Origin of the sequence: Mesorhizobium sp. WSM3868, from assembly GCF_002294785.1 — a bacterium.
GTDB lineage: Bacteria > Pseudomonadota > Alphaproteobacteria > Rhizobiales > Rhizobiaceae > Mesorhizobium.
Map to the genome: position 1 here is coordinate 223,140 of NZ_NSGB01000007.1, position 54,999 is coordinate 278,138.

A 54,999-nucleotide genomic window follows, 5' to 3' on the forward strand; every position below is an offset into this window, starting at 1 on the left:
GGCCGACGGGCCGTCCTTCGGACGACCGAAATGCGCGAGCAGTATCACCCTGGCGCCTTTGCCGGAGAGCTCGGAAATGGTCGGCGCGATGCGCTCGATGCGGGTGGCGTCCGTCACCTTGCCGTCGGCGACGGGAACGTTGAGGTCGACGCGCACCAGGATGCGCTTGCCGCCGACGGCGCCGATATCGTCGAGTGTCTTGAAGCCGGCCATGGTCGTTCCTTTCCGCCAAAAACGCGGCGACCTTACCCGCCACCGGGCACGATGCAAGGCCTGGGCCACACAGCGTGTGCAAAAATGATGTCGTTGTGTGACGTCAGCTCTCGCTGGCTGATTTTGGCGCTATGGGCTTGGACGTCGTCATTTCGTCCGGCTCGCTTTGAGGAACCTTGCTTGGCGCCGGTTTGCGCCAGCCGCGGATAAAGGCGGCGATGCGGTCGGCGATCTCGCCGGCGCTCAGGAAAACCGGCACGCGCGCCACCGGCGCGGTCGGCTCGAAGGACAGGCCAAGCCCGGTGATCCGGCCCTTCTCGTCGACATCGCGTACGATAAGCTCGATCGGGCCGATCATCACGCGGTCGGCATATTCGGCCTGGCCGCCGAGCCGCTCGGTGACCAGCGCCGCGACGGTGAGCTTCTGTTCGGCCTCGGTGAGGCCGGGTCCATAGGCGGCTTCGAGCTCGGCGGCGGAGCGGGCCGGATCGACGGCAAAGGCGCCAAAGAAGTCGGCATCCTCGGGGTCGACGACGGCGCGGCTGGCGAAGAGCTTGTCGAGCAAGCGCGGATAGCGGTCCGGCACGAAGATGTAGACCTGATCGCCGGCGGCGAGCCGGCCCATGTCCTGGAACCGCATGGAGCGGCCATCGCGCAGCACCAGCGAAGGCCTCGCCCAGCGCGGGATGCGTTCGCCGCGCGCCACCGGACTACCAGGGGCGACGCGATAGGCGAGCAGCTCGTGGTGGGCCGAGCCCGGCAGCTCGAGCTCGACCTTGTCGAGCGGTCCAAGCCTTGCCGGCACAATGAGGCCGAGACGGCGCGCCAGCGGACCGACTGTCCAGCCCTGCACCACCAGCGAGACCAGCACGATGATGAAGGCGACATTGAAGATGAGGCGACCGTTGGCGAGGCCGCCGAGCAGTGGCGTGATGGCAAGCAAGATCGAAACGGCGCCGCGCAACCCGACCCAGGAGACGAAGGCGACCTCCGGACGTGGCAGGCGGAACGGCATCAGGCAGAGCCAGACGGCCAAGGGCCGCGCCACGAAGATCAGGAACAGGCCGAGCAGGATCGCCGGCAGCAGGATCGCTGGGAATTGCGAGGGCGTGGCAAACAGGCCGAGGATCAAAAACATGATGATCTGCGCCAGCCACGACATGCCGTCCTGGAAGCGCTTCAGGATGGTGACGGCGCGAATGTCGGAATTGCCGGCGACGAGGCCGGCGAGATACACCGCAAGGAAGCCCGAGCCGCCGACGGCGCCGGCTGCGGCGAACACCATCAGCGACAGCGTCAGCACGAAGATCGGCAGCAGGCCATGGTCGAGGTTCAGTCGCTCGACGAGGCGCACGATCGCCAAGCCGCCGAGCACGCCGATGATGGCGCCGAGTCCCATGTTGATGAAGAAGCCGATCACCAAACTGGTGGCGAGAACGTTTGCCTCAGGGTTGGCATGCGCGGCGATGATCTCGACCAAAGAGATGGTGAGGAAGATGGCGATCGGATCATTGGTGCCGGATTCAACCTCGAGCGTCGAGCGGACGCGCTCGCGCAAATGGATCTCCCCGGCGCGCAGTAGGAAGAACACCGCCGCTGCGTCGGTCGAAGCGACGGCGGCGCCCAGCAGCGAGGATTCCAGCCAGCTGAGATTGAGGAGGTAGTAGGCGGCGACGCCGAAGATGCCGGTGGTCAGGAGGACGCCGACGGTGGCCAGCGACAGCGCCGGCCCGGCCGCCTGGCGCAAGGCGTTGAGCGGCGTGCCGAAACCGGAATCGAACAGGATAATGGCCAAAGCCAACGAGCCGGCGAAGTAAGCCAGCCGCGCATTGTCGAATTCGATGCCAAGGCCGTCGACGCCGGTGGCAAGGCCTATGCAGAGGAAGAGGAGCAGCAGGGGCGCGCCGAAGCGGAAGGCGATCAGGCTCGAAAAGGCGGCGGCGACAACAAGCGCTGTGCCGACCAGCGTCACGAGATAGATCGCATGCTCCATCCGGAATTGCCCCTCAAATCCGCGTCCCTCCCGCTTTACGGCAGAGTGGGGCGAAGACATGACCAGTGCAAGGCGGCAGCGTGGCTTTTTTGCCCCATGCCGCTGCGTCGAACGAAAACGCCCGGCCGAAGCCGGGCGTTTCACACGATAAAAAAGGAAGCCTGAGGTCAGGCGATGGTCTTGCCGAAGGCGACAGCCGTGTCGCCCATGCGGTTCGAGAAGCCCCATTCGTTGTCGTACCAGGAGAGCACCGAGACGAAGTTGCCGTCCATGACCTTGGTCTGGTCGAGCGCCGCGATCGAGGAGTGCGGATCGTGGTTGAAATCGATCGAGACGTTCGGGTGATGGGTGACCGAGAGCACGCCCTTCAGCTTGCCCTTGGAGGCGGCGATCAGCGCTTCGTTGATCTCCTGCGCGGTGGTCGAGCGCTTGGCGATGAATTTGAAATCGACGACCGAGACGTTCGGAGTCGGCACGCGGATGGAGATGCCGTCGAGCTTGCCCTTGAGCTCGGGCAGCACCAGACCGATCGCCTTGGCGGCACCGGTCGAGGTCGGGATCTGCGACAGCGCCGCGGCGCGGGCCCGGTAAAGGTCCTTGTGCATGGTGTCCAGCGTCGGCTGGTCGCCGGTGTAGGAGTGGATCGTCGTCATCATGCCCTTCTCGATGCCGACGGTCTCGTGCAGCACGGCGGCAAGCGGCGCCAGGCAGTTGGTGGTGCAGGACGCGTTGGAGATGACGACGTGGTCCTTGGTCAGCTTGTCGTGGTTGATGCCGTAGACGACCGTGAGATCGGCGCCTTCGGCCGGGGCCGAGACGATGACGCGCTTGGCGCCGGCTGTCAGATGCGCGGCAGCCTTGTCGCGCGCAGTGAAGATACCGGTGCATTCGAGCGCGATGTCGATGCCGAGATCTTTCCAGGGCAGCTGGGTCGGATCTTTGATGGCGGTGACCTTGAACTTTTCCTTGCCGACGGAGATCTGGTCGCCGTCGACCGTCACTTCATGCGGGAAGCGGCCATGCACGCTGTCGTAGCGGAGCAGATGCGCGTTGGTCTCGACCGGCCCGAGGTCGTTGACGGCGACGACGTCGATGTCCTTGCGGCCGGATTCATGAATGGCGCGCAGGATGTTGCGGCCGATGCGGCCAAATCCGTTGATGGCAACTCTGACGGTCATGTTTCTCTCCCTGGGGGCTGGAAAGTGGAGGGGTCCGCTGCTTCATAGCGGCGGGCGTGCAAAGAATCCAGCCGCAGAAGCCGGAATTTAAATCGATTAGGTTGGTCCAGTCCGGCGACATCCTTTGAATGGGCTTCGCCGGACGGGGCGTTGCTTTTTATGCATGCCGCTCGAGATCGCTGCGCGCTTTTGAGCGACATGCGATGGCTCACTCGCCGTGCAGGCGCGCCTCCACGGCCTTGGCCGCGGCCTCGGCGGTGATGCCGAAATGCGGATAGAGCTGCTCGATCGAGCCGGAGGCGCCGAAGCCGGTCATGCCGACGAAGATGCCGTCGATACCGATCAGGTGATCCCAGCCCTGGCGGATGCCGGCCTCGATAGCGACCTTCACCTTGGCGTTGCCGATGGTCTTCCTGCGATAGTCCTCCTCCTGCTGGTCGAACAACTCGAAGCAGGGCACCGATACGACGCGGGTCGGATGGCCGTGTTTTTCGAGCAACTCGCGGGCGCCAAGGGCGACCTCGACCTCCGAGCCCGTGGCGAAGATCGTCACGGCCGCCTCGCCGTTTGCCGCGGCAAGCTCATAGGCGCCCGAGGCGCTGAGGTTCTTCTCGCTGTGTTCGCTGCGCACGGTCGGCAGGTTCTGGCGGGTCAGCGCGAGCGTCGAAGGCGTCTTTTCGGACTCCAGCGCCAGCTGCCAACATTCCGCCGTCTCGACCGCGTCGGCCGGGCGGAAGACGTTGTGGTTCGGAATGGCGCGCAGTGCGGCCAGATGCTCGACCGGCTGGTGGGTCGGGCCGTCCTCGCCGAGGCCGATCGAGTCATGGGTCATGACGAAGATCGAGCGGATGCCCATCAGCGAGGCAAGGCGCATCGAGGGGCGGGCATAGTCGGAGAAACACAAGAAGGTGCCGCCATAGGCGATCAGGCCGCCATGCAGCGTCAACCCGTTGATGGCCGCCGCCATGCCGTGCTCGCGGATGCCGTAATGAACATAGCGCTGGCCGTAGTCGTCCGGAGTGATGTTCTTGGTCTGGCTGGTCTTAGTGTTGTTGGAGCCGGTGAGGTCGGCCGAGCCGCCGATGGTTTCGGGAACAGCGCCGTTGATCACTTCCAGCGCCATTTCCGAGGACTTGCGGGTGGCCACCTTCGGCTTGTCGGCCGAGAGCTTCTTCTTGTACTCGGCGATGACGGCGTCGAAATTGTCCGGCAGCTTGCCGGCGAGGCGGCGCTCGAATTCGCCCTTCAGCTTGGCTTCGGCCTTGGCAAGGCGGCCTTCCCAATCGGCGCGCGCCTTGGCGCCGGCGGTGCCGACGCCGCGCCAGGCGTCGAGGATGTCGGCCGGAATCTCGAAGGGCGGCGATTCCCAGTTGAAGAATTTGCGGGCGCCGGCGATTTCGTCGGCGCCGAGCGGCGAGCCATGCGCCTTGTTGGTGCCGGCCTTGGTTGGGGCGCCGAAGCCGATGGTCGTCTTGCAGGCGATCATCGTCGGCTTGTCGGAATGGCGGGCGGCTTCGATGGCGTAGGCGATGGCTTCCGGATCGGTGCCGTCGATGTGGCTGGCGTTCCAGCCGCTGGCCTGGAAGCGGGCGACCTGGTCGGTGTTGTCGGCGAGCGAGACCGGGCCGTCGATCGAGATGTTGTTGTTGTCCCAGAAGACGATCAGCTTGTTGAGCTTGAGATGGCCGGCGAGCGCGATGGCTTCCTGGGAGACGCCTTCCATCAAGCAGCCGTCGCCGGCCAGCACATAGGTGTAGTGGTTGACAAGGTCGTTGCCGAAGGCGGCGTTCATGATGCGCTCGGCGAGCGCGAAGCCGACCGAGTTGGCGAGGCCCTGGCCGAGCGGACCGGTGGTGGTCTCGATGCCGGCGGCATGGCCGTATTCGGGATGGCCGGCGGTCTTCGATCCGAGTTGGCGGAAGTTCTTGATCTGGTCGATCGTCATGTCCTCATAGCCGGTGAGGTACAGGAGCGAATAGAGCAGCATCGAGCCGTGACCGGCCGACAGGATGAAACGGTCGCGATCGGCCCAGTGCGGGGCCCTGGCGTCGAATTTCAGGAAGCGGGTGAACAGCACCGTAGCGATGTCGGCGCAGCCCATGGGCAGGCCGGGGTGGCCGGAATTGGCCTTCTCGACGGCGTCCATGGAAAGAAAACGGATCGCATTGGCCATCCGATCATGTTGTTCACGCGAGGTCATGCTTCCTCCGGAATAGGGGTTGGAGCCTTGGGAGAGCCCGTGGAAAGGGTGCGCGACACATAGCAGGCGCGGCCTTTGAGTCAACAAATCGGTGCTTTTTTGCCGGCCTTGTGAAGGCGCCGGCGACGCTACATTAGCGTTAGCGGGGGACAGTCGCGAGAGCTTTATTGACGCGCGCTTCACCCGGCGCCTAATCTTTCCGAGATAACGCGTTCTGAACGCGAGCGATTCGGTGACGGGCAGGGCATAGGACGAAGGCCATGACCGGGGAAACGACCCTCAAGGAAGTCATCGCCAGGCTCGGCAAAGCCATGGAGGGACTGGAAAACGCCGTGGCGGCGCGGCTCGAGCATGAGCGCGACTATTCCGAAGCCGAGGCCGAGGTGCAGCGCATGAACGCCGACCGCTCGCGGCTGGCGCAGGAGCTCGACAATTCCGAGGCGCGCGCCGAACGGCTGGAAGACGCCAACAAGGAAGTGTCGCGCCGGCTGGTGACCGCCATGGAAACCATTCGCGCGGTACTGGACAGGTAAGCCAATGGCACAGGTCACCGTTTCCATCGACGGCAAGCAGTACAGGATGGCTTGCGACGAGGGCCAGGAAGAGCATCTGATCGACCTCGCCGAGCGCTTCGACCGGTATGTCATGCATTTGAAGGATTCGTTCGGCGAGATCGGTGACCAGCGGCTGACAGTCATGGCCGGCATCATGGTGATGGATGAGCTTTCGGAGCTCAACAAGCGGGTCAAGGGCATGGAGAGCGAGGTGCTGACGCTGCGCAAGACGCGCGACGAGGCGCTGACCAAGGCCGACAAGAGCGACAGCGTGCTGACGACCGCGCTCGCGGCACTTGCGCAGCGCATGGAAGACCTTGCGACGACGCTGGCGGTGAAGAAGGCTTAAGCCGCCAATCCCCTGCGTCCGCTATGGAAATTCTGCTGTCTTTTCCAGGAAAAGCAGTAATTTTTCCGTCGTTCCGATCACGCTTGCAGACACAAGCCTTTTGAACCGTTCCTTCCGGCGGTATAGAAGCTGACGCGCGCCGCTGGGGTTGGCCCATGCCGGCGCCATGTCACAGGGTAGGGAGCCCGCGATGAGCCTTCGTATCAACGATATCGCGCCGGATTTCACGGCCGAGACCACGCAAGGGACGATCAATTTCCATCAATGGATCGGTGACGGCTGGGCAGTGCTCTTCAGCCATCCGAAGAACTTCACGCCGGTTTGCACGACCGAGCTCGGCACGATGGCCGGGCTCGAGGGCGAATTCAAAAAGCGAAACGTCAAGATCATCGGCATTTCCGTCGATCCGGTGTCGAGCCACGACAAATGGCAGGCCGACATCAAGACAGCTACCGGCCAGACGGTGAACTATCCGCTGATCGGCGACAAGGATCTCGCCGTCGCCAAGCTTTACGAGATGCTGCCGGCGGGCGCCGGCGAGAGCTCTGAAGGGCGCACGCCGGCCGACAACGCCACGGTGCGCTCGGTCTACGTCATCGGCCCGGACAAGAAGATCAAGCTGGTGCTGACCTATCCGATGACCACCGGCCGCAACTTCGATGAGATCCTGCGCGTCATCGATTCCATCCAACTGACGGCCAAGCATCAGGTCGCGACGCCGGCAAACTGGAAGCAGGGCGAGGACGTGATCATCACCGCTGCCGTCTCCAACGAGGACGCGATCAAGCGCTTCGGCGCCTACGAGACGGTGTTGCCGTATCTGCGCAAGACCAAGCAGCCGACAGCGTGAGCTTTCCTTCTCCCCGTCCCACAGGGAGAAGGTGCCCGAAAGGCGGATGAGGGGCGGCGCGGCGTTCGGTGATTACCGCGTCAACGGACGTTGTCCTGACGTGATAAGCTCGTAATCCCGGCGCTGCCCCTTATTGTCCTGCCGGACATTAGGGGCGCGCCACAGCTTTCGCCAATCGCGGGCGTGCAGGTACCAAAAAGAAACGGCGGCACCAGATCCCGGCGCCGCCGTTTTGTCTTTGCGTAATGCCTCGAGCTTTTACGCCGCCGGCTGCGCTTCGATGGTGCGCAGCGCCTGGTTTTGACGCTTGGCCGCGGCCTTGACCGCGTCCTGCACCTTCTCGAAGGCGCGCACCTCGATCTGGCGCACGCGCTCGCGGCTGATGTCGAACTCGGCCGACAGCTCTTCCAGCGTCAGCGGCTCTTCGGCCAGACGACGCGCCTCGAAGATGCGCCGCTCGCGGTCGTTGAGCACCGACAGCGCGCCCGACAGCATCGAGCGCCGGTTTTCCAGCTCGTCCTGCTCGATCAGCATCTCTTCCTGGCTTTCGTGATCGTCGACCAGCCAGTCCTGCCATTCACCGGACTCACCTTCGCTCGCCCTGATGGGGGCGTTGAGCGAAGCGTCGCCCGACAGGCGACGGTTCATCGACACCACTTCGGCCTCGGAAACGTTGAGACGCGTGGCGATCTCGGCGATCTGGTCGGGCTTGAGGTCGCCGTCGTCGAGCGCCTGGATCCGGCCCTTCACCTTGCGCAGGTTGAAGAACAGGCGCTTCTGGTTGGCGGTGGTGCCCATCTTGACCAGGCTCCACGAGCGCAGGATGTATTCCTGGATCGAGGCCTTGATCCACCACATAGCGTAGGTGGCGAGCCGGAAGCCGCGCTCCGGTTCGAATTTCTTGACAGCCTGCATGAGGCCGACATTGCCTTCCGAGATCACCTCGCCGATCGGCAGGCCGTAGCCGCGATAGCCCATGGCAATCTTGGCGACGAGCCGCAAATGGCTGGTGACGAGCTTGTGCGCGGCGGAAGTGTCCTGATGCTCGGCATAACGCTTGGCGAGCATGTACTCTTCCTGGGGCTGAAGCATCGGAAAGCGACGGATTTCTTCCAGGTAGCGGGCGAGACCGCCTTCACCGGAAACGATACTGGGTAGTGACTGGGCCATGATAGCGCCCCTCTCTATTGGAGTGATGCCCCCGTAACGCGGCGGGCGTGTGACGCGAATGCCAATCGGCTCACTCGCGGCAACTGCTGTATATAGGAACAAAACCAGAAAGGACAGGCGTTTGTTCAACACGAAACAGTGTGTCACGCTGAAGTGAACAACGCCAGTCAGGTTTTTTGATGGCTGGTTTGAAGCGTCTTGATGGCAGTTCAGAGCATTCGAAAGCCGCCGACAAGTTCCTCCATGTCCCTCGGCATCGGCGCCTCGAACCGCATCGGTAGATGGGAAGTCGGGTGTCGGAATTCAAGGAGCCAGGCATGGAGCGCCTGCCTGGAAAATGCCTTGACCTCGCCTTTCAGAGGTTCCGGCAGCCGGTTGGCCTTGGTGCGAAAGGCCTGACCGTACTCCGGATCGCCGACCACCGGATGGCCGATATGCGCCATATGCACCCTGATCTGGTGCGTGCGGCCGGTCTCGAGGCGGCATTCGATCAGACTTGCGGTGGTGAATTCCTTCTGCCGCCCGCCGAAACGCTCGACGACGGTGAAATGGGTGACGGCATGCCGGGCGTCGTCCCGGCCTTCGGGAACCACCGCGCGCCGCACCCGGTCGGCGGCGCGGCCGAGCGCGGCCTCGACGGTGCCGGTCGGCCGCTGCGGAATGCCCCAGACCAGCGCCAGATAGGCGCGTTCGAGGTCGCCCGTCCGGCCATGATCGGCGAAGGCCTCGGACAGTGCCTTGTGGGCGCGGTCGGTCTTGGCCACCACCATGACGCCGCTGGTTTCCTTGTCCAGCCGGTGGACGATGCCCGGTCGCCTGACGCCGCCGATGCCGGAAAGACTGTCGCCGCAATGATGGATCAGCGCGTTGACCAGTGTGCCGGTCCAGTTGCCGGCGCCGGGATGCACAACCAGCCCCGCCGGCTTGTTGACGACGATCAGCTCGTCGTCCTCGTAAAGGATGTCGAGAGGAATGGCCTCGCCTTGCGGCTCGGCAGGCTCCGGCTGCGGCATGATGACCGTGACGCGCTCGCCCGGCGCCATCTTGCGCTTTGCCTCTTCGACCGGCTTGCCGGCGATCGTAACCGCACCCTGCTTGATGAGGGCCTGCACGCGGCTGCGTGAGATCTCCGGGCCGAGCTGGGCGGTGAGCCACTGGTCGAGGCGCTGGCCTGCGGCATCGGCGCCGGTTTCCAGCTCCACCGCTCCATCCAACTCATCGCCCGGCAATTCATCCTGTCTCAAAATCGGGGCCCTATCAAAATCGAGGTCTCTTCGCTATGAGCGCTCATCGAAACCCGTTGCGGATTGTTTAGTCATGGCCCGGCCGATCGCCGAAGAAGATGAGGAGAAGCCGCTCGACCCTGCGGCCGAAAAAGTGCGCCGGAAGCTCATCCGCTTCATGATCGTCAATCTCGGTCTTCTGTTCCTCGCCCTTATGGTGGTGATCGGAGCCCTTGTCTACAAAGCCCGCAATGCGCCCGGCGCCGGATCGGTGCATGCCGGCGATGTCCAGGCTCCGGCCGGCGCGCCCCTCTCGGGCGATATCGTGCTGCCGGTCGGCGCCAAGGTGGTCAGCCAGGCACTGTCCGGCAACCGCCTGTCGATCGATGCCGAGCTCGCGGACGGCAGCCGTTCCATCTTTCTCTACGACATTGCCGAGCGCCGCGTGATCGGCCAGTTCGCGATTCGCAACAAATGAGCGGCTTTGCCGATAACCGCAGCATTGCGACCGTGGCGCTCGTCGTCGAAAACTATGACGAGGCGATAGCCTGGTATGTCGAGCGGCTTGGCTTCGTGCTGAGCGAGGATGTCGACCTCGGCGGCGGCAAGCGCTGGGTGACGGTCACGCCGGCAAACAGGCAGGGCGCGCGGCTGCTCTTGGCGGCAGCCTCCGGCGAGAGGCAGGCAAGCCGCATCGGCGACCAGACCGGCGGCCGGGTGTTTCTTTTTCTCGAAACGGACGACTTCGCCCGCGACCATCAGGCGATGCTTGGCAGGGGCGTCGAATTCCGCGAGGCGCCGCGCTTCGAGCCCTATGGCACGGTGGCGGTGTTTGCCGATCTCTACGGCAATCTCTGGGATCTGATCGAGCCGAAACGGCAGGGTTGACGAGGGCAGTCCGCAAAGTCCGCGAACAGTCCGAAACCCCAGTTGCTTTTTTCCGGCCTTCATCCTATGTAGCCGGTTCTTGAGCGCGCCCATCGTCTAGCGGTCAGGACACCGCCCTCTCACGGCGGGAACAGGGGTTCGATTCCCCTTGGGCGTACCATTGATTCCAATAATTTAGCTGCTTTGAACGACGACGCGTCGAATAGCGATCGAGAAGCCTTAGCCAGGCAATGCGGGAAGGAACACACAGCACCGTCGGCCGTTTGCCTTTCTTTCAGTGAAAGGATGAGACATGCCGACACCCGCTGAGCTCGAAGCGAAATTCTGGAAAGCACTGAAATCTGACATGACGATGATGATCGGCCTCGACGGCTCCAACATCATCCCTCGGCCGATGACGGCACAACTGGAGAAGGACGATACCGGTCCGATCTGGTTTTTCACGGCGAAAGACACGGAGCTTCCGATGGGCCTTTCCGGCGGCGACCAGGCAACGGCCACGTTCGTCTCCAAGGGACATGACCTCTTCGCAACGGTGCAGGGCAAGCTTCGCGTCGACAATGATCGGGCTGTGATCGATCGGCTCTGGAACCCCTATGTCGAAGCATGGTTCGAGGGCGGCAAAGACGATCCGAAACTCACGCTGTTGCGCTTCGATCCGGACCGAGCCGAAATCTGGCTCGATGCGTCGAGCGTGGTTTCGGGCATCAAGATGCTGCTCGGATATGACCCGAAGCAGGAATACAAGGATAATGTCGCCAAGGTCGACCTTTAGGGGCCGGTCGCGACAGGCTGTCGGCCGCGTAATTTTGCTTGATTTTCGGTTGATGCGGCAAAGGCCTCCAGCCTGAAATGCAACCACGCATCCACTCTATGGGGTCGCGACCAGAATGAACCGCGCCAGTTGCGGCGGCAATGCGTTACGCGCCGGTATGGAAGATAGGCGCACGAATCCGCCATTGGCGCGCGCCTGGCGTTATACTCGACGTTATCGGAGTGGCGCTTTGCCCATGGGCTTTGAAGCCCCCTGTTTCCCCGCTGTCCCATTGAGGGGAAGGCGCTGCGCTATTTCCCGGGAAGAAACGGCGTGGCTCAGTCATGCGATAGCGTCTAGGCACCGATTCGGCCTTGGCTACCATCCCAATTGGATTATCTGGGAAAGATCGGCGATGTCGCCATAGATCATCGAGCCTTTGACGAGAAAACACTTGCCATGCAAGACCTCGGACAGTGAGCTCGACGCGGTGCAAACCGGCAAAACCTTATGTCCATTGGCTTCGGTCGGGCCGATGCTGATGACGAGGAAAGCAATCGCAACGAGAGTCGTTCTGCTCATATCCAACCCCTCAAGCCTATTGGCTGCTAGGGCTGCAAAACCGGTTGCCTCCTCAAAGTAGCATCGGGCAATGATGCGATTCATCGTATCGATTGGAGAAGCGGCTCATCTATCTGCCGTAGGCGCAAAGACGGATTAGCCCCCGCCTGTTCAGTGGCCTCCACCATGCAGGCTAACGCTTCTTTGTTTCCCAGCCGAACCACAACGCCTCGAATTGCCCACCACCAAGGCGCTTGAATTCCGAACTTCTTCAAAGCGTTCAGGAGCTTCACGACGTGCATCTATCGCGCTTGCTGAAAAAAGCGGCGCGGAACAGTGCAGCCTAAAGATGGGGGCGCCCGGCCTGTGGCATATCGGGGACCTAGGGCAGACAGGCCGGGCCTTTTACCCCATGTGGGCAAGGGGCAAGTCTGTACTATGCGCCACCTTTCGACGGCTGACATCAGAACTTTAGGCGTAGCTAATAAACGCCGTCGCGGTTAATGAGCGCAAGCGAGGGATCTTTGGTTGCCTCTGCGGCTACACCCCTGATGGGATTGACCGCTCATAGTCAGCACGCTCCCAAACGGAAGCGGCAAACCGCTCACCTGCGAAAGCGGGATGAGTTGCGCCATGACCGTTGCAAGTCCTCGCGCTTCTCAAGACAGGCTTTTCGCAAACGCTGACGGACTTGGAGTGTGACCTTGCCGCGCCATCAACGCTGTGGTGGCACCGGATCGAGCAGGGTGACATCGTCGGGCCCCGCGGGTGGCAGTTCGCCATTGGGCGTCAGCTTGTTGACCGCCTCGGGCAAGTCCCTGGTTATCCTGGCTATCAGCTCATCGCGGGACAAGCCGGTCTGCATTGAAAGAGAAGCCAGTGTTTCATCGTCTATTGCCGCCTCGACATCTTTCGGCTCGATCGGCTGGTTGGGTCCGCTACTAACCCAAGAATCCACCTTGGAACCGGCTCCCGCATTTCTGAAGCGGTCGACAATATCCCCAAGCGCCGTCCCCGATACGCCTTTGGACAGCTGATCCAAGATCCCTCCCTGCAGACTATTTGGATCGCGATTTCCCGCGCCGCGGAGCAGCTCTCCGATCTTGTCGCGATTTTGGTAGGCGAGAATGCCCAATATGGCGACAGCCAGTCTTCCCAGGTTTGCCATTGATTGCCTCCCAGCAATTACAAGGGAAGAGCCGGTGATCACAAAGGTTCCGTCTAACGTGAAAAGTTTGCCGAGAGGCCAGCAAGGATCGATGAAGCGCGAACGATTGGAGTTCTGGGCCGCCGATTGTCGGAGATCGAATAGGGGTGAGCCGGCGAGCGCGGTCGATCATTTTCCATCAGTGCCCCATGCGCGGCCAAGCCGTTGATCACCTGCGCCAAGTCATCTGGCATCAAACAGCTGGATCATGAGCCGCTTGAACCCTCGGTCCTAGTGAAAAGAATGCCGGTACTCCTCGCTAAATCAAACCGCGCTCGGAACAAAGGTGTCGGACGCTTGTTGGGTTTGCAGCACATCTGCCCAACTAGGAACTTCTCCATGAAAAATCGCCATCTACTGGTTGCGCTGACCACAGCCGCCGCCATCACATTCGCAGTGCCTGCCTTTGCCGCCGACGACGCCCAGGGGTTCGTCGACAAGGCTGCCAACGGGGGGATGTTCGAGGTCGAGTCGAGTAAGATCGCCCAAGGCAAAGCCCAGGATCAGGCGGTCAAAGACTTCGCCCAAAAGATGATCGACGAGCATGGGGCGGCCAATGCAAAACTCGAAACGATTGCCGGCGAGCAGAAGCTCAAAGTGCCCGCCGAGACGGATGCCAAGCACAAGAGCGACCTCGACGCCCTTCAGAACGGCAAGGATCAGGTCGAAAAGACCTATGTGCAGATGCAGCGTGATGCGCACGCGGATGCCGTGGAGCTGTTCGAGAACTACGCCAAGGATGGCGACAATCCCCAGCTCAAGGCGTTCGCTTCGGAGACCTTGCCCACACTCAAAATGCATAAGGAAATGATCGAGAAGATCGCTTCCACCATGGACGATGAGACCGGCACGACGACGAGTTCGACAACTCCCGCCGTCACCACGACCGACACAAAAAATCCGGCTGCTCCGGTGCCAGGCGCCAATAGCTTCACCGAAGACCAGGCCAAGAGCCGGATCCAGGATGCCGGCTTCTCGGATGTCTCAGGGCTAACCAAGGACGATCAAGGCATCTGGCGCGGTCAGGCCACCAAGGACGGAAAGAAGACAACCGTGGCGCTCGATTATCAAGGCAACGTCGTTGCCGGCAGCAACTGAGAACGGATTGGAGTTCAACCATGAGAACCGTGACCGGACTATTTGACAATTATGACGACGCTTCCGATGCCGTCGGTGAACTCGAAGCAATCGGCGTTCCGCATTCCGACATCAGCATCGTCGCCAATAATTCGACCGGCTGGTACCAAGATGATCGCTCGAATGCGGCCGAAGATGCGGCTGGCGGCGCCGGTGTGGGCGCCCTCATTGGCGGCGCCGGCGGGTTGCTGACGGGGCTAGGGATCATGGCTATCCCAGGCGTGGGCCCTGTTGCCGCCGCAGGGTGGCTCGCCGCTACCGCTGCAGGCGCATTGGGAGGCGCAGTTGTCGGCGGGGCTGCCGGTGGCATCGTCGGAGCCCTTACCGACTCCGGGGTCCCGGAAAGGGATGCTCATGTCTACGCCGAAGGTGTGCGCCGCGGCGGGACGTTGGTCACGGCCAAGGTTAGCGACGCGTTGGCCGGCGAAGCCGAGAGCATCCTCGGCCAATCAAGATCGGTGAACTTGGAAGATCGCCGCAGTGCCTACGAAGCGGACGGTTGGAGGAGCTTTGACGCTGGCGCCGAAAACTACACCGCCGACGAGATCGAACGCGATCGAGCGCGCTACGCAAATCGCGTTTGACCATATTCGCCCCCAGGCGAAAGGCCTGGGGGCTTCACGCTCTGGCGCGTAGACAGCGCCTCCATGCCCGGAGCAACGCAGCTCGGACATCCGCTCAATAAAGTTCTCTGCGGCCTCGACGCGCGAGCCAGCTGTGATGCGGGGAGTGAAAAGTGATTTTGCGGCGCGCAACGCGCGGGTTACGCTATGTCACTTGCCAAAAGGAGGATGATGATGAAAGCCTTCCTCGCAACGATCTTAGCGCTGGGCCTGTCCGTCTCTGCAGCATCAGCCAATTGCCCCGCACACGCGAAGGATCAAGCCTCAGTCGACGCGCAGCAGACGGCGAGTGTTGACAAGTCCGACACGTCAACATCGACGGAAATCAAGAAAGAAACCCCGGCGAAGTCAGAGTAGTGCTTCTTCTTCGAGGGTAGATTGAGAGAGTGTCCGCGCTGCGGGTAGTAACACCCGAGAGCGGGCTACCATGATAGCCATGCGGCGCTAGGACGGCGTGAGCGTCGCCGCTATCGCTGAGAAGCTTCGCTGATCGGCGACATGAAAGCGTAGCGGTGTCGCCAGTTCGGGCGTCTTCAAGGACGGTTTACAAATAAGGCTTCCGTCGGCTGCCGACGCTGAACCAAAAAAGTCTAAATGCCGGCTCGGGTCCGCTCACGAGACGCCCTCTCCAACAACAGCGACAGCTGATGCAGGTGCATCGATTGGGCGTCTTCAAGCAACTGCAGAAAGCTGGACGCCTTGCCTCGCGGCAACCGGCGGCGCTTTAGCGCAGCGATGCGCGCGCGCTGGCGCTTGATGTGCTGCTCGGCCTGCAGAACATGGCGTTCCGCCATTTGGATGTCGTCGGCCAATGCCATGGTTGTAAACGGCGGTGTCGGGCAGGCGGTTCCGCTGGCCCGGCCGGCCCTCGAGCATGGTGCAGCAGAGCCTTGCGCATCCGCCTTGCGGCCGGCGATGACCTGCTGGTGCGATGCTGCGCGCCGCTTCTGGCGCAACGCCTCGGATTGAATTAGCATCCGATAATCAAAGTTTCGGCCGCGATCCAGCAGGATGCGAAAATGCGGAACCCAGCGAGCGGAGCCGTGCGGCGGTGCCTGCCGGGCGCCGATTTAAGGCTGCCTGGCCCCATCGTCCGGCGGCAGGCGCGGCGGGCCGGGAGGAGCCAATGCAAAAACTGCAGTCGCAAGGCGTCCATCACATCACGCTGGTCGGCGCCGATCGCCAGACCTCCATCGATTTCTGGGAAGGCGTGCTCGGCATGCCATTCATCTTCGAGCAGCCCAATCTCGACAAAGCGAGCGAAAGCCACCTCTATTTCGACCCGGGCGATGGCCGGCTGATCACGGTCTTCACCGACGAGAGCCGCAGCCCGGTCAAGCGGCGCACACCGACCGATACGGGCTGTGTCCACCACATCGCGTTCTCGGTGTCGCGCGTGACGTTCCTGCAGGCAGTCGGCCGGCTCGACGAGCGCGCCATCAAGCACAGCGGGGTAAAGGATCGCGGCTTTATGGATTCGATCTATTTCGAGGATCCGCTTGGGCTGCTGATCGAGCTTGCCTCCTACCGGTTCGAGCCGCCCGCGGGCTTCAGCCATGCCGACGTGCTGATGGCGGCGCACAAGATCCGCGTTGCGCGCGGCGACTACAATATCGCCGAGGCGCACCTTGCCGACGCCATCCAGGCGCTGGTCGAGCGATCGCGCGAAACATTGTCCGAGAACCGGGCGGCGAAAAATCCATACTGAACAGGTCAGAGGGAGGACCAGATGGCAAAGGCTGCAACGAAGGGAACGAAGAAAGCCGCCGCCAAGCCGGCAGCGAAGATGGCAAAACCTGCGGCAAAGGTGACTGCCGCCAAGATGTCGGCCAAAGCAGTCAAGCCGGCCGCAAAAGCCGCGCCTAAAGCGACGGCAAAAGCCGCGCCTAAAGCAACGGCAAAGGCAGCGCTTAAAGCCAAGGCGCAGCCGGCGAAGAAGCCCGCGGTCAAGCTCAGCATGCTAAGGCCCAGCGTCAACAACATGACGGTCCGGGTGTTCACGCGAGCGGCCGGGCTCGACCATGCCGAGACCGACGCCTGGGGCCTGACGCGCACGCCGGAATTCCTGGCGCGGAACCCGGCGCATCTGACTCCGATGATCGAGGACAAAGGACTTCCCAGAGGCGTGCTTTGGGAAAGCTGCGCCATCATGCAGTACCTCGCCAACAAGCACGGGCTGGACAAGTTCTATCCGAAGGCGCCGGCCAAGCGGGCGATGGTCGACAGCGCCATGTTCTACCTGGTCGGAACGCTCTATCCCTATGTGGCCAGGGCCACTTATCCGGCACTTGGCTTTCCGCAATATGCCGGCGAGGTCGGCCACAGCGATGCCCATCCCGACAAGAAATCGGAGGCGCAAAAGGCTGCCATCGCCGCAATCGCCGAGCCGCTGGAGGTCTTTCATAGCTTCTTCAGGGACGGCAAGCCTTTCATCGGCGGCAACAACCCGTCGATCGCCGACATCCGTCTGGCGGCGACACTGGAGTTTCTGGCGGTCATCGACTATGCGCTGCCCAGCTGGGCGAAGGACTATATGGCTGCGATCGAGAAGAAGCTCGGCAAGGCCTATGCTGAGCCGGCCGGCGACGTGCGCGGCTACATCGCCCATGTGAAGGCCCAGGCCACGGCTTAAGAAATGCGCGAGGTTTAGGGTTTCGTTAACCAAACCCTTGTCTAGTGTCTCGGTCCTCGCTGCGACCACGGATGTACTGGCGCGATTGCCGAGGAGAAGGAAAGGTCGGCTCAGCGCCGGCCTTTTTGCTTTTGCGCCGGCGCGCCAGCGTCACGGCAGCATGATTTTATCGGGTGCCGGCGCGGCTGAAATTCTATTGTCATCCGCGTCGTTGATCGTACCATGCGAACGGGCGAAAGCGGCGAGGACAAAGCCATGAGAAGCACGGCTAGACTTTCAGCGATCGCAGGCGCGCTGCTGGCGATGCCTTTTCCGGCAGATGCTGCATCGCTCAACACGATGAACGAGGTCGGCGCCGCGCTGCAGGCGTGCTGGACGCCGCCGGCCGAAGCCGGAACTGCCTCGGTCACCTTGAGCTTCAGCTTCAAGCGCGACGGCACGCTGATCGGCCCGCCGAAGCCAACGGCCATCAAGGTCAACGGGGATGACAAGGCGCGTCAGGCCTATGTCGACGCGGCGACCGCCGCCCTGCGAAATTGCCTGCCGCTCAGCTTTTCGCCGGACCTCGCAAAAGGAATTCCCGGGAAGATCTTAACGCTTCAATTCAATTCGCCGAAGGACAACGCCAAAGCAATTCAGCAGTAGAACTGCCAAGTTGCTCAGTTTCGCCTTCGCCGATTTCCAACAGAAAACGGCTATGCTTTCTAGGTGGCGCTTTGTTGCTGGACAGCGCTACGCCGGATTGCGCCTGCGGCGGGCATTGGCGTGTTTTTCCAGTTGCGGCATTTCGAAGACGTAGTCGCTCCAGGCCGATTCCGGAATTTGGCCGGCCAGATAGCATTCCAACAATAGATTTTGCTCGGGTGTCAGACGCCTCGGGGCCCGCTCGTGATCCAGTCCAAGCGAATGGATCAGGTTTCTCGTCAGGCCTGAGACGGTGAAATGAACAGACATCTTCGCTCCCCTTCGTGCTGCGCCGATAACGCCAGACACCACACAAAGGTTTCACGCGCAGTGAGGAAACACGCGATCTTATCGTAGCTGCGAGGCTACTCGCAGACGACGCGATAGCGCTTACCGGGTTCGCTCACATTCCGGCAGGCGAGCGCCTTCTGTGGCTGGGAGGACGCATCAGCCAAATCCGGCTGAAAGGAAGGGGCCGTCGAAACACGTCTTCGACTGGGGGAACTCACCGGGGCGCTCGGCTGCTGAGGAAATACGTCCGTCGCGATCTGCCGCGAAGCTGTTGTTCCTGGCGGGGCCTTGTCCCAAATGCGCCTGACGTCCATCCGGCTTGGAATGATGACGGTTCCGTCGTCGCTGCGCGTGCAGCCGCTCGCCGCGAGCAGCGCCGGACAGAGAACAAAAGTCAGCATTCGACCAAGCATCAGCTATACCCCCGCCGATTCTATAGCCCGGTAGCGGTGGGTTCGCCAACGGACGGATTACCGCAGCGAGGTCGGACCGGCGTCCGACTAAAAACCCGTTAACGGCATCGGGCGTGTTCGGTTGCGAATCGTTAAGGTTAGCCGATCGTTAATGCTTGTCGGGCACATTCCGCCGGCGAACCGGGAGGGTTCGGCCTGGGGGTAGGGATGGCGGATACGGACGGTACTTTCGAGATGGGCGCCGCCCGTTTTTTCGAAGGCGCGGTCGAGCGCGGCGAGGCGGCGGTCCCCCGCGCCCCCGATCAGCATGCGGCCGCGACCTCGGAGGCGCTCGCCAATCTTCGCCTGACGGTCGATTCGATGCCGATCGGCGTCATTGTCCTCGATGCCGACCTCAGGGCGGAGATCATCAACCGCGCCTTCTACGACTTCTGGAAGATCGATCCGCTTCGCGCCACTGCCGGCTGCGGCTTCCGCGAGCTGATGGAGGCCAGCCGCGACGCCGACCCCTATGGTGCCGACGAGGTGGGCTGGCAACGCCACATCGCCGAGCGCGAGGCCGAAATCCGGGCAGGCGTTGCCGGTTCCAGGCAGTTGCCGCGCAATGACGGCCGCGTGCTGATCGCCTCGCTGGCACCGCTTGCCGGCGGCAAGCGTCTGATCTCCTATGTCGACATCACCGACATGAAGCATCGCGAGACCGAGGCAGAGGATGCGCGCAAGAATCTCGCCACGGTGCTGGAGTCGCTGCCGGCCGGCGTCATCATCTATGACCGCCACGATGAATTCGTCTTCGCCAACCGCAAGCTGCATGACAGTTTGCCGGCGCTGAAGCCGGCCTGGCAGCCGGGCCGCACCTTACGCGAGGCGCTCGCTCTCGGTCATTCCGCCGGCTATTTCCGGTCGAGCGGCGACGTCGAGATCGACAATCTCTATGGTGTCGACAAAGAACGCTGGCTCGACGCCATGCTGAAGCGTTACAACCTGCCCAATTCGTCCTATGAACGGCTCAATCCCGACGGTCGCTGGTCCCAGGTCTACGACATGAGAGCGGACGACGGCACATTCATAGGGGTGCGCGTCGACATTTCCGATCTCAAGGCCCGCGAGAAGGCGCTGCGCGAGTCGATGCGGCAGATCGACCTTTACCGGCATGTCATGGACGAATTGCCGGTGGCGGCGTTCATCAAGGCCGAGGATCTTACGATCGAGTTCGTCAACAAGGCCTGGTGCGCGCTGACCGGCATTGCCAAGGAAGACGTCATCGGCAAGACGGACCGGCAGCTTTTCGGCTGCGAGGACGCCGAAAGCTACAGCCATGACGATGCCGAGGTCATCGCGACCGGCAAGGGGCGCGAAGTCGAGGAGCCTGTCAGCCATCGCGACGGCACGGTGCGGCAGCTGATGACACGCAAGAGCCGCCTCGTCGCGACCGACGGATCGGTGCATCTGGTCGGTTCCAGCACCGACATCACCGAGGTCAAGGCGCGCGAGCGGGCGCTCAAGGAAAGCATGAGCGAGAACGAGGTGTTCCGCAACCTGATCGACAACGTGCCGGTGTCGATCTACGCGAAGCGTTCGGATCTAAGGCAATTCTACGTAAACAAGGGCTGGTGCGATCTCACCGGCTTCAGCCAGGAAGAGGCGATCGGCAAGACCGACGTCGAGATCTTCGGCGCGGACGGCGAAGCTTTCGTCGCCGGCGACCTGGCGGTGCTGCGCACCGGCGAGACGCAGGAGATCGAAGAACAGGTGACGCTGCCCGACGGCAGCGTGCGTCACCAGTTCGCGCGCAAGGGCGCGATGATCGCGTCCGACGGTTCGCTCTATCTGATCGGGTCGACCACGGACATAACGGAACTGAAACAGCGCGAGGCCGAGCTCAGCGAGGCGCGCCGGCGCGCCGTGCTTGCCGACCGCGCCAAGTCGGAGTTCCTCGCCAATATGAGCCACGAGATCCGTACGCCGATGAACGGCGTGCTCGGGATGGCCGAGTTGCTCGCAAAGTCGGACCTCGACCCAAAGCAGAGGACGTTCACCGACATCATCGTCAAATCGGGCAACGCGTTGCTCACCATCATCAACGACATCCTCGACTTCTCCAAGATCGACGCCGGCCAACTCGTGCTCGACCCGGCGCCATTCAACCTTGCCGAGGCGATCGAGGATGTGGCGACGCTGGTGTCGACGCGCGCCAAGGAAAAGGACCTCGAGCTCATCGTTCGCGTCCAGCCCGGGCTCGACGGGCAGTTCGTCGGCGACGTCGGCCGGATTCGGCAGATCGTCACCAACCTTCTCGGCAATGCGGTGAAGTTCACCGACAAGGGCCATGTGCTGGTCGACGTGACCGGCGAGCGCGTTCCGTCGGGGACGAAGCTCGCCATCTCGGTCACCGATACTGGCATCGGCATTCCCGAAGACAAGCTGAAGCTGGTGTTCGAGAAATTCAGCCAGGTCGACACCTCCTCGACAAGACGGCACGAGGGCACCGGGCTCGGCCTTGCCATCACCTCGCGGCTGGTCGAACTGATGGGCGGCGAGATCGGCGTCGACAGCGCCGAGGGCAAGGGCTCGACCTTCTGGTTCACCGTCACGCTGCCGCGGGCCGAGCGAGGCGGGCAGCGGATCATGCCGGTCGACGTGACCGGCGCGCGCGTGCTGATCGTCGACGACAATGCCGTCAACCGCGCGATCCTCAGCGAGCAGATGGCTTCGTGGACCTTCGATTCCTGCGCGGCCGAAAGCGGCGCCGAGGGACTGAAGGTGCTGATTGCGGCTGCCGCTTACGGCGTGCCTGTCGACTGTGTCGTGCTCGACTACCAGATGCCGGGCATGACGGGCGCCGAAATGGCGCGCATCGTGCGCAACACCGCCGGCCTCGCGCACACGCCGATCATCATGCTGACCTCGGTCGACCAGTCGCTCGCCAGCGCCGCCTACCGCGATCTCGGCATCGATGCGCAGCTGATCAAGCCGGCGCGCTCCTCGATCTTGCTGGAGACGCTGGTCGCCACCATCCAGCGTCATCGCCACAGCACGGCGGCCATCCACCCGCCGTTGATCGGCGGCGTCGAGACTGCGGCCGGCGCGCCGCAGGCATCCACGGCGCAGGCGACGGTGGCCGATCGCGTCCTGCTGCAGCCGCCGCCGGCGCGTGCCCGTCCACGCCTGGCCGGCGCGGAGGCCGGGCTCGACATTCTCGTCGCCGAGGACAACGAGGTGAACCAGATGGTGTTCACGCAAATCCTGGGCGAGACCGGATACCAGTTCGAAATCGTCGGCAACGGCCGCAAGGCGCTGGACGCCTTCGGCAGGCTTAACCCGCGCATGATCCTGATGGATGTGTCGATGCCCGAGATGAGCGGCCTGGAGGCGACCGCGGCCATCCGCCGGCTCGAAGCCGAGATGGGCACGCATGTGCCGATCGTCGGCGTCACCGCGCATGCGCTGAAGGGCGACCGCGAGCGCTGCCTGGAAGCCGGCATGGACGATTACCTGCCGAAGCCGATCAGCCCGAAGGCGCTGCTCGAGAAGCTCGAAAGATGGCTCGGGTCGGACGCGGAAGTTCGCCGCAGCGCCGGATAACAGCCTTTCTGCGCGGCCGTTCACGGCGTCGTCGACGAGGCCCGTCATCTGCGTCCAACGCAGACATATGGTGTGATCGCACCATACAAAACGAAGGCCAGGTCAGGACAATGGCTGCTGTCGATTCCGCCCTTCGGTTACGGGCGGGAGCAGCGACCGCCGGCAAGGAACAGCGTCGACTCTACCCCAACGGACCTGTTTTCGGCGATGGCCAGGCCATGATCCGCTCTGGCGCACAGGCAACGCGCTCTCGTCCGGATTTTATTTCCCGGCGGCCGGAGATCCCGGCCGCCGGGATAATTTTTGATTCAAAAGTCGGACAAGCTGCTGATTCCCGCGGCAAACTTCGGCTCGGTCCGCAAATGGCGGCCGCAGGCCCCCCAGGCATCCCTGTTCAGGCGTTACCGGGCTGACACGAAACTGTCATGCGACTGTAATAATCGAAGTCTATTGCGCTCACCAGGCGCCGATAGACAAGGGTTGCCGAAAGACCATATTCCGAACAGGAGCAGGCCACATGAGACATTTCATCCGCTCGGCGGCCGTTGCGATTGCAATGGCTGCGGCATCCACGCTTTCCCTCTCCGCCGCTATGGCGGCCGACATCTCCGGTGCCGGCGCTACCTTCCCCTATCCGATCTATGCCAAGTGGGCCGACGCCTACAAAAAGGAGACCGGCATCGGTCTCAACTATCAGTCGATCGGCTCCGGCGGCGGCATCAAGCAGATCAAGGCCAAGACCGTGACCTTCGGCGCCTCGGACGCGCCGCTCAAGGGCGAGGATCTCAAGTCGACCGGGCTCGCGCAGTTCCCGATGGTGATGGGCGGCATCGTTCCGGTCGTCAACCTCGAAGGTGTCAAGCCGGGCGAACTGGTGCTCGACGGCCCGACGCTGGCCGACATCTTCGTCGGCAAGATCACCAACTGGAATGACGAGGCGATCAAGAAGCTCAACCCCGACGTCAAGCTGCCCGACCAGGCGATCGCGGTCGTCCACCGTTCGGACGGCTCGGGCACCACGTTCAACTTCAGCTACTATCTGGCCGACGTCAGCGCCGACTGGAAGTCGAAGGTCGGCGTCAATACCGCGCTCGAGTGGCCGGTGGGCATCGGCGCCAAGGGCAACGAAGGCGTCGCCAACAACGTAGCGCAGACCGGTGGCGCGATCGGCTATGTCGAGTATGCCTATGCCAAGCAGAACAAGCTCACCTATACCGACCTGATCAATAAGGACGGCAAGAAGGTAGAGCCGACCGCTGCCGCGTTCTCGGCCGCTGCAGCCAATGCCGACTGGAGCGCCAAGCCTGGCTACGGCGTCATTCTGGCCAACCAGGCTGGTGCTGAAAGCTGGCCGATGACCTCCGCGACCTGGATCCTCGTCTACCAGAAGCCCGATGATGCGGCGGCCACCACCGAAGCACTCAAGTTCTTCGCCTGGTCCTACGCCAAGGGCGACGACATGGCCGCCGAGCTGGACTATGTTCCGATGCCCGACGCAGTCGTGAAGAGCGTCGAGGAAATGTGGAGCAAGGACATCGTCGACAGCAACGGCAAGCCGCTCTACTCCGGCATGTAATTCCTACGGAATAAGGAGGGCGCCGCTGGCGCCCTCCTGTCTCTTTCGAAATGCGAGGGGCGAAATGACAGCCGTTTCCGAAGCCGTGACATCGTCCGCCATACGGACCAGGGAAGCGACGGTGCGCCGCTTCGCCCTGACCGACACGATCTTCCGAACGGTCACGCGTCTCTCCGCCATACTCGTGCTGGTTCTTCTGGGCGGCGTCGCGGTCTCGCTGATCGCCGGCTCGTGGGAGGCGCTGTCGAAGTTCGGCTTCTCCTTCCTGACTACTGAATCCTGGAATCCGGTGACCGAGAATTTCGGCGCGCTCGCGCCCATCTACGGCACCGTCGTCACTTCGGCCATCGCCATCCTCATTGCCGTGCCGATCGGCATCGGCATCGCCGTCTTCCTGACCGAGCTCTGCCCGCGCCCGCTCAGGCGCCCGATCGGTATCGCGGTCGAGCTGCTCGCCGGCATTCCCTCGATCATCTACGGCATCTGGGGCCTGTTCGTCTTCGCGCCATTCCTGCAGACGACGGTACAGCCGTTCATCATCAATCTTTTCCACGGCATACCGGGTCTCGCCAGCCTGTTTGCCGGTCCGCCCTACGGCATCGGCCTGCTGACGTCGTCGCTGATCCTGGCCATCATGGTGCTGCCCTTCATCACCTCGATCACCAAGGACGTGTTCGACACGGTGCCAGCGGTGCTGAAGGAATCGGCCTACGGCATCGGCTGCACGACCTGGGAAGTGACCCGGCGTGTGGTCATCCCCTATACGCGGGTCGGCATCATGGGCGGCGTCATGCTCGGTCTTGGCCGCGCGCTCGGCGAGACGATGGCCGTCACCTTCGTCATCGGCAACGCGCACCGCATCAGCGCCTCGCTGTTTGCGCCCGGCACGACGATCTCGGCGACCATCGCCAACGAATTCACCGAAGCCGACGGCGAGCTTTACACGTCCTCACTGGTGGCGCTCGGACTGATCCTGTTCATCATCACCTTCATCATCCTCGCGCTCGCACGCTACATGCTGTTGCGCATCGATAGCCGCACGGGAGCCTGACCGATGTCGACAGCCGCATCGCTCCACCGAAGCCGCAAGCGCAAGAACGCCGTGATGATGGCGCTGTGCACCATAGCGGCGGGCATCGGCCTCGTCTGGCTGGCGCTGATCCTCGGCGCCCTTCTCTATAAGGGACTCTCGGGGCTCTCGCTTTCGGTGTTCACGCAAATGACACCGCCGCCCGGCGACGCCGGCGGCCTGCTCAACGCCATCTACGGCAGCATCGTGATGACCGTCATCGGCATCGTCGTCGGCACGCCGATCGGCGTGCTCGCCGGAACCTATATGGCCGAGTACGGGCGCTTCTCGCGCCTCACGACAGTGGTGCGCTTCATCAACGACATCCTGTTGTCGGCGCCGTCGATCATCGTCGGCCTGTTCGTCTACGAGCTGATGGTGCGGCCGATGGGTCATTTCTCGGCGATCGCCGGCGCGGTGGCGCTGTCGATCCTGGTGATCCCCGTTGTCGTGCGCACCACCGAGGACATGCTGAACCTTGTGCCCAACGCGCTGCGCGAGGCTGGCACCGCCATCGGCGCGCCGCGCTGGGTGGTGATCCGCTCGGTCGCCTATCGCGCCGCACTGTCCGGCATCGTCACCGGCATATTGCTGGCGATCGCCCGCATTTCGGGCGAGACGGCGCCGCTGCTCTTCACAGCGCTCAACAACCAGTTCTGGTCGAGCAATCTCAACGCGCCGATGGCCAGCCTGCCGGTGACCATCTTCCAGTTTGCGCTGAGCCCTTATGAGGAATGGCAGCAACTGGCCTGGACGGGCGCACTGATAATCACCCTGACGGTTCTCGGGCTGAGCATCTTCGCCCGCAGCCTTACCGGACGCAGAGAGGACAGATGAAACCGATGTTGTCCACCGACCTGAACGTAGCCGAGACGACCGCCGAGAAGGCCAAGATCGAAGTCAAGAACCTCAACTTCTACTATGGCCAGTCGAAGGCGCTGAAGGACATCAACCTGTCGCTGCCCGAGCGCAGCGTCACCGCCTTCATCGGACCTTCGGGCTGCGGAAAGTCGACGCTGCTGCGCGTGCTCAACCGCATCTACGAGCTCTACCCGAAGCAGAGCGCCGAAGGCCAGGTGCTGCTCGACGGCAAGAACATCCTCGACCGCTCGCAGGACCTCAACCTGCTCAGGACCAAGATTGGCATGGTGTTCCAGAAGCCGACGCCGTTCCCGATGTCGATCTACGAGAACATCGCCTTCGGCGTCAGGTTGTATGAAAAGATCAGCAAGGCCGAGATGGACAATCGCGTCGAACAGGCGCTGAAGCGCGCCGCGCTGTGGAACGAGGTCAAGGACAAGCTCAACGCCAGTGGCCAGAGCCTTTCGGGCGGCCAGCAGCAGCGGCTCTGCATCGCGCGCACCGTGGCGGTGAAGCCGGAGGTCATCCTGCTCGACGAGCCGGCATCGGCGCTCGATCCGCTGTCGACCGCCAAGATCGAGGAGCTGATCGACGAGCTGCAGGCCGACTACACGATCGTGATCGTCACCCACAACATGCAGCAGGCGGCGCGCGTCTCGCGGCAGACGGCGTTCATGTATCTCGGCGAGCTGATCGAATTCGACCGGACCGAAAAGATTTTCACCTCGCCCCGCGAGAAGCGCACGCAGGACTACATCACCGGCCGCTTCGGCTGAGTTCATACGAGGACATAACTATGGCCCATACGGTCGCTTCCTTCGACGAGGATCTGAGGCAGATCAGCCAGCTCATCCGCGACATGGGCGATCTTGCCGGCTCGATGGTCGGCGCGTCGACCAAGGCTCTGCTGAATTCCGACAACGCGCTGGCGCAGCGCGTGGTCTCCGACGATGCCATCATGGACGCGCGCCAACGCGAGCTCGACGATCGCGCCATCACGCTGATCGCCAAACGCCAGCCGATGGCCGACGACCTGCGCAGCGTCGTTGGCGCCATCCGGATGGCCGGCGATCTCGAGCGCATCGGCGACCTTGCCAAGAACATCGCTAAGCGCGTCGGCTCGGTCGGCATCAGCGCCGCGCCGCGCGACCTTTCGCACTCCATCGATTCGATGGCGCAGCTGGTGCTGATCCAAGTGCAGGGCGTGATCGAGGAATACACGGCCGGCGACGCCACGGCGCTCGCCAAGCTCCGCAACGACGACGAGCGCATCGACGTCAAATACACCTCCGTCTTCCGCGAGCTCCTGACCTACATGATGGAGGATCCGCGCAACATCACGGCTTGCACGCATCTGTTGTTCTGCGCCAAGAATCTGGAGCGCATAGGCGACCACGTCACCAACATCGCCGAGAACGCCTACTATGTGCTGACCGGCACGCAATTGCCCGCGAATCGTCCTAAGCAGGACGAGACGGCGATGTCGGCGCCGGCGGCCTGACAGCGAAGGTGCCTGCTATATGATCGCGCCACGCATCATGGTGGTGGAGGACGAGGAGCCGCTGGGGGTGCTGCTCCGCTACAACCTCGAATCCGAGGGCTATCAGGTCGAGGTGGTGACCCGCGGCGACGAGGCCGAGATCCGCCTGCAGGAGAATGTGCCCGACCTGCTCGTGCTCGACTGGATGGTGCCGGCGGTTTCCGGCATCGAGCTCTGCCGCCGGCTCAGGATGCGACCCGAGACCGAACGCCTGCCGATCATCATGCTGACCGCGCGCGGCGAGGAAAGCGACAGGGTGCGCGGCCTCTCGACCGGCGCCGACGACTATCTGGTCAAGCCGTTCTCGACGCCGGAATTCATGGCCAGGGTCAAGGCGCTGCTGCGCCGCGCCAAGCCGGAGGTGCTGTCCAGCGTGCTCAAGGTCGGCGATATCGTGCTCGATCGCGAATCGCATCGCGTCTATCGCAAGAAGAGCGAGATCCGGCTCGGCCCGACCGAGTTCCGACTGCTCGAATTTATGATGCGGCATCCCGGCCGGGTGTTCTCGCGCAGCCAGCTGCTCGACAATGTCTGGGGCGAGACGATCTATATCGACGAGCGCACCGTGGACGTGCATGTCGGCCGCCTGCGCAAGGCGGTCAACAACGGCCGCATGCCCGATGTGATCCGCACCATTCGCGGGGCGGGCTACGCGATCAGGGAAGACTAGAGACCCTTCCGCCCGATGAGGCGGGACCAAGCTTGCGCGCGACAACGCACCGGAAGAGAGCGAAACTCTCCCTCGGAACTGGCCCACCCCCGAGCAGCGGGAGGGATCTGGGTTCAAGCTCAAGAGGCTCCATGTTATCCTTTCGCTCCGACGCGCATGCCGTCGGCAAAGACCTGGCGCCAGGCAAGCACACGCACGGAAAGACGCAGGCCGGTCGGCCAGAACGGATCTTCTCGCACCAGATTTTCGACCTGTTCGTGATCAGCGGCCTCCACCAGCCATAGGCCTCCGGCTGGCGCGCCGTCGGCACGTCGCAGCGGTCCTGCCGCCCTGATGGCCGAGGCATTGCGACCGAGAAATTCGATCGCCGGCATGTATTGTCGGCGAACATCTTCGGCGCGGCTGACCTCATCTTCAAGCAGAACGGCGAAAAGCGTCATTGACTCTCTCCTGCATTGATGCGGGATCTTACAGCAGTAGTATTGCCGCTTCACACCGAACTATTGCCGACCTATGCTGCAAAAATGCAGGCGTTGGATTGGAACGACCTTCGATATGTCCTCGCTGTCGCGCGTGGAGGTTCACGCGCCGCGGCCGCCCGGCAGTTGGGTGTTGATCCGACGACCGTCGCCCGTCGCTTGCGGGTGGCCGAGATAGCTCTTGGTGTGCGCCTGTTCGAGCGCGGCGCTGACGGCGACATGTGCTTGACCGAAGCCGGGGAGGTGGCGGTGAAGCGCGCCGAGGCCGTTGAGGCAGAGATCGGCGGCTTGAAAGCAGCAACGGAAGGAGTGGACGCCGCCGCGAGCGGAACAGTGCGCGTGACGGCCGTGCCCATCCTGATCAACAGGATCCTGGTGCCCGCAGCGGCTGAATTGACCGCGCGACATCCGCGGCTGCGCGTTGAGCTGATCGCGGAGTCGCGTGATTTGAGCCTCAGCCGGCGCGAAGCGGACATCGCCATTCGGCTGGCAAGACCCGGCGACGAAACCGGCAACAGGGTGCTTTCGAGACGCATCGGGACATTGAGTTACGCGGCCTATGCGGGAACCGACGTTCAGGTCGAAATCGCCAAGCTTCCCTGGGTAGCGTACGAAGACGGAATGGCGCACCTGCCCCAAGCCCGATGGATCGCTAAAATGGCCGAGAAGGACGGCGGCCTCTCAGCGGTGGCCGTCAACGATGCCGAAGCCATTCTTCAAGCCGTTCAGGCCGGGTGTGGCCGCTCTCTGCTGCCGTGTATCGTAGCAGATCATGTATTGGGCATTAGGCGCGTCAGCTTCGATGAAGCTGCATTTCCGGAGCGAGAGATCTGGTTGCTTACTCATCCTGATTTGCGCCACCTCGCTCGCGTGGCTGTGGTCATTGCCTGGATAGAGACCTCGATCCAGAAGCTGGAAGCCGCGTGCCTGCTGGCGAACGAACGGTGACTGGTCGCAAAAATCCGATTGTCGGGGCAGTTTCGCGCCGGGTCGCGACACGAAACGGGTCAAATTTTAGGATATGCGCTCAGTCCAGGCATTTAGGCCACGCTCTTGCTGACAGCGCCCGCTCTTGCCTGCACGCCCGGGGCGAAAATCTCCTGGTCGACGAAGGTCAGCGCGCGCACGGCGCAGCCTTCGCGGATCAACGGCAATTCGTTCGGCTCGGTATCGAAGGAGATCGAGTTTGAATGCTGGCCTCCGGCGGTCTGGCCGATCGCCTCGCGCAGCGCCGGCTCGATCAGGTCGAAGGCGGCGGCGCTGACGCCGACCATGGCGACCGGCGCTGGGTCGATCAGCGCGAACAGGCTGCCAAGGCCGAAGCCCAGCGCCTCCCCGGCCCGGCGATAGGCCTCGCGCTCCGGGCCATCCGTCTCGCGCGCCTTGGCGGCGAGCGCCCGCATGTCGGCGTCGCCGACATCGACCGGCTCGGCGTCCTCGCTCATCTTCATGGCGCTGCGCCAGATGGCGTAGTTGCCGGCATAGGCCTCGACGCAGCCGCGGCGTCCGCAACGGCAAAGCGCGCCGCCCGGACGATGGATCATGTGGCCGAACTCGCCGCCGGAAGAATGCGTGCCGGTGAACAGCTCGCCCTTCAGCACCAGGCCCATGCCGATGCCGTGCGAGAGCAGGATGGCGATGAAATTGTCGCGATAGCGGTCGGGATCGCGCCACTGCAGCGCCACCGCCATCATGTTGCAGTCGTTTTCCATGGTGGCCGGAATGCCGAATTCCTTTTCCAGGATGTCGGCGAAGGGAATATCGGTCAGCGGCGTGATCGGCGACCATAGCATGGCGCGGGCATGGGAATCGGTGATGCCCTGGATGCCCATGGCGATGCGGGCGACGCTGCCGACGTCGAGGTCCGGATCGTCCAGCCGGCGCCGCACGATCGCCAAGCATTCGCCGATCAGCTCGTCGCGCGGCATGGTGAGCGTATCGAGGCGGCGCTGCTCCTCGGCGATGACCTGGCCCGCATAATCGATAACGGCGACCGAGAGGAAATTGAGCGACAGCACCACCGTTACCACCGCTGCCGCCTCAGGCTTGAGCGCGAGGCCCACCTGTGGCCGGCCGCGCTTCAGAGACGCGGTCTCGCTCGGCTTGCTCTCGGCCAGGATGCCTTCCTGGATCAGGTCGGAAGAGATCGCCGAAATGGTCGAATGGCTGAGCCCGGTGGTCGCGGCGATTTCCGTGCGCGACGGCTGGCCGGCCCGGCGCACGGCCGAGAGCACCATGGCGCGGTTGCGCCGGCGCAGATCGTCGTGGCGGATTCCGACCGACATTTTTTCTCCTCCCAGTCAGCGCGGCCTCTCGATCATGCACAGGACCCGGCGACGCGCCAGATCGATTCACCCGGACGCCGGCACCCGAACCGTCCCGGTTTTTACAAGTTTCGGTGGACGCGGGCTGCGCCTCCTCCGAACTGTTCCCCGATAGTGGCAGAAGCGGTCGGCACTGTCATTATTTATTGCGGGTCTCGAAAAAAAGTACGCGGCACCTCAAAAACCGTCAGAATTGCAGTTGACAGCGCCTTTGCCTTGGATCAGTATTTTTTCGAGGCTCGAAAAAAAGCCTCTGCATGGTCTTCGGGCCAATCTGGGTCGCGCCGCGAGGGGCGCTGGGAGGATATCATGAAGAGATTCGCAGCCGCCATTCTGGCGGGCGTCGCCATGTCGTTGACGTTGGCGTCGGTCGCGCAGGCGAAGGACAAGGTGATCGGCGTTTCGTGGTCCAATTTCCAGGAAGAGCGCTGGAAGACCGACGAAGCGGCGATGAAGAAGGCGATCGAGGCCGCCGGCGACAAGTACATATCCGCCGACGCACAGTCCAATCCAGGCAAGCAGCTGACCGACGTCGAAAGCCTGATCTCGCAGGGCGCGAATGCGTTGATCATCCTGGCGCAGGACGCCTCCGCGATCGGGCCGGCGGTGCAGAAGGCACTCGACGAAGGCATTCCGGTCGTCGGCTACGACCGCCTGATCGAGAACAAGGACGTGTTTTATCTGACCTTCGACAACAAGGAAGTCGGCCGCATGCAGGCCCGCGAGGTGTTCAAGGCCAAGCCCGAGGGCAACTACGTCTTCATCAAGGGCTCGGGCGCCGACCCGAATGCCGATTTCCTGTTCTCCGGCTCGATGGAAGTGCTGAAGGAAGCCATCGACAGCGGCAAGATCAAGAATGTCGGCGAGGCCTATACCGACGGCTGGCTGCCCGCCAACGCGCAGAAGAACATGGAGCAGTTCCTGACCGCCAACGACAACAAGGTCGACGCGGTGGTGGCGGCCAATGACGGCACCGCCGGCGGCGTCGTCGCGGCGCTGACGGCGCAAGGGCTGGCCGGCACCGTTCCGGTCTCGGGCCAGGACGGCGACCATGCCGCGCTCAACCGCATCGCGCTCGGCACCCAGACGGTGTCGGTGTGGAAGGACGCGCGCGAGCTCGGCAAGCACGCCGCCGAGATCGCCTCGCAGCTCGCCAACGGCAAGAAGATGACCGACATCGCGGGCGCCAAGGACTTCACGACGCCTGGCGGCAACACCGTCAAGTCGCTGTTCCTGACCCCGGTCGCAATCACCAAGGATAATCTCAACCTCGTCATCGACGCGGGTTGGATCAAGAAGGATGAAGTCTGCGCGGGCGTTGCCGCCGGCAGCGTCGCGGTCTGCAACTAAGCTGGCCGTCAGGTTCAAACGCAGCGCCGCGGCCCAACGGCCGCGGCGTTTCTCCAAAGGCTTTCGGGCGTACTGAAGCCGGAGACCATTGGGGCAGTTCACTGTCCGGCAGGATCGCCGAACTGCTCCAGCCGTTTGTTTCCGCGCAATTCCAGGCGGCTACGCACTTTTTCCTGGAATTGCTCTAGCATCGTGGTCCGGCATCCGCGCCAGACGGCAAGCCGGTGGGAGGAGATCATGACCGACACGACCTCTGATACGCCGGCAAACCCGGCGGCGGATCGCGCGCGGGCTTCCGAACTGAGCACCGTCGGGCGCTTCCTCAAGGCGACCGAGCTCGACACCCGCATGCTCGGCATGGTCGGTGCGCTGCTGATCATCTGGATCGGCCTGCATGTCATCTCGAGCCTGCGGCTCGGCGTCAATCCGCTCGATTTCGACAGCCGAACGTTCCTGACGCCGCGCAACCTGTGGAACCTGTCGGTGCAGACCTCGGCCGTGGCCATCATGGCTTCCGGCATGGTGCTGGTCATCGTCATGCGCAACATCGACCTCTCCGTCGGATCCGCCGAGGGTTTGATCGGCATGGTGATGGGCTTTGCCCAAGTGCATTTCCTGGTGCGAATGGTTGGGCTCGAGCTTGGCAATCCCTGGATCTGGGTGCTGGCGCTGTTGATCGGCCTGGCGCTCGGCCTGCTGATCGGCGCCTTCCAGGGCTTCGTCATCGCCTATCTCGAAGTGCCGGCCTTCATCGTGACGCTTGGCGGGCTGCTGGTCTGGCGCGGTGCTGCCTGGTGGGTCACCAGCGGCCAGACGGTGGCGCCGCTCGACGCCACCTTCCAGCTGATGGGCGGCGGACCAGCCGGCTCGATCGGCGCCAAATGGAGCTGGATCGTCGGCGCCGTCGCCTGTGTTGCCGTGGTGTTTGCGCTGTTCAACGGCAGGGTGCAGCGCAAGCGCTTCCGTTTCCCGCTGCGTCCGATCTGGGCCGAGACGCTGCTCGGCGCGGTCACCTGCGCGGTCGTCATGGGCGCGGTGTGGCTGGCCAATTCCTATCCCTGGCCGGTCGGCATCGTGAACCGCTACGCCGCCGCCAACAACCTCACGGTCCCCGAAGGCGGCCTGTTCATCGCCCACGGCATCGCCATTCCGGTGCTGATGGCGATCGCCGTCGGCCTCGTCATGACCTTCATCACCAAGCGCACTCGCTTCGGCCGCTATGTCTTTGCCATCGGCGGCAATCCGGAAGCGGCCAACCTTGCCGGCATCAACACGCGCTGGATCACCATGAAGGTGTTCATGATCATGGGTGTGCTGGCGACGATCGCCGCGGCGATCTCGTCGGCGCGGCAGAATTCGTCGACCAATGCGCTCGGCACGCTGGACGAGCTCCTGGTCATCGCCGCGGCGGTCATCGGCGGCACCTCGCTCGCCGGCGGCTCGGGAACCGTGCTCGGCGCTATGCTTGGGGCGCTGCTGATGCAGTCGCTGCAGTCCGGCATGGTGCTCCTCGGCGTCGATTCGCCGCTGCAAAGCATCGTCGTCGGCGCCGTGCTGGTCATCGCGGTCTGGCTCGACACCATCTACCGAAAGCGGGTGTGAAGGAGGCAGCATCATGGCAGACAAGAACGCTCCCGCCGGCGCCCCGCTGGTCGACATGCGCAACATCTCGATCGCCTTCGGCGGCATTCGCGCCGTCGACGACGCCTCCATCGATCTCTTCCCCGGCGAAGTGGTGGCGCTGCTCGGCCATAACGGCGCCGGCAAGTCGACGCTGATCAAGATACTGTCCGGTGCCTACAAGCGCGATGCCGGTCAGATCTTCGTCATTGGCGAGGAGGCAGCAATCTCCAACCCGCGCGACGCCAAGAAATACGGCATCGAGACGATCTATCAGACGCTGGCGCTTGCCGACAATGTCGACGCCGCCGCCAATCTGTTCCTCGGCCGCGAGTTGATGACCGCCTGGGGCACCCTCGACGACGTCGCCATGGAGGCCGAAGCGCGCAAGGTGATGGGCCGGCTCAATCCGCGCTTCCAGCGCTTCAAGGAGCCGGTGATCAAGCTGTCCGGCGGACAGAGGCAGTCGGTGGCGATCGCGCGCGCGATCCTGTTCAACGCGCGAATCCTGATCATGGACGAGCCGACGGCAGCGCTCGGCCCCCAGGAGACGGCCCAGGTCGGCGAACTGGTGCGGCAACTCAAGGCCGACGGAATCGGCATCTTCCTGATCAGCCACGACATCCATGACGTGTTCGAGCTGGCGGACAGGGTCTGCGTCATGAAGAACGGCCAGGTCGTCGGTACGGCGCGCACCAGCGACGTGACTCAGGACGAGGTGCTCGGCATGATCATTCTGGGCAGGTGCCCGCCGGGCGCCATGCCAGGCCCGGGAGCGCTGAAAATCGCGGCCTAAGACCATAAATTGGTTGGCTAATTTGCGACTTGTTTGATGAGCCAATCGCGGCGTTGGGTTGGCCTTGCCATTGTATTGGCGCGGAGACTTGCCCATAAAGGTGGCCAACCGTCCATGGGCCGCACCCTGCATTGAAAAAGCTTTTCCCGATCGTCGCCTTCATCGCCGTCGCGCTGATCAGCCTGACGATGGCGGGGTTCGCCTATTTCGCGACCCAGGAGGCGGCACGCATCAAGTTCGAGGGAACCGCCGACGATGCGCTCAACCGCATCGAGAGCCGCATCGACCTGCATCTGTCGCTGCTGCGCTCGACCCAGGCGCTGTTCGATGCTCGAAACGGCGATATCACGCGCGGCGAGTTCAAGGCCTTCCTCAACGCGCTCGACATCGACGACAATTTCGCCGGACTGCGCGGCATCGGCTTCCTGAGGCTGGCCAAGACCGGCGACGAGGCCACGCTCGAGCGCGACATCCTGCGCGCTCGCGGTTCGGCCCACCCGGTCTATCCGGCCATCACGCAGCAGCAATGGCGCACGCCCATCGTGCTTTTCGAGCCGCTCGATACCTCCAACCAGTCGATCATCGGCTTCGACATGTTCAGCGACCCGGCACGGCGGGCGGCAATCGAGAAGGCCATGGCCGACGACCAGCAGCATGCCAGTGGGCTCGTTCAACTTGGCCAGGGACAAGGGCTGGAGCAGACATTCCCCGGATTTCTGGTCTTCGTGCGGCTGAATGTGGAAACGGCCCCGGACGTCATCGATGCCAGCCGCTCCTCGACCGCCGGCTTCCTCTACGCCTCCTTCCGCGCACGCGATCTGTTCCAGGTGGCGCTCAGCAAGGCTCCGCTGCTGCCGGTCAACGTCGAAATCTTCGACGGCCAGCCGGGTGCCGGCAATCTCCTGTTCCGGTCGGAGGCGCCGCCGGCCGAATCGCTCGGCGGAAAGCTTCTGGCGCGCCGGGATATCGTCGTGGCCGGCCGACCCTGGACTGTCCTGTTTCGGCCGACGAGCGCTTTCGCGCTGCCGTCCTCGCGCGCTATTCCCGTGATGCTCGGTCTGTTCGGCCTGCTGCTCGCCGGGGCGATCGCCTTGGTGGCCCGCTATCAGGAGCGCGCCTACGAGGCGAAGTCGCTGCTGCATGAGGCCACGGAGAAGAGCCTGCTGGAAAAGGAACTGATCCTGCAGGAGATGAAGCACCGCATCAAGAACTCGATCACCAGGGTGCTGGCGATCGCACGGCAGACTGCTTCGCAGGCCACCGACGTGAAGGAGTTCTCGGCATCATTCTCGGCGCGGCTGCAGGCGATGGCCGCGTCGCAGGACATGCTGACACGCTCGCGCTGGCAGAAAGCGGACCTCGGCGACCTGCTGCGCACCGAGCTCGGGCAGGTGTTCGGCAAAGAGCTTTCCGAAGGCATATTGTCGGGGCCGGAAGTGCTGCTTGACGAGACGACGACGCAGGCGCTTGGCCTGACCTTCCACGAGCTTGCCACCAACGCGCTGAAATATGGCGAGGCCGGCAACTCGGTGGGCGCCCTGAAGGTCGATTGGCGGGTCGAAGGACGTGGCCGGGAGCGGACGCTGGTGCTCGATTGGCGCGAGGCCGGGCAAAAGAAACTGGAGCCGCCGGCAAAGACCGGTTTCGGCACCAAGCTGATCGATCTCAATGTCACGCGAGAATTGCGCGGTACGATCAAGCGCGACTACCGGGCCGACGGGCTTAAGGTGGAAATCCGAATACCCCTGCCAGGCTGAGCGCCTGTCAGTCAGGGTCTAACAACGATCTACCCGGGGACCGCTGGTCGGCCCCCGGGTAGATGACTGTGTCTCGCGGAAAATCAGTTGCAGCGGGCCTTGTATCTCGTGCCGTCAGCGTGGCGATATATGCAATAGCCATTGCGCAGGTTGCGAACCAACAGGCCGGACCCGGCGCCCACAGCCGCGCCGATCAGCGCGCCCCTGCCGCCGCCGACCAGGCCGCCCACGCCGGCGCCGATCAGGCCGCCCCCGACGACGTCCTGCTCGGTCGTGGTGCAGCCGCTGACGGCGACCACGGCAACCATGGCAATGATCATTTTCCGCATAAATAGCTCCTCGCTTTTGTCCTCACTTTTGGCAGTGCCAACCGCCGTTTAGCACGAAAAAACGGGCTTTGCCTGCCCGATCTTGTTATTGCTGAAGAGAGTGTCTTACGGGCGTGCGCCGTTTGACGCGACAAGCGCGCCGGAAGTTTCCAGCGACGCGACGAGCCTGCCGTCGGGACGCACGGTCCACAGCAGTTGATCGTAGTCGTCTTCAAGTGCCGGATCGACGGCAAGGCACTCGCCCTTGACACGCGGCGTGCGCCCCTGCAGGTCGCCCAGCGCAAACGGCCGTTCGGCGATGCAAGCCTCGAAAGTCTCGAAGACGCTGACCGGCACCGACAGTTCGCGGCAATCGGTCATGGTGTCCGAGCAGCCAATGACGAGGAGCAAGGCGGCGATGTGTTCCACGGGTCGAATCCTCCCGCCGCAAAGAACGATTGTTGCCGCTCAAAAGTTCCTGCTCGGCGGAGTCGGCGCGCAATGGCGCGTGCCCTTGGCGCCGGCCGGCTGCTCGATTGGAAAGATCAGGCCAGTTGCCAGGCCACCGCCAGCACGAGAGCAGCAACAAGCGCGACGGCGCCGAGGCGAAGCGATGGATGGGAGGAACGGGGCGAGGGCGGTGCTTCGGCGTCCTGGAAGCCGCCCATCGAGACGCAGGCGGCCCGCTCCAGCCTGTTCATATCGGCAATCATCTTCGGTTCCTCCCAAATCGCGGTGTGATTGCGCGGCTGGGTTTAATGCGTCGCGAGCGGTTCAGCTCCTCACGGGATCGCCGATCCACTCCAAGGTTTACGCAACTCGGAAGGGCATTGCGCGCTATCCTGGAGTTGCTTCTGCCGGGGAACACAATCGGATTTTATGGTGAACAGCAGGTTAAACGCCTCTCCGGCGGCTGACCGTTGCCCCGGGACGTGGTTGTCATTCTATCTCGAAATTGCCGCGCGGGATGGTCAGGCGATATTCGAGACGATCGTCGTCGATATCGAGACTGGCGGAGCCGTTCAGCGACGTCGGCACGACGCGTTCGAGGGCGACGCTGCCAAAACGATTTTCGGTGCGCCGACCGGCGCCGATCCTTTCTGTCCAAATCAGCAAAAGGCCAGGCGAAGTCTCGCTGCCGGCCGCGATCCTGGCGCTTACCCTGATCCGTCCGTCAGGCTGCGACAGGGCGCCGGAGCTTGCCGAATTCACGGCCAGCTCGTGCATGGCCAGTCCGATATGAAGGGCAGCGTTCGGATTGAGGTAAGGGTTCTCCCCATCGAAACGCAGGCTGCGACTTGGATCGGCGCTATAGCGGCCGACCTGGCCGGACACTAGCTCACGAAGCGCCGCTCCCCGCCAGTTGGAGGATGTCACCAGATCCTGAGACGAGGCGAGCGACTGGATGCGGCCGCGAAAGTGCGTCAGGAAATCGCCGAGCGTCTCCGAGTAGCGTCCGGTCTGGGTGGCTATGCTCTGGATGATGGCCAGAAGATTCTTCGAGCGATGGCTGACCTCTCGCAGGAGCGTCTTCAGCGTCTGCTCGCGGCGCTTCTGCTCCGTCGTCTCGACCATGGTGGTGACGACGCCCTGAACCTCGCCGGAGTCGCTGCGATCGGCATCGATCCAGACATGGAACCAGCGCACGCCGTCACTGTCGGAAATGCCGAGCTCGAGGCGATCCGGGTTGCCGGTTTCAATCACCTTGCGCTTGGCTGCGCCTATGCGCTCGGACTGCGCGGGGGAAAGCACATCCTTGCCCTCGGCCGTCTCGCACGCCCACGGGGCGCGCATGTTGCGCGCCCAGACGGTCTTCATTTCACGATCCTGGTAGAGGACCGAAATTCCAGCATTGTGGAGCGCGTGGAGCAGCGCGCGCCCCACCTGCATCCCGCTTTCCGCCGGATGCATCGCGATTACTTCGTCGCTGCGCTCTTGCGTATAGTCCTTCTCTGAGGCCTTGGAACGCATTCGATACTTCCCGCATCCAGGCGCGAACGGCTTACGAGGATTGCTGCCCCGGTGTTGACCTACTGACACTTACGCTGCCCAAAAGCGGTCCGCCGGACGACATCCTTTTGGGGACATCGCCCGGCGGTGGCTGGAAACCGTTTGAGGGGTGCGGCTTCCAGTGTTCGGCACTACCCCTGGTCAGGTTCTCCTGACGAGGCCGGCGATGAGCGAGATCACCAGGAAAGCAAGGAAGACGAAGAACAATATCTGCGCGATGCCAGCCGATGTGCCGGCGATGCCGCCGAACCCAAGCGCGCCGGCGATGATCGCGACCACAAGAAAAACGAGCGCCCAGTACAGCATGATATCTCTCCTTCTAACGTCCTGGAAAAAACGTGGCTGGATGGCGTTTGTTCCACCATTTGCGGAAAAAGACGATCCCCTGAAAGCGCTTCACGGATGGGACTCCGCGCCGCATCGTGCGAGGCGCGGGCGCCTCGCATGAGAGCTCAATGATCGGACATGCGGTCAGGCCGCGGCTTTCGCCTGCCGGTCGAAGAACAGCGCCTGACTGATCAGGGCCTTCACCATGTCTGGATTGAAGGGCTTGGTCACCAGAAACGCCGGTTCGGGACGCTCGCCGGTCAACAGGCGCTCAGGGAAAGCGGTGATGAAGATCACCGGCACCGGCGTCGAGGACAAGATCTCGTTGACCGCCTCTATGCCCGAGCTGCCATCGGCGAGCTGGATGTCGGCCAGCACCATTTTCGGACGCGTCTTGCCGAAAACGGCGACCGCCTCGGCGTGCGTGCGGGCGGTGCCGACAACGCGATGGCCGAGGCTTTCGACCATTTCCTCGATGTCCATGGCGATCAGCGGCTCGTCCTCGATGATCAGCACGTCGGTCGCGACCTGGCGAGAAATCTCGCTGCTTGCCTGGGCAAGCAATTCGGAGAACTCCTGTTCGTCGGCATCGAGGATTTCCGCCGCTTCATCCTCGCTGAAACCCTCTACGGCGACCAGCAGGAAAGCCTGCCTCGGCCGCGGCGCGATTGCGTTCAGATTGGCGGCCGCCCGCTGCTCCCAAGCTGTCTGCGCATGCTCTTGCGGCACGCGGATCGCAATCGAAGTGAAAAGCCTGGCAAAGACCTTGTACAGCGCAATGCGATCGCTCGATGCCTTGGGGAAAACTTCGGTGTCGGCGATGATGGCCTCCAGCATCGCAGCAACCAGGGCGTCACCGCTTTCCTGCGATCCCGACACGGCGCGCGAGAAACGGCGGAGGAAAGGCAGGTGAGGAGCGATGGTTGCGGACAGGCTCATATCTGACGTCTCCCTCAGATGACGTTGTTGCAAAGGCTAGACTCACTGGAAGTCCCGGCAAAACCAACGTCGGCTTTCTGAAAAAGTTCCGCCGGGCAGGGAACTAAATTAGGAAGCGGACGTTTCCGGCTTTGGGATGGGCAACCAGACAAGGGTGCCGCTTGCGTCGTGATCTATGGTTTTAAAGCGGTTTCAGGTGCTGGGACTTAGGGCAAACATGAAAGAAATGTCAAAGAATTCAATAACTGGCGCCCCGAGCAGGCACCGGAACGGGGGTAGCGGTCCGCTCGGACCGAACTCCGAAATCGCCCGCAAACTCAAGCAATATTACGACGAGCTGGTCTCCGATCAGGTGCCGGATCGATTCGCTCAGTTGCTCAGCCAGCTGGAAAAGGCCGAACCCGCCGAGAAAAAGGACTGAGACATGGCGGCGGTCTCCCAGAGCTTCAAGACCGAGCTGCTCGGCGCGATCCCAAGCCTGCGCGCCTTTGCGGTGTCGCTGACGCAGAATGCCGACAAGGCGGACGACCTCGTCCAGGAAACCCTGGTCAAGGCGTGGGACAAACATGAGAGTTTCCAGCCGGGCACCAACCTCAAGGCCTGGCTGTTCACGATCCTGCGCAACGAATTCTATTCGCAGATGCGCAAGCGCGGCCGCGAGGTGCAGGACAGCGACGGCATCATGACCGCCAGGCTCGCCGTCCACCCGGCCCAGCATGGCCAGCTCGACCTCAAGGACTTTCGCGGCGCGCTGGAACAGCTCCCGGAGGATCAGCGCGAAGCGATCATCCTGATCGGCGCGTCCGGCTTCTCCTACGAAGAGGCGGCGGAGATCTGCGGCTGCGCGGTGGGCACGATCAAGAGCCGGGTCAGCCGCGCGCGCGCCCGGCTGCAGGACATCCTGAAGATTTCTGGCGAGGACGAATACGGCCCCGACGCGATCTCGGCGCAGGTGACAGGATCAAACGCCGCCTGACACCGACCTCCGGCTCTTCGACGCTACGTCGTCACGCCGCTTTCGCTCGCCTGCAGGCGAGCGCCAGGGCCTGGATCAGATCGTCTCCCGAGTAGGGCTTGGTGACCAGCTTAATCTCGGGAAAAGAGCCTTCGAGATCCTCGGCGTCGGAGTAGCCGGACGCGAAGACGAATGGAATGCCCGCGCTGCGCAGCCGCTCGGCGAAGTCGAGTGTCGAGGTGCCGCCGAGCATCAGGTCGACGATAGCGGCGTCGAACCAGGAAAACCCATCCCGCAGGTCGATTTCAGCCAGATCGCCAACAATCGCGACCTCGGCGGCGCCTTGGTCGCGGCATAGTTGCTCGACATCCATCGCTATCAGGAATTCGTCTTCCAAGACCAGGATACGCAATCCGTCTAGCAATGGGGGCACGTGGCGGCGACTCCTATAAGGCTGCAGTCATGCGCGGTATTCCGCGCTCTGTCATTTAAAAAAGACATGACCAGCGATGCATTGCGTGAGCGGCGGAACCTCGTTCCGGGTGAAGCGTTTGTATTCGCCCGATCGGGGCAGGGGTTTCGAAGAGGGGTCGAAATGTCCGGCCAGAGCGCATATTCCCTTGCCAACCGCCAATATCCTTGCGGCAAATGCCCGCTGCGGCCGCTGCCAGTCTTTCGCGAATTCGAGAGCCAGGAGCTGTTGTTCGTCAGCGGGTTCAAGAAAGGAGAGCTTGCGGTCGACAAGGGGGCGACCGTGCTGGTCGAAGGCAGCCACAGCGCGCATCTCTACACCATACTTTCAGGCTGGGCATTCCGCTACAAGCTGTTGCCCGACGGGCGGCGGCAAATCCTCAATTATTCCATGCCCGGCGATCTCATCGGCCTGCAAGGCAGCCTAATGGGCGAGATGCAGCATTCCGTCGAGGCCTTGTCGCCGATGCTGCTGTGCGTCTTCGAGCGCGACCAATTGCACGAGCTTTACCGTAACTACCCGGGCCTGGCCTATGACATCACCTGGATGGCGTCGCGCGAGGAGCGCATGCTCGATGAAAACCTGCTCAGCATCGGTCGCCGTTCCGCGCTGGAGCGCACCGCCTATCTTGTCGCCTTCATCTCCAGCCGTGCCCGGGGCGCAGGCCTGAACGGCAAGCGGCCGGTGCAGATCCCGATCACGCAGCAGCATATCGCCGATACGCTCGGCCTGTCGCTGGTGCATACCAACAAGACGATCCGCAAGCTGATGGACCGTAAGCTGATCATTTGGCGTGACGGTGGTTGCGAGGTTCTCAGCCATGAGGGGCTGACGGAGTTGGCCGGCTGGCAAGGTTTGGGTGACGAGCGCAGACCGCTCATCTGACTGCGAGCGGGACCGGCAGAACGGAACCCCGGTCTCGGCCAAGCGTTGAAATGGAAGCAAACTTCAGGAGTTACGCAATGGCGACCGCCGCAGGCAGATCCGCAACAGATACTCCCCCCAGCGCCGACCTCGAAGCCGACATCCGGCAGTTGAAGGCCGATATCGAAGAGCTCACCAGGCAATTGGCCAAGACCCGGGACGACAGTTACGGGGCAGCGCGCCGCGCGGCCGCCGAAGGCGTCGAGCAGTTGCGTGCGCACGGCGAGGCAGCGTTCGAAAGCATGCGCGGAAGCGCTCAGGATTTGGAAGCGCAGTTGATAGCCAGCGTTCGCGAAAAGCCGGTGACGTCGCTGGCGATTGCGGCGGGAGTAGGCTTCCTGTTCGCGCTGCTGTCGCGCCGCTAGCAGCCCTCATATGGGGACGCTGGTTTCGCTTATTTCCGGCCTTGCTTCCGGCGAGGCGGTGGCGGCCTTGCAAAGAGCGCGGCTGACCGCAATCCTCTACGGACTTGCCGGTGTTTTTGCCCTGTGCGGCGTCGGTTTCCTCATCGGCGCGGCCTATATCTGGCTGGCGGCGCGCTACGGGCCGCTAGCGACCAGCCTCGGCTTCGGCATCGGCTTCCTGGTGATCGCCGGGCTGATTGTCGTGATCCACAAGCTGACAACCAGCATGCGGGCGCGGCGGCGCGCGCGAAGGCGAAAGGCCGACATGACGGCGGTTGGCGTTACCGCGGCGCTCGCGTTCCTCCCGGCGCTCGCGAAAAGCAAGGGCGGCTTGGGGACGCTTCTCGCGCCCGCGATCGCGCTCGCCGCCTACGCCATCTACCGCGAGAACGTGAAGGCTGGGCCTCGAGACAAGGATCGCAGCGAAACGCCATAGGCGCGGCAAGCCGGTCGAGGCGGCCGACCGTTACCGGATATCACTGTCGGATTGGGAACTTTCGCGGAAAGGGTCCGTTACCCGACCATGCCGTGCTCGGCGTGCGCGCCCCCACACCTGGAGACCGACAATGCCCAAGACCGTTCCTGAAAACGAAGCCCGCCAGGGGCACTGGGGCTGGCATGCGCTCAGGATTCTCGTCGCCGGGCTGCTGCTGGTATTCATCGCCTGGGGCGTAGCCGAGATTTATGGCGTGCTGATCAAAGAGCCGAGCACCGAGCAGCAGCACGTCCCACAACCTCCAGGGACCGAGCAGGCGCCTGCTCCCAGCGGTCAAACACAGTAGTTTTGAGGTCTTGGCTTCATTCAGGCTGCCTTTGCCTGCGCGCTGCTTCTAGGGACCAGCACGTTAAGGGTCGCTGGATGGATCTCGACTGTGGTTTCGCGTTCCAGCTTGACCAACTCTCCGTCCATCACCGCCTTGAACTTTGTCGGCGAGGAATGAATTTTCAGCACGGCCTTGTCAGCCTGGTGGATCTCGACATGTTCGCTTTGGCGCCACCGGCCGCGCAGCATGGCAAGCAGCAATTTTACCAAGTCACGGCGCCGGCGCGCAACGCTGACATAGATGCCAAGCACGCCGCCGGCCGGATTGTCCGCATAAGGCAGATGGCCCTCGCCGAACAGATTGTTGCTGATGCCAATTCCGGTCGCGCGGGTGATGATGTCGGTCTTGCCGATGGTCAAGGTCACCTTGAGGGTGCGCGGGTTCTTGATCGTTGCCCATGCGGCGCGAGCCGACGCCCGCATCTTTCCCAGCCGCGAGCCAAAATCCATCCTCTCGCGGAGCTGGACCATTCTGGCATGCATGCCGATTGAAAATTGATGCACGAAGGGACGGCCATTCGCGGTCGCCATATCGACCGCCTTGACCTCGCCGTCGGTAAAGGCCTTCAAGGCGGCCTCCAGTGTTTGGGGAATGCCAAGGCTGCGCGCGAAAAGGTTCATCGTACCGGCCGGCAATATGGCCAACGCCTTCTTCTTGTTCATCAGAAGCGAGGCCGCGGTGGACACCGTTCCGTCGCCGCCTCCGGCCAGCACGACATCGACGTTGCGCCTGGCTATGGCCTTTTCCAAAGCCGTGGCGATTTCGCCGCCCGCAACGATGTCGATCTGAACCGAATGGCCAGCCGCTTCCAGAAGCTCGCGGACCCGGTCGGCAAAGGCTGCAACATCGGTCGTGCGCAGGGTGCCCCCGTCCTTGTTCAGCACCGCAGCAAACCGCATGCCCCTCTCCTGCTATTGTTAGGCCAAAAACGAGTTCCCAGCCGCAGGCTGAAACGGAAAGGGGCCGCCGAAGGTTCCGCGCCAGGGAGCAAGTCAAGCGCCGTGGACGGGCGCCGTTTGGAACAAGGCTCACCTCACGACGTTGTGAAATCGTGGAATATTGCCGCGCTCGCCCTTGCCTTGTGCGAGGCCGCGAACGCGGCGCGTAGGAAAATCAGGCACGAGGAGAGACGATCATGATCCGCACTCTTTTTGCAACGACCGCGCTTGCAACCCTCCTAGCAACCGGGGCCATTGCGCAGAACACAACGCCTGCACCGGCGCAGGCACCCGCAACGGAAACCCCCGCGCCCGCCGCCGAGACCCAAGCTCCAGTAGTACGTGCAGACGGGGCGCTGATGACCAATATCATCGGTGAGTCCGTCTATAATGGGACCGGCGACGATGCCGAAGACATCGGCAAGGTAGACGACGTCGTTTTCGATGCAAGCGGCAACGTAAAATCCGTCATCATCGGCGTCGGCGGCTTTCTTGGCGTCGGCACCAAGGATGTCGCCTTCGATTACAACAAGCTGGAATGGGCCGAGAAGAACGGCGACCGCTGGCTCGTAGCGAAGACGACCAAAGACGAGCTGAACGCGCAGGCGGCCTTCGATCGCAAGGCCTATGATCCGGCCCCGGCGCAAACGACCGATGCCACGCAGCCTGCGACCACCGACACCGGAACAGCGCAAGCGCCCGCGCAGCCGGCCCAGCCGGTAGAGAAGGCTGAAGGCAATCTCGCCACCAACATCATGGGCGAGTCGGTCTATAACGGCACCGCCGACGACGCCCAAAAGATCGGTGACGTCAACGACATCGTTCTTGCCAAGGACGGCAAGGCCGAATCCCTCGTGATCGGCGTCGGCGGCTTCCTGGGCATTGGCGAGAAGAACGTTACCTTCGACTTCGCCAAGGCCAAATGGGCGGAGAAGAATGGCGATCGCTGGTTGATCGCCGAGACGACGAAGGAAGAACTGGAGGCCCAGCCGGACTTCAACCGCAAGGCTTATGATCCGGCGCCGGCCGCAGCCACCACGGCTTCGAACACTGCTCCGGCAACGACCACCCCTGCCGTGACCTCGTCCGACACCACGGCCGACAAGGAGGCCAAACCGGCTCAGCCGGCCCAGACGACGGCTGAGACCAAGCCCGCGGCGCCGGCTGCGAATACGACGGCTGAGAACAAGCCGGCCGATACCGGCACAGCCGCCACCGACACGACCAAGACAGCCTCGATCGACAAATCGACGTTGAACGAAATGCCGATGGGCAACATCAGAGTCGACGACCTGAAGGGCACCACGGTATACGGCGCCAACGATGTCGAGATCGGCGAGATTGGCGACGTCGTGCTGACGCCCGACAACAAGCCGGATGCGGTGGTGATCGATGTCGGCGGTTTCCTAGGCATGGGCGAGAAGGAAGTCGCCCTCGGCATGGATAAGCTGAAGTTCATGACCGACAAGGACGGCAATAAGTATCTCTACACCAACTTCACCAAGGAGCAGTTGGAGGCGCAGGCAGCCTACGACAAGAGCTCCTATGCCGCAAACCGCGACAAGCAAAGGATGGTCCTGCAGTAAGGGACCAGGCAGCGGGCAGCGGGCAGCAGGGAATACGCGTTTTGCTATTCCCTGCTGCCTGCTGTCTTGCTCACATGGCCGACCACTCCGTCCTTTGTCAGCTCCGCCAGCGCGAGTGATTGGTCGAGATGGTTGGCGCGCCAGGTGAGCATCTTCTCGGCGAGTTCCAGGCGCACCGGCAGATAGGCGGGGTCGTGCGCGACGTTGCTCAACTCGTCCGGATCCCTAGCCAGGTCGAAGAGAAGCGGCGGCAGGCCGCCGCCGAAATGGACATATTTGAAAGCCTCGGTGCGAAGGACGGCAAGGTTGCAGTCGCGTGAGCCGATGCCGAAATGCCGCTCGGCTTCGCGGTCGGCGACCGAGCGGAAATTGAATTCCCAGTGCGCCGCGTCGCGCCAGTCGGCCGGCTCCTCGCCGTCGAGCCAGGACGCCAGCGACCTGCCGTCGAGGTGCGGTTCGGGTGCTGCGCCGATCAGGTCGAGCAAGGTCGGGAAGACGTCCACCGCCTCGGTGAAACGATCGATGGATGCGCCGGCCGCATTTGTCCGGCGCGGATCGCGCACGATCAGCGGAATGTGGTAGCTGGCGTCGAAGAAGCCGCCTTTGCCAAGCATGAAGTGGTCGCCCATCATCTCGGCATGGTCGGAGGTGAGCACAACCACAGTGTCATCCCAACTGTCGGCCGCCTTCAGCGCTTCCCAGATGCGGCCGAGCTGCGCGTCGAGCTCGGAGATCATGCCGTAGTAAAGCGCACGGATCCGGCGGAAATTCTCCTCGCTCCAATCCCGCACCTTGCCCTCGACGCCGGGAACGAACTTCGTCCGCTTCTGCAGGCCAAGATCGTATGCGAGGTAGGGGTGGCTTTGCGCCTCGGCCTGCCAGTTCGCCGCGCGCCGGAAAGCGGGGCCGTCGGCCGGGTCGTACATGGTGTTGTAGGGCTGCGGCACGATGAAAGGCGGGTGCGGACTGATGAAGGAGATGTGCGCGAACCACGGCGCCGATTGCTCCTGTTCGCCAAGCCAGCGGATGAATTCGCCGGCCAGGAAGGCCGCCGGCGTCTGGTCCTTCGAATAGGCCGGCGGCGCGTTGCTTACATCATCGCCGACCTTGCCCTGCTTGCCAGCCGGACGATGGATGCCCGGTGCCCCGGCGCTCGTGTCGATGCCGCGCGTCCGCAGCCAGGACAGCCACTGCTTCTGATGTTCGGGCAGCAACTGCCGGACGCTGAAGCCGGGCAGCACGCCTTCATAACTCCTCAGCCGCGGATCGCCGGCCGCAAGCCGGCGCGGGTCCGGCGCCACATCGGTATAGCCGAACAACGTGGGGTCATAACCCACCGCGCGTGCGGAAAGCGCGATGTTACCGTGGCGGGCGTCGAGCGGCGAGCCGTTGCGGCAGACCCGGTTGTTCATCTGATAGAGGCCGGTGTAGAGGCAGGCGCGCGCCGGCGAGCAGGGCGCCGCTCCACCGTAGTGGCGCTGGAACAGCACGCCCTCGGCCGCGAGCGCATCCACATGCGGCGTTTTCACCACCGGATGTCCCGCCACCGACAGACAATCGCCGCGCCACTGGTCGCAGGTGATGAGAAGAACATTCGGGCGGCTCACTCGGTTGTCCAAACTCTTCTCCCTCAAGACGGCGCGCCCGCTCATGGAGCCGAAATTTCCCGATCGGCGCAAGCAGGCAGTTTCATCAATTGGTGAACATCGGTCTTATGGCCGTTCACTTTTGTGATACAGTCCATTCTGAGTTTGGTCGCTTTGCCGGGCCCGGCGCTATCCTCATATTGCGGTGGACAGCGGCAGGGGCCGCAGCAAGATAGGGAAGGAGCAAGACCATGCTCAATCAGATCAAAGGCCTGCATCACGTTACCTCGATGGCAAGCGATGCGCGCCGCAACAATGAATTCTTTACCAAGAAGCTCGGCCTGCGTCGGGTGAAGAAGACCGTCAATTTCGACGCACCGGACGTCTATCACCTCTACTATGCCGACGAGTTCGGCACGCCGGGCTCGGTGATGACCTATTTCCCGTTCCCGGACATCGGCAAGGGCCGGCATGGGGTGGGTGAGGTCGGCACCACCGTCTTCTCAGTGCCGGAAGGCACGCTCGGCTATTGGGAAAAGCGCTTCGCCGACAAGGGCGTCAGCGGTGTTGGCCGCAGCGAAAGCTTTGGCGAGAAGCGGCTTGCCTTCACCGGCCCCGACGGCGACAGTTTTGCGCTGGTTGAAGACAAGGCCGACGGCAGAGCGCCCTGGGTGAAGGGCGGCGTTCCCGCCGATGAGGCAATTCGCGGCTTCCACTCGGTCGCGCTGAGACTGAAGGACGGCGGCGCCACCGAGGAGCTGCTGAAGTTCATGGGCTATGAAGAGGTCGACAAGTCCGGCAACATCCGCCGGATGGCAATCAAGAACGGCAACGGCGCCGACGTCGTCGACATCGAATCGCTGCCGGGCGCCGGCTTTGCCAATCTCGGCGCCGGCTCGGTGCACCATGTCGCCTTCGCGGTCGAGGATCGCGCGCGGCAGCTCGAAGTGCGCAAGGCGCTTGTTGACACGGGTTACGGCGTGACGCCGGTCATCGATCGCGACTATTTCTGGGCGATCTATTTCCGCACGCCGGGCGGCGTGCTGTTCGAGGTGTCGACCAACGAGCCGGGCTTCAACCGGGACGAGGACACCGCGCATCTCGGCGAGGCGCTGAAGCTGCCGACGCAGCATCAGCATCTGAGACCCTATCTCGAACAGCATCTGCAGAAGCTGGAAGACTGACGCCATGAGCAAGAACGCCTACATCCACAAAGTGCTGCCCGGTTCGCCGGGCAGCGCGCTGCTGTTCGTCTTCCACGGCACCGGAGCCGACGAGAACCAGCTTCTGTCCTTCGGTCGCGAGCTCGCGCCTTCGGCGACGATAGTCTCGGCGCGCGGCGATGTGTCGGAGCAAGGTGCCGCCCGTTTCTTCCGCCGCACCGGCGAAGGCGTCTACGACATGGACGACCTCGCGCGGGCGACGGCCAAGATGGCCGGCTTCGTCAAGGCGCATGTCGAGGCGGCAAAGCCCTCGGCGGTGTTCGGCCTCGGCTATTCCAACGGCGCCAACATCCTGGCCTCGGTGGTGTTCGCCGAGCCAGGACTGTTCGATGCCGCGGCGCTGATGCATCCGCTGATCCCGTTCGAGCCGCAGGTGCAGGGCAGCCTTGCCGGGCGCCGCATCCTGATCACGGCCGGCAGGCGCGACCCGATCTGCCCGCCGAACCTGACAACGCGGCTGGAGGCCTATTTGCGCGCCGACGGGGCCGATGTCACAGTGGAATGGCACGACGGCGGGCACGAGGTGCGGCCGAATGAAATCGAAGCGGCGCGGCGGCTGTTCGCCCTCTCGCCCGTCGGCGAAGGAGTGAAGAAAAATGGCTGACCAGCTGCCTGAGATCGAACTGGAAGATCGCGGCTCCAAGGGTCGCTACCTGCTGCGCGGACCAGGCGGCGCCGAGGCCGAAATGACCTTCACCAAGGTCGGCGAGCACCAGCTCATCATCGATCACACCGAGGTGCCGGATGTCTTTCGCGGCCAGGGCGCCGGGCTTCGCCTGGTAGCCCGCGCCGTCGAGGACGCGCGCGCGGCGGGCAAGAAGATAATCCCGCTCTGCCCCTTCGCCAACGCCCAGTTCCGCCGCCATCCGGAATGGGCCGACGTGCTGAAATAGTAGCACTTGTCTTCCCCTTCTCCCCCGGGGGAGAAGGGGGCCGCGAAGCGGCCGGATGAGGGGAGCTCCACGGAAAACCGACGTCTCACTCCGCTGCAGCACCCTAAACCGTCTTGGCGCTGCGCGCCGGTCCACCGGGGCGAGCGACGCAGCCGCCCAGCCATAAATGCGAACACGCGTCTGGCATTTGCGCAGTTCGGCCATCTTGCCTAATTAGACAGATCACCTGGGATTCTCCCGCCCCGATCCGCCACCTCAAAAAGCGAATGGCCTGATGACCGAATCCGACCTCATTCCCGTTTTCGACGGCCACAACGACACGCTGCTCAGGCTCTACCAGTCGAACGAAGCGGATGTCGAAAAGCTGTTCATCGAGGGCACGCCGGGCGGTCACATCGACATGCCGCGCGCCAAAAAGGGCGGTTTTGCCGGCGGCATGTTCGCGATCTTTCCGCCGCCGATCGAAAAGACCAAGCGCAGCGCCGTGCCGCCGGCGCCAAGCGATAACGAGCCACTGCCGCCGGAACTGCCGCGCGCCGAGGCGGTCACTTCGACCATCGGCATGGCCTCGATCCTGTTCAGGCTCGAGCGCGCCGGCGCGCTCACCGTCTGCCGCAGCGCCGGTGATGTGCGCGAGGCGATGGCGAATGGCTCGATCGCCGCGGTGTTCCACATCGAAGGCGTCGAGGCGATCGATCCCGAGCTTGCCATGCTCGACCTGCTCCATGCCGCGGGGCTCCGCTCGCTGGGGATCGTCTGGAGCCGGCCGAATGCCTTCGGCAACGGCGTGCCGTTCCGCTTTCCCTCGTCGCCCGATACCGGGCCGGGCCTGACCGACGCCGGCAAGGCGCTGGTCAAGGCGTGCAACCAGCTCAGGATCATGATCGACCTCTCGCATCTCAACGAGAAGGGCTTTCGCGATGTCGCCGCGCTCAGCGATGCGCCGCTGGTCGCGACCCACTCCAACGTGCATGCGATCTGCGGCCATTCGCGCAACCTCACCGGCTGGCAGCTCGGCGCGATCCGCGAAACGGGCGGTATGGTGGGCCTGAACTTCGCCACCGGCTTCCTGCGCGAAGACGGCCGCATGAATGCCGACACCAGCCTCGACATCATGCTGCGCCACATCGAGTCGCTGTTGCAGGCGCTGGGCGAGGACGGTGTCGGTCTCGGATCCGATTTCGACGGTGCCATGATCCCGGCGGTGATCGGCGACGTGGCAGGCTTGCCGAAGCTCCTCGATGCGCTCGCCGCTCGCGGCTTCGGGCGCGCGCTGATCGAGAAGATCGCTTATCGGAACTGGCTGCGTGTCCTTGAAAGGACGATCGGATAAAGTGACAATCTTGGACGTTCGGAATTGGGCCAGAACGCTCCCCCAACGTCGTCATCTTAGGGCGAAGCAGGAGCGCAGCTCCGTCGCGCTGCGGGCTTACGCACCCAAGCGCTTAAGCCATTCCTTGCCGACACCGCGGTCGCGGATGATCGGCAAGGGATCTTCATGGTCGAGCCGGGCGCAGATGCGGTAGACTTCCAGCGTCTCGGCATCCATCTCGCCGCGCTTGAAGAAGAACATCGCCGCCGCATAGCGGGTGCGGCCGGACCACATCTCGCCGAGCGGCGTGTTGACCAACTGCCACTGCTCGGCCGCTTCCGCCTCCGCGTCCAGCCTGTCCGCATCCCCTTCCACGTCAAAAGTCCGCCGGCGGGTTGGCGGTGCGGCGATCGAGCTTGATGAACGGCCGCGGCACCACTTTCGCCCGCTTCATCAGCTTCTGGTATCGCAGCTCGCGCAAGGCGTAGATCTCGACCCAGAGGTCGTCGACGACCGTATCGCCGTAAGGCCGTTGCAAGGAGGCGATGGCGATGTTGCGCTTGGCCATGGGCGACCACATCGCCGCGCTGACGAGCCCGACCTCCCGGCTCTTCTTCCAGTAGACGATGGCGTGCTCGGCCGGGATGTTGCCTTCGATCTCCAGCCCGACCAGCACATGGCGCAGCTGCTTCTTCGCCCGCGCTTCGAAGATGGGGCGGCGGCCGTTGAAGTGGCCTTTGTCCGGATCGACCATGAAGCCGAGGCCGATCTCGTCCGGCATGCGCAGGCGGTCGGCACGGATGGCATGCCCGGCAGTGGTGAAGTCGGCATTGGCGACGATCAGCCCGGCTTCTAGCCGGGCGCGATTGAGCGCCGTGTAGCCGATGGCGCGGATGCCGCGCAGCCCGCCCGCCGCCATCAGCCGGTCCCACAGGCTCAACGCCTTGTCCGCCGGCACGAACAGCTCGTAGCCGAGATCGCCGGTGAAGCCGGTGCGCGAGATGGTGACGGCAGCGCCGTCATGCGCGAAGTCGGCGAGGTCGAAAACCCTCAGCCGCTCGATGCCGGCAAAGCCGGCGTCGCGCAGGATGGCGAAGGAGGTTGGGCCTTGCAGCGCGAGCCCGGCGATCGCTTCGGTTTCTTCCTCGACGCTGACCTCATAGCCGATGGCGCTGTCAAGCAGCCAGGGCAGATGCCGCTCCTGCGAGCACAGCCGAAAGCGCGTCGGCGACAGCCGGAACAGCGTGCCGTCATCGAGGACGAAACCCTCGTCGTCGCACCAGGCGGTGTAGTGGACGCGGCCCGGCTTCAGCCTGGTCACGTCGCGCAGCGTGACACGGTCGAGATAGGCTTCGGCGTCCGGACCCTCGATCCGGTATTTCGTCATCGGCGAGATGTCGAAGAGTGCCGCCTGGCTGCGAATGGCAAAATATTCCAGCTCCTCGTCCCAGAGCGAATGCGGCGCGCGGTAGCCGGCCCAATTGTACCAGTCGTTTGTCAGCGCGATCGCGTCAATGCGCGGCTGGAAAGGTGTGTCGAGCCGAAGCGTGCGGAAGTGGGATTGCGCCAGGGTGCGGGCGGAATTGATTTTCACATGACGATTCATGTTGGCGTCGTAGAGCGCTGCGTTTGTGAATGGCGAAATCATCTCATGCCCTCATCGCGATGATGCGGCGTGCGGCGTTGAGGCCGGGGGCGCCGGAGATGCCGCCGCCGGGATGCGAACCGGCGCCGGCAAGGAACAGCCCTTCGAGCGGCGTGTCGTAGCCCGACCAACCGGAGACCGGCCGCGACATCAACATCTGGTCGGCCTGCAACTCGCCGTGGTGCCAGTGGCCGCCAGGCATTCGGTAGCGTGCCTCGATGTCGGCCGGAGTCAGCAACTCGGCATGACGCACCGTGGCGCCGATGCCAGGCGCATAGGCTTCGAGCTGCGCCATGATCGCCTTGAGGAATTGCGGCTTGCCGGCGGTCCAGCCCTGTTTCAGCGCATAGGGCGCGTACTGCACCACCGCGGACAGCACGCAGGCGCCGGAGGGTGCCAGCGAAGGATCGACCAGGCTGGGAAGCGTGATCTCCATCACCGGCTCGGGCGAGAACTCGCCATATTTCGACGGGTTGAAGGCGCGCTCGACATGGTCCGGCGAAGGCGCGATGACGAGGCGGCCCTTGTGGCCAGCGGCGTCGACGCCGGCAAATTGCGGCGGCCGGTCGAGCGCGAGGTGAAGCTTCGCCGCATCGCCCTTCATGCGGATGTTCTTCATCTTGCGCACGAAACCGGTGTCGACCTCGCGCGGCCCGGCCAGATCGAGGATCGTGGTTGCGGGATTGATTGCCGAGACGACGGCTTTTGCGCGCAGCGCCTCGCCGCCCTGCGTGACGACACCGAGGGCGCGGCCCTTCTCGACGACGACCTTGGCGACCGGCGAAGCCAGACGGATCGAAACACCCGCTTGCTCGGCCGCCGAGCGGATGGCGGCAACGACCGCGCCCATGCCACCCTTGGGCTGTATCTGCGCGCCGGCGAGGCCGCCGATCTCGCCAGCGAGCCGATAGTAGAGGCCGAGCAGCGATGTCGGCGAGCGCGGACCGAGATGGCTGCCCAGTGTCGCGTCGAAAGCGAGCAGGCCTTTCAGCCTGTCGTCGGAAAGCTGCTCGTCGAGCAAGTCGTAGACGTTCATCAAGAGCACGCGCAGGAAGTCGCGCATATCCTCCTTGCCGAGCTTTTTCAGCGCCAGCGCCGTCTGGCCGAGCCCGGTCATTTCGGCGAGCGACATGCCGGCAAGGTCCGGCGGGCGGCGCGACAGAAACGGTTTCAAAACGCCGGCGTAGCGCAACAGCTGAGCGCGCAGGTCCCGCCAAGCCGACTGCTCCGACGGGCTGGCGCCCGTCAGCGCCTCGCCATAAGCGCCGTGCAGCACCAGCGGGCCGTCTTTCGACAATGCGACCGAGGGCACGAAATCGCCGCGCTCGATCTTCAGCCCGTGGCGCTCGAGCTCCAGCGTCTTCACCACATCGGGATGCAGGCGGTTGAGCAGATGAGCGACCGCCGAGACACGGAAGCCAGGTGCGAAGTCCTCGGTGCGCGCCGCGCCGCCGACCTCCTTGCCGGCCTCGAGCAGCAGCACCTTGCGTCCCGATTTCGCCAGCGTGGCGGCGGCGACCAGGCCGTTGTGGCCGCCGCCGATGACGATCGCGTCCCAATTCGCTTCAGATGACGTCATGGGCTGGGCTCATATGCAGGGTTGGCTTGGCGAGATCGCGCAGGATTTCGGCGGCGGCGTTGCGTCCGGGCGCGCCCATGACGCCGCCGCCCGGATGCGTGGAGGAGCCGCACATATAGAGCCCGCCGACCGGCGAGCGGTATTGCGCGTAGCCCGGCACCGGGCGGTTGAACAGCAGCTGGTCGAAGGTCAGTTCGCCTTGGAAGATGTTGCCTTCGGTGAGGCCGACCTCGGCCTCGATCTCGCGCGGCGTGCGCACCTCCATATGGACGATGCGGTCGCGGAAGCCGGGCGAATATTCGGCGATCTGCGCAACCACGCTCTCGGCGAAGCCGTCGCGGTCGGCGTCCGTCCAGTCTCGGCCGCCAATTTTGGGCGGCGCGTATTGCACGAAGCAGCTCATGAAATGTTTTCCCGGCGGCGCCATGGTCGGGTCGAGCGTGGTCGGGATCACCATGTCGAGGAAGGGATCGGCCGACCAGCGCCCGGCCTTCCAGTCGTCATAGGCGCGCTCCATGCGCTCGATT

60 protein-coding genes and 1 tRNA gene (2 of these 61 running past the window's edge) are annotated in these 54,999 nt (G+C 63.4%); 36 read left to right on the forward strand and 25 right to left on the reverse strand.

Going from position 1 to position 54,999, the window contains the following annotated elements:
* From CK221_RS14255 to tkt, 4 genes are all read right to left on the reverse strand, one after another.
* Window positions 1-213, reverse strand: partial view of a phosphoglycerate kinase gene (locus CK221_RS14255; protein ID WP_095778150.1) — the 5' portion only. 984 nt of this gene lie to the left of the window's left edge; 213 of the gene's 1,197 nt are visible here — the first part of the coding sequence; its start codon is at window positions 211-213; the stop codon falls past the left edge of the window.
* A gap of 103 nt (window positions 214-316) precedes the next feature.
* Window positions 317-2,206: a potassium/proton antiporter gene (locus CK221_RS14260; protein ID WP_095778151.1), complete on the reverse strand. Its 1,890-nt coding sequence runs from the start codon at window positions 2,204-2,206 to the stop codon at window positions 317-319.
* Between the two features lie 167 nt (window positions 2,207-2,373).
* A complete protein-coding gene (gene gap / locus CK221_RS14265) occupies window positions 2,374-3,384 on the reverse strand; it encodes a type I glyceraldehyde-3-phosphate dehydrogenase (protein ID WP_095778152.1) in 1,011 nt (336 codons plus the stop codon).
* 208 nt (window positions 3,385-3,592) lie between these two features.
* The gene (tkt, locus tag CK221_RS14270; RefSeq protein WP_095778153.1) at window positions 3,593-5,584 is read right to left on the reverse strand and encodes a transketolase; all 1,992 of its coding nucleotides are present in this window, start codon (window positions 5,582-5,584) and stop codon (window positions 3,593-3,595) included.
* A gap of 260 nt (window positions 5,585-5,844) precedes the next feature.
* On the opposite strand from tkt, the gene CK221_RS14275 reads away from it, so the two are divergent.
* The 3 genes from CK221_RS14275 to CK221_RS14285 all read left to right on the forward strand — a co-directional run bounded on the left by CK221_RS14275 (window position 5,845) and on the right by CK221_RS14285 (window position 7,337).
* Window positions 5,845-6,117 (forward strand): DUF4164 domain-containing protein, encoded by a 273-nt coding sequence (locus tag CK221_RS14275; RefSeq protein ID WP_040973690.1) that lies wholly within the window; start codon window positions 5,845-5,847, stop codon window positions 6,115-6,117.
* A gap of 4 nt (window positions 6,118-6,121) precedes the next feature.
* Entirely contained in the window at window positions 6,122-6,487 is a 366-nt protein-coding gene (locus CK221_RS14280; protein ID WP_067002048.1) for a cell division protein ZapA, read from the forward strand.
* Between the two features lie 190 nt (window positions 6,488-6,677).
* A complete protein-coding gene (locus tag CK221_RS14285) occupies window positions 6,678-7,337 on the forward strand; it encodes a peroxiredoxin (protein WP_095778154.1) in 660 nt (219 codons plus the stop codon).
* Between the two features lie 258 nt (window positions 7,338-7,595).
* On the opposite strand, the gene rpoH is transcribed toward CK221_RS14285, so the two are convergent.
* Together rpoH and CK221_RS14295 are read right to left on the reverse strand one after the other, a co-directional pair.
* Window positions 7,596-8,507, reverse strand: a complete 912-nt coding sequence (gene rpoH, locus CK221_RS14290) for an RNA polymerase sigma factor RpoH (protein WP_067002056.1) — start codon at window positions 8,505-8,507, stop codon at window positions 7,596-7,598.
* A 209-nt stretch (window positions 8,508-8,716) separates the two neighbouring features.
* Complete coding sequence (locus tag CK221_RS14295) at window positions 8,717-9,709, reverse strand: RluA family pseudouridine synthase (RefSeq protein WP_245430638.1); 993 nt, start codon at window positions 9,707-9,709, stop codon at window positions 8,717-8,719.
* A 115-nt stretch (window positions 9,710-9,824) separates the two neighbouring features.
* On the opposite strand from CK221_RS14295, the gene CK221_RS14300 reads away from it, so the two are divergent.
* From CK221_RS14300 to CK221_RS14315, 4 genes are all read left to right on the forward strand, one after another.
* Window positions 9,825-10,208 carry a fimbrial protein gene (locus tag CK221_RS14300; protein WP_067002059.1) on the forward strand — a complete coding sequence of 128 codons (384 nt, stop codon included), beginning with the start codon at window positions 9,825-9,827 and terminating at the stop codon, window positions 10,206-10,208.
* A complete protein-coding gene (locus tag CK221_RS14305; protein WP_067002062.1) occupies window positions 10,205-10,618 on the forward strand; it encodes a VOC family protein in 414 nt (137 codons plus the stop codon). Before CK221_RS14300 ends, CK221_RS14305 begins: the two co-directional genes overlap by 4 nt.
* Window positions 10,619-10,703: 85 nt before the next feature.
* Window positions 10,704-10,778 (forward strand) — tRNA-Glu (locus tag CK221_RS14310).
* A 132-nt stretch (window positions 10,779-10,910) separates the two neighbouring features.
* A complete protein-coding gene (locus CK221_RS14315) occupies window positions 10,911-11,393 on the forward strand; it encodes a pyridoxamine 5'-phosphate oxidase family protein (RefSeq protein ID WP_067002065.1) in 483 nt (160 codons plus the stop codon).
* A 357-nt stretch (window positions 11,394-11,750) separates the two neighbouring features.
* On the opposite strand, the gene CK221_RS14320 is transcribed toward CK221_RS14315, so the two are convergent.
* Together CK221_RS14320 and CK221_RS14330 are read right to left on the reverse strand one after the other, a co-directional pair.
* Complete coding sequence (locus CK221_RS14320; protein WP_245299753.1) at window positions 11,751-12,038, reverse strand: hypothetical protein; 288 nt, start codon at window positions 12,036-12,038, stop codon at window positions 11,751-11,753.
* A gap of 610 nt (window positions 12,039-12,648) precedes the next feature.
* Window positions 12,649-13,101: a YidB family protein gene (locus tag CK221_RS14330; protein WP_067002068.1), complete on the reverse strand. Its 453-nt coding sequence runs from the start codon at window positions 13,099-13,101 to the stop codon at window positions 12,649-12,651.
* Window positions 13,102-13,479: 378 nt separating this feature from the next.
* On the opposite strand from CK221_RS14330, the gene CK221_RS14335 reads away from it, so the two are divergent.
* The 3 genes from CK221_RS14335 (at window position 13,480) to CK221_RS14345 (ending at window position 15,257) form a co-directional block, all read left to right on the forward strand.
* Entirely contained in the window at window positions 13,480-14,238 is a 759-nt protein-coding gene (locus tag CK221_RS14335) for a DUF4142 domain-containing protein (protein WP_095778157.1), read from the forward strand.
* Between the two features lie 20 nt (window positions 14,239-14,258).
* Window positions 14,259-14,861, forward strand: coding sequence for a hypothetical protein (locus CK221_RS14340; RefSeq protein ID WP_095778158.1), 603 nt, complete (start codon window positions 14,259-14,261; stop codon window positions 14,859-14,861).
* Between the two features lie 213 nt (window positions 14,862-15,074).
* Window positions 15,075-15,257, forward strand: a complete 183-nt coding sequence (locus CK221_RS14345; protein WP_095778210.1) for a hypothetical protein — start codon at window positions 15,075-15,077, stop codon at window positions 15,255-15,257.
* A gap of 233 nt (window positions 15,258-15,490) precedes the next feature.
* Here CK221_RS14345 and CK221_RS29775 read toward each other — a convergent pair whose 3' ends face one another.
* Window positions 15,491-15,718: a hypothetical protein gene (locus tag CK221_RS29775; protein WP_128372327.1), complete on the reverse strand. Its 228-nt coding sequence runs from the start codon at window positions 15,716-15,718 to the stop codon at window positions 15,491-15,493.
* A gap of 308 nt (window positions 15,719-16,026) precedes the next feature.
* On the opposite strand from CK221_RS29775, the gene CK221_RS14355 reads away from it, so the two are divergent.
* The 3 genes from CK221_RS14355 (at window position 16,027) to CK221_RS14365 (ending at window position 18,177) form a co-directional block, all read left to right on the forward strand.
* Entirely contained in the window at window positions 16,027-16,608 is a 582-nt protein-coding gene (locus tag CK221_RS14355; protein WP_067319302.1) for a VOC family protein, read from the forward strand.
* Between the two features lie 21 nt (window positions 16,609-16,629).
* Entirely contained in the window at window positions 16,630-17,532 is a 903-nt protein-coding gene (locus tag CK221_RS14360) for a glutathione S-transferase family protein (RefSeq protein WP_095778160.1), read from the forward strand.
* A gap of 255 nt (window positions 17,533-17,787) precedes the next feature.
* Window positions 17,788-18,177 (forward strand): hypothetical protein, encoded by a 390-nt coding sequence (locus tag CK221_RS14365; RefSeq protein ID WP_095778211.1) that lies wholly within the window; start codon window positions 17,788-17,790, stop codon window positions 18,175-18,177.
* Between the two features lie 87 nt (window positions 18,178-18,264).
* Here CK221_RS14365 and CK221_RS14370 read toward each other — a convergent pair whose 3' ends face one another.
* Window positions 18,265-18,486, reverse strand: coding sequence for a hypothetical protein (locus CK221_RS14370; RefSeq protein ID WP_067319298.1), 222 nt, complete (start codon window positions 18,484-18,486; stop codon window positions 18,265-18,267).
* Between the two features lie 641 nt (window positions 18,487-19,127).
* Here CK221_RS14370 and CK221_RS14380 point away from each other — a divergent pair.
* The 7 genes from CK221_RS14380 to phoB all read left to right on the forward strand — a co-directional run bounded on the left by CK221_RS14380 (window position 19,128) and on the right by phoB (window position 28,221).
* Window positions 19,128-22,505, forward strand: coding sequence for a response regulator (locus CK221_RS14380; RefSeq protein ID WP_245430639.1), 3,378 nt, complete (start codon window positions 19,128-19,130; stop codon window positions 22,503-22,505).
* Between the two features lie 517 nt (window positions 22,506-23,022).
* Window positions 23,023-24,081, forward strand: a complete 1,059-nt coding sequence (gene pstS / locus CK221_RS14385; RefSeq protein WP_095778162.1) for a phosphate ABC transporter substrate-binding protein PstS — start codon at window positions 23,023-23,025, stop codon at window positions 24,079-24,081.
* 64 nt (window positions 24,082-24,145) lie between these two features.
* Entirely contained in the window at window positions 24,146-25,132 is a 987-nt protein-coding gene (gene pstC, locus CK221_RS14390; protein ID WP_067002087.1) for a phosphate ABC transporter permease subunit PstC, read from the forward strand.
* Window positions 25,133-25,135: 3 nt separating this feature from the next.
* The gene (gene pstA / locus CK221_RS14395) at window positions 25,136-25,987 is read left to right on the forward strand and encodes a phosphate ABC transporter permease PstA (protein ID WP_067002090.1); all 852 of its coding nucleotides are present in this window, start codon (window positions 25,136-25,138) and stop codon (window positions 25,985-25,987) included.
* Window positions 25,984-26,787, forward strand: a complete 804-nt coding sequence (gene pstB, locus CK221_RS14400; RefSeq protein ID WP_067002093.1) for a phosphate ABC transporter ATP-binding protein PstB — start codon at window positions 25,984-25,986, stop codon at window positions 26,785-26,787. Before pstA ends, pstB begins: the two co-directional genes overlap by 4 nt.
* A 20-nt stretch (window positions 26,788-26,807) precedes the next feature.
* A complete protein-coding gene (phoU, locus tag CK221_RS14405; protein WP_095778163.1) occupies window positions 26,808-27,512 on the forward strand; it encodes a phosphate signaling complex protein PhoU in 705 nt (234 codons plus the stop codon).
* 19 nt (window positions 27,513-27,531) lie between these two features.
* On the forward strand, window positions 27,532-28,221 hold the full coding sequence (gene phoB / locus CK221_RS14410; RefSeq protein WP_010911896.1) for a phosphate regulon transcriptional regulator PhoB: 690 nt from the start codon (window positions 27,532-27,534) through the stop codon (window positions 28,219-28,221).
* Window positions 28,222-28,355: 134 nt separating this feature from the next.
* On the opposite strand, the gene CK221_RS14415 is transcribed toward phoB, so the two are convergent.
* Window positions 28,356-28,661 (reverse strand): YciI family protein, encoded by a 306-nt coding sequence (locus CK221_RS14415; protein ID WP_095778164.1) that lies wholly within the window; start codon window positions 28,659-28,661, stop codon window positions 28,356-28,358.
* 42 nt (window positions 28,662-28,703) lie between these two features.
* Between CK221_RS14415 and CK221_RS14420 the strand changes: the two genes are divergently transcribed.
* Window positions 28,704-29,648, forward strand: coding sequence for a LysR family transcriptional regulator (locus CK221_RS14420; protein ID WP_245430640.1), 945 nt, complete (start codon window positions 28,704-28,706; stop codon window positions 29,646-29,648).
* 92 nt (window positions 29,649-29,740) lie between these two features.
* Here the strand turns inward: CK221_RS14420 and CK221_RS14425 are convergent, their stop codons facing one another.
* Window positions 29,741-30,985, reverse strand: coding sequence for an ROK family transcriptional regulator (locus CK221_RS14425; protein ID WP_095778166.1), 1,245 nt, complete (start codon window positions 30,983-30,985; stop codon window positions 29,741-29,743).
* Between the two features lie 348 nt (window positions 30,986-31,333).
* Between CK221_RS14425 and xylF the strand changes: the two genes are divergently transcribed.
* The 4 genes from xylF to CK221_RS14445 all read left to right on the forward strand — a co-directional run bounded on the left by xylF (window position 31,334) and on the right by CK221_RS14445 (window position 36,547).
* Window positions 31,334-32,374 (forward strand): D-xylose ABC transporter substrate-binding protein, encoded by a 1,041-nt coding sequence (gene xylF / locus CK221_RS14430; protein WP_095778167.1) that lies wholly within the window; start codon window positions 31,334-31,336, stop codon window positions 32,372-32,374.
* A gap of 237 nt (window positions 32,375-32,611) precedes the next feature.
* Complete coding sequence (locus tag CK221_RS14435; RefSeq protein ID WP_095778213.1) at window positions 32,612-33,976, forward strand: sugar ABC transporter permease; 1,365 nt, start codon at window positions 32,612-32,614, stop codon at window positions 33,974-33,976.
* A 13-nt stretch (window positions 33,977-33,989) separates the two neighbouring features.
* A complete protein-coding gene (locus tag CK221_RS14440; RefSeq protein WP_095778168.1) occupies window positions 33,990-34,790 on the forward strand; it encodes an ATP-binding cassette domain-containing protein in 801 nt (266 codons plus the stop codon).
* A 131-nt stretch (window positions 34,791-34,921) separates the two neighbouring features.
* The gene (locus CK221_RS14445) at window positions 34,922-36,547 is read left to right on the forward strand and encodes a CHASE domain-containing protein (RefSeq protein ID WP_095778169.1); all 1,626 of its coding nucleotides are present in this window, start codon (window positions 34,922-34,924) and stop codon (window positions 36,545-36,547) included.
* An 83-nt stretch (window positions 36,548-36,630) separates the two neighbouring features.
* Here CK221_RS14445 and CK221_RS14450 read toward each other — a convergent pair whose 3' ends face one another.
* The 6 genes from CK221_RS14450 to CK221_RS14470 all read right to left on the reverse strand — a co-directional run bounded on the left by CK221_RS14450 (window position 36,631) and on the right by CK221_RS14470 (window position 40,131).
* Complete coding sequence (locus CK221_RS14450) at window positions 36,631-36,876, reverse strand: YMGG-like glycine zipper-containing protein (protein ID WP_067002111.1); 246 nt, start codon at window positions 36,874-36,876, stop codon at window positions 36,631-36,633.
* Between the two features lie 105 nt (window positions 36,877-36,981).
* Window positions 36,982-37,284: a hypothetical protein gene (locus CK221_RS14455; RefSeq protein ID WP_095778170.1), complete on the reverse strand. Its 303-nt coding sequence runs from the start codon at window positions 37,282-37,284 to the stop codon at window positions 36,982-36,984.
* Window positions 37,285-37,400: 116 nt separating this feature from the next.
* Window positions 37,401-37,568: a hypothetical protein gene (locus CK221_RS30255; protein ID WP_179295128.1), complete on the reverse strand. Its 168-nt coding sequence runs from the start codon at window positions 37,566-37,568 to the stop codon at window positions 37,401-37,403.
* Between the two features lie 226 nt (window positions 37,569-37,794).
* Complete coding sequence (locus CK221_RS14460; RefSeq protein WP_095778171.1) at window positions 37,795-38,826, reverse strand: PAS domain-containing sensor histidine kinase; 1,032 nt, start codon at window positions 38,824-38,826, stop codon at window positions 37,795-37,797.
* Window positions 38,827-39,006: 180 nt separating this feature from the next.
* The gene (locus CK221_RS14465; RefSeq protein WP_067002119.1) at window positions 39,007-39,171 is read right to left on the reverse strand and encodes a DUF1328 domain-containing protein; all 165 of its coding nucleotides are present in this window, start codon (window positions 39,169-39,171) and stop codon (window positions 39,007-39,009) included.
* A gap of 165 nt (window positions 39,172-39,336) precedes the next feature.
* Window positions 39,337-40,131 (reverse strand): response regulator, encoded by a 795-nt coding sequence (locus tag CK221_RS14470; protein ID WP_067002122.1) that lies wholly within the window; start codon window positions 40,129-40,131, stop codon window positions 39,337-39,339.
* Window positions 40,132-40,348: 217 nt separating this feature from the next.
* On the opposite strand from CK221_RS14470, the gene CK221_RS14475 reads away from it, so the two are divergent.
* Window positions 40,349-40,552 carry a NepR family anti-sigma factor gene (locus CK221_RS14475; RefSeq protein WP_095778214.1) on the forward strand — a complete coding sequence of 68 codons (204 nt, stop codon included), beginning with the start codon at window positions 40,349-40,351 and terminating at the stop codon, window positions 40,550-40,552.
* Window positions 40,553-40,555: 3 nt separating this feature from the next.
* On the forward strand, window positions 40,556-41,107 hold the full coding sequence (locus CK221_RS14480) for an RNA polymerase sigma factor (protein WP_040973662.1): 552 nt from the start codon (window positions 40,556-40,558) through the stop codon (window positions 41,105-41,107).
* A 31-nt stretch (window positions 41,108-41,138) separates the two neighbouring features.
* Here the strand turns inward: CK221_RS14480 and CK221_RS14485 are convergent, their stop codons facing one another.
* Complete coding sequence (locus CK221_RS14485; RefSeq protein WP_348627023.1) at window positions 41,139-41,483, reverse strand: response regulator; 345 nt, start codon at window positions 41,481-41,483, stop codon at window positions 41,139-41,141.
* 198 nt (window positions 41,484-41,681) lie between these two features.
* Here CK221_RS14485 and CK221_RS14490 point away from each other — a divergent pair, with 198 nt between their 5' ends.
* From CK221_RS14490 to CK221_RS14505, 4 genes are all read left to right on the forward strand, one after another.
* A complete protein-coding gene (locus CK221_RS14490) occupies window positions 41,682-42,443 on the forward strand; it encodes a Crp/Fnr family transcriptional regulator (RefSeq protein ID WP_095778172.1) in 762 nt (253 codons plus the stop codon).
* A 77-nt stretch (window positions 42,444-42,520) separates the two neighbouring features.
* Complete coding sequence (locus CK221_RS14495) at window positions 42,521-42,847, forward strand: DUF883 family protein (protein ID WP_095778215.1); 327 nt, start codon at window positions 42,521-42,523, stop codon at window positions 42,845-42,847.
* A 10-nt stretch (window positions 42,848-42,857) separates the two neighbouring features.
* Window positions 42,858-43,322: a phage holin family protein gene (locus CK221_RS14500; RefSeq protein WP_095778173.1), complete on the forward strand. Its 465-nt coding sequence runs from the start codon at window positions 42,858-42,860 to the stop codon at window positions 43,320-43,322.
* Between the two features lie 130 nt (window positions 43,323-43,452).
* The gene (locus CK221_RS14505) at window positions 43,453-43,668 is read left to right on the forward strand and encodes a hypothetical protein (RefSeq protein ID WP_067002134.1); all 216 of its coding nucleotides are present in this window, start codon (window positions 43,453-43,455) and stop codon (window positions 43,666-43,668) included.
* A gap of 20 nt (window positions 43,669-43,688) precedes the next feature.
* Here the strand turns inward: CK221_RS14505 and CK221_RS14510 are convergent, their stop codons facing one another.
* The gene (locus CK221_RS14510) at window positions 43,689-44,609 is read right to left on the reverse strand and encodes a diacylglycerol kinase family protein (protein WP_095778174.1); all 921 of its coding nucleotides are present in this window, start codon (window positions 44,607-44,609) and stop codon (window positions 43,689-43,691) included.
* A gap of 236 nt (window positions 44,610-44,845) precedes the next feature.
* On the opposite strand from CK221_RS14510, the gene CK221_RS14515 reads away from it, so the two are divergent.
* On the forward strand, window positions 44,846-46,234 hold the full coding sequence (locus CK221_RS14515; protein ID WP_095778175.1) for a PRC-barrel domain-containing protein: 1,389 nt from the start codon (window positions 44,846-44,848) through the stop codon (window positions 46,232-46,234).
* A gap of 44 nt (window positions 46,235-46,278) precedes the next feature.
* On the opposite strand, the gene CK221_RS14520 is transcribed toward CK221_RS14515, so the two are convergent.
* Window positions 46,279-47,886, reverse strand: a complete 1,608-nt coding sequence (locus CK221_RS14520; protein ID WP_095778176.1) for an alkaline phosphatase family protein — start codon at window positions 47,884-47,886, stop codon at window positions 46,279-46,281.
* Window positions 47,887-48,071: 185 nt separating this feature from the next.
* Here CK221_RS14520 and CK221_RS14525 point away from each other — a divergent pair, with 185 nt between their 5' ends.
* From CK221_RS14525 to CK221_RS14540, 4 genes are all read left to right on the forward strand, one after another.
* Complete coding sequence (locus CK221_RS14525; protein ID WP_095778177.1) at window positions 48,072-49,004, forward strand: VOC family protein; 933 nt, start codon at window positions 48,072-48,074, stop codon at window positions 49,002-49,004.
* Window positions 49,005-49,008: 4 nt separating this feature from the next.
* On the forward strand, window positions 49,009-49,647 hold the full coding sequence (locus tag CK221_RS14530; protein WP_095778178.1) for an alpha/beta hydrolase: 639 nt from the start codon (window positions 49,009-49,011) through the stop codon (window positions 49,645-49,647).
* Entirely contained in the window at window positions 49,640-49,936 is a 297-nt protein-coding gene (locus CK221_RS14535; protein WP_095778179.1) for a GNAT family N-acetyltransferase, read from the forward strand. Before CK221_RS14530 ends, CK221_RS14535 begins: the two co-directional genes overlap by 8 nt.
* A gap of 274 nt (window positions 49,937-50,210) precedes the next feature.
* Entirely contained in the window at window positions 50,211-51,269 is a 1,059-nt protein-coding gene (locus tag CK221_RS14540) for a dipeptidase (RefSeq protein WP_095778180.1), read from the forward strand.
* 96 nt (window positions 51,270-51,365) lie between these two features.
* On the opposite strand, the gene CK221_RS14545 is transcribed toward CK221_RS14540, so the two are convergent.
* The 4 genes in view from CK221_RS14545 to CK221_RS14560 are tightly spaced (at most 43 nt apart) and all read right to left on the reverse strand, a layout consistent with a single transcriptional unit that may run on beyond the window.
* Window positions 51,366-51,623 carry a hypothetical protein gene (locus CK221_RS14545; protein WP_082980657.1) on the reverse strand — a complete coding sequence of 86 codons (258 nt, stop codon included), beginning with the start codon at window positions 51,621-51,623 and terminating at the stop codon, window positions 51,366-51,368.
* Between the two features lies 1 nt (window position 51,624).
* Window positions 51,625-52,854 carry an aminomethyltransferase family protein gene (locus CK221_RS14550; RefSeq protein WP_095778216.1) on the reverse strand — a complete coding sequence of 410 codons (1,230 nt, stop codon included), beginning with the start codon at window positions 52,852-52,854 and terminating at the stop codon, window positions 51,625-51,627.
* Between the two features lie 43 nt (window positions 52,855-52,897).
* Complete coding sequence (locus tag CK221_RS14555; RefSeq protein ID WP_095778181.1) at window positions 52,898-54,472, reverse strand: NAD(P)/FAD-dependent oxidoreductase; 1,575 nt, start codon at window positions 54,470-54,472, stop codon at window positions 52,898-52,900.
* Window positions 54,459-54,999 carry the final stretch of an NAD(P)/FAD-dependent oxidoreductase gene (locus CK221_RS14560; RefSeq protein WP_095778182.1) on the reverse strand. 1,079 nt of this gene lie beyond the right edge of the window, so only the last 541 of its 1,620 coding nucleotides appear in the window; its start codon lies off the right edge, out of view; it ends in the stop codon at window positions 54,459-54,461. The genes CK221_RS14555 and CK221_RS14560 overlap by 14 nt, the downstream gene beginning before the upstream one ends.

Coding starts and splice junctions, on each gene's coding strand:
- CK221_RS14260 (WP_095778151.1), bottom strand. CDS start 2,206: ATGGAGCATGCGATCTATCTCGTGACGCTGGTCGGCACAGCGCTTGTT.
- gap (WP_095778152.1), bottom strand. CDS start 3,384: ATGACCGTCAGAGTTGCCATCAACGGATTTGGCCGCATCGGCCGCAAC.
- tkt (WP_095778153.1), bottom strand. CDS start 5,584: ATGACCTCGCGTGAACAACATGATCGGATGGCCAATGCGATCCGTTTT.
- CK221_RS14275 (WP_040973690.1), top strand. CDS start 5,845: ATGACCGGGGAAACGACCCTCAAGGAAGTCATCGCCAGGCTCGGCAAA.
- CK221_RS14280 (WP_067002048.1), top strand. CDS start 6,122: ATGGCACAGGTCACCGTTTCCATCGACGGCAAGCAGTACAGGATGGCT.
- CK221_RS14285 (WP_095778154.1), top strand. CDS start 6,678: ATGAGCCTTCGTATCAACGATATCGCGCCGGATTTCACGGCCGAGACC.
- rpoH (WP_067002056.1), bottom strand. CDS start 8,507: ATGGCCCAGTCACTACCCAGTATCGTTTCCGGTGAAGGCGGTCTCGCC.
- CK221_RS14300 (WP_067002059.1), top strand. CDS start 9,825: ATGGCCCGGCCGATCGCCGAAGAAGATGAGGAGAAGCCGCTCGACCCT.
- CK221_RS14305 (WP_067002062.1), top strand. CDS start 10,205: ATGAGCGGCTTTGCCGATAACCGCAGCATTGCGACCGTGGCGCTCGTC.
- CK221_RS14315 (WP_067002065.1), top strand. CDS start 10,911: ATGCCGACACCCGCTGAGCTCGAAGCGAAATTCTGGAAAGCACTGAAA.
- CK221_RS14320 (WP_245299753.1), bottom strand. CDS start 12,038: ATGAATCGCATCATTGCCCGATGCTACTTTGAGGAGGCAACCGGTTTT.
- CK221_RS14330 (WP_067002068.1), bottom strand. CDS start 13,101: ATGGCAAACCTGGGAAGACTGGCTGTCGCCATATTGGGCATTCTCGCC.
- CK221_RS14335 (WP_095778157.1), top strand. CDS start 13,480: ATGAAAAATCGCCATCTACTGGTTGCGCTGACCACAGCCGCCGCCATC.
- CK221_RS14340 (WP_095778158.1), top strand. CDS start 14,259: ATGAGAACCGTGACCGGACTATTTGACAATTATGACGACGCTTCCGAT.
- CK221_RS14345 (WP_095778210.1), top strand. CDS start 15,075: ATGAAAGCCTTCCTCGCAACGATCTTAGCGCTGGGCCTGTCCGTCTCT.
- CK221_RS29775 (WP_128372327.1), bottom strand. CDS start 15,718: ATGGCATTGGCCGACGACATCCAAATGGCGGAACGCCATGTTCTGCAG.
- CK221_RS14355 (WP_067319302.1), top strand. CDS start 16,027: ATGCAAAAACTGCAGTCGCAAGGCGTCCATCACATCACGCTGGTCGGC.
- CK221_RS14360 (WP_095778160.1), top strand. CDS start 16,630: ATGGCAAAGGCTGCAACGAAGGGAACGAAGAAAGCCGCCGCCAAGCCG.
- CK221_RS14365 (WP_095778211.1), top strand. CDS start 17,788: ATGAGAAGCACGGCTAGACTTTCAGCGATCGCAGGCGCGCTGCTGGCG.
- CK221_RS14370 (WP_067319298.1), bottom strand. CDS start 18,486: ATGTCTGTTCATTTCACCGTCTCAGGCCTGACGAGAAACCTGATCCAT.
- CK221_RS14380 (WP_245430639.1), top strand. CDS start 19,128: ATGGCGGATACGGACGGTACTTTCGAGATGGGCGCCGCCCGTTTTTTC.
- pstS (WP_095778162.1), top strand. CDS start 23,023: ATGAGACATTTCATCCGCTCGGCGGCCGTTGCGATTGCAATGGCTGCG.
- pstC (WP_067002087.1), top strand. CDS start 24,146: ATGACAGCCGTTTCCGAAGCCGTGACATCGTCCGCCATACGGACCAGG.
- pstA (WP_067002090.1), top strand. CDS start 25,136: ATGTCGACAGCCGCATCGCTCCACCGAAGCCGCAAGCGCAAGAACGCC.
- pstB (WP_067002093.1), top strand. CDS start 25,984: ATGAAACCGATGTTGTCCACCGACCTGAACGTAGCCGAGACGACCGCC.
- phoU (WP_095778163.1), top strand. CDS start 26,808: ATGGCCCATACGGTCGCTTCCTTCGACGAGGATCTGAGGCAGATCAGC.
- phoB (WP_010911896.1), top strand. CDS start 27,532: ATGATCGCGCCACGCATCATGGTGGTGGAGGACGAGGAGCCGCTGGGG.
- CK221_RS14415 (WP_095778164.1), bottom strand. CDS start 28,661: ATGACGCTTTTCGCCGTTCTGCTTGAAGATGAGGTCAGCCGCGCCGAA.
- CK221_RS14425 (WP_095778166.1), bottom strand. CDS start 30,985: ATGTCGGTCGGAATCCGCCACGACGATCTGCGCCGGCGCAACCGCGCC.
- xylF (WP_095778167.1), top strand. CDS start 31,334: ATGAAGAGATTCGCAGCCGCCATTCTGGCGGGCGTCGCCATGTCGTTG.
- CK221_RS14435 (WP_095778213.1), top strand. CDS start 32,612: ATGACCGACACGACCTCTGATACGCCGGCAAACCCGGCGGCGGATCGC.
- CK221_RS14440 (WP_095778168.1), top strand. CDS start 33,990: ATGGCAGACAAGAACGCTCCCGCCGGCGCCCCGCTGGTCGACATGCGC.
- CK221_RS14450 (WP_067002111.1), bottom strand. CDS start 36,876: ATGCGGAAAATGATCATTGCCATGGTTGCCGTGGTCGCCGTCAGCGGC.
- CK221_RS30255 (WP_179295128.1), bottom strand. CDS start 37,568: ATGATTGCCGATATGAACAGGCTGGAGCGGGCCGCCTGCGTCTCGATG.
- CK221_RS14460 (WP_095778171.1), bottom strand. CDS start 38,826: ATGCGTTCCAAGGCCTCAGAGAAGGACTATACGCAAGAGCGCAGCGAC.
- CK221_RS14465 (WP_067002119.1), bottom strand. CDS start 39,171: ATGCTGTACTGGGCGCTCGTTTTTCTTGTGGTCGCGATCATCGCCGGC.
- CK221_RS14470 (WP_067002122.1), bottom strand. CDS start 40,131: ATGAGCCTGTCCGCAACCATCGCTCCTCACCTGCCTTTCCTCCGCCGT.
- CK221_RS14475 (WP_095778214.1), top strand. CDS start 40,349: ATGAAAGAAATGTCAAAGAATTCAATAACTGGCGCCCCGAGCAGGCAC.
- CK221_RS14480 (WP_040973662.1), top strand. CDS start 40,556: ATGGCGGCGGTCTCCCAGAGCTTCAAGACCGAGCTGCTCGGCGCGATC.
- CK221_RS14490 (WP_095778172.1), top strand. CDS start 41,682: ATGTCCGGCCAGAGCGCATATTCCCTTGCCAACCGCCAATATCCTTGC.
- CK221_RS14495 (WP_095778215.1), top strand. CDS start 42,521: ATGGCGACCGCCGCAGGCAGATCCGCAACAGATACTCCCCCCAGCGCC.
- CK221_RS14500 (WP_095778173.1), top strand. CDS start 42,858: ATGGGGACGCTGGTTTCGCTTATTTCCGGCCTTGCTTCCGGCGAGGCG.
- CK221_RS14505 (WP_067002134.1), top strand. CDS start 43,453: ATGCCCAAGACCGTTCCTGAAAACGAAGCCCGCCAGGGGCACTGGGGC.
- CK221_RS14510 (WP_095778174.1), bottom strand. CDS start 44,609: ATGCGGTTTGCTGCGGTGCTGAACAAGGACGGGGGCACCCTGCGCACG.
- CK221_RS14515 (WP_095778175.1), top strand. CDS start 44,846: ATGATCCGCACTCTTTTTGCAACGACCGCGCTTGCAACCCTCCTAGCA.
- CK221_RS14520 (WP_095778176.1), bottom strand. CDS start 47,886: ATGAGCGGGCGCGCCGTCTTGAGGGAGAAGAGTTTGGACAACCGAGTG.
- CK221_RS14525 (WP_095778177.1), top strand. CDS start 48,072: ATGCTCAATCAGATCAAAGGCCTGCATCACGTTACCTCGATGGCAAGC.
- CK221_RS14530 (WP_095778178.1), top strand. CDS start 49,009: ATGAGCAAGAACGCCTACATCCACAAAGTGCTGCCCGGTTCGCCGGGC.
- CK221_RS14535 (WP_095778179.1), top strand. CDS start 49,640: ATGGCTGACCAGCTGCCTGAGATCGAACTGGAAGATCGCGGCTCCAAG.
- CK221_RS14540 (WP_095778180.1), top strand. CDS start 50,211: ATGACCGAATCCGACCTCATTCCCGTTTTCGACGGCCACAACGACACG.
- CK221_RS14550 (WP_095778216.1), bottom strand. CDS start 52,854: ATGAATCGTCATGTGAAAATCAATTCCGCCCGCACCCTGGCGCAATCC.
- CK221_RS14555 (WP_095778181.1), bottom strand. CDS start 54,472: ATGACGTCATCTGAAGCGAATTGGGACGCGATCGTCATCGGCGGCGGC.